The sequence below is a fragment of the Cupriavidus sp. PB-02 genome (genome assembly GCF_058252315.1).
Map to the genome: position 1 here is coordinate 3,899,625 of NZ_CM177694.1, position 55,924 is coordinate 3,955,548.

The 55,924-nt window shown below is 67.5% G+C and carries 52 protein-coding genes and 1 rRNA gene (2 of these 53 only partly in view); 28 read left to right on the forward strand and 25 right to left on the reverse strand.

Annotated elements, in window-relative coordinates:
• Positions 1–1,471, reverse strand: a 16S ribosomal RNA gene (locus AC10V3_RS18285) (it extends 61 nt beyond the left edge of the window).
• A 582-nt stretch (positions 1,472–2,053) separates the two neighbouring features.
• Positions 2,054–2,830, reverse strand: coding sequence for an enoyl-CoA hydratase (locus AC10V3_RS18290; protein ID WP_022536712.1), 777 nt, complete (start codon positions 2,828–2,830; stop codon positions 2,054–2,056).
• A 276-nt stretch (positions 2,831–3,106) separates the two neighbouring features.
• On the opposite strand from AC10V3_RS18290, the gene AC10V3_RS18295 reads away from it, so the two are divergent.
• The 4 genes from AC10V3_RS18295 (at position 3,107) to paaK (ending at position 6,687) form a co-directional block, all read left to right on the forward strand.
• Complete coding sequence (locus tag AC10V3_RS18295; protein WP_022536713.1) at positions 3,107–3,862, forward strand: SDR family oxidoreductase; 756 nt, start codon at positions 3,107–3,109, stop codon at positions 3,860–3,862.
• A gap of 170 nt (positions 3,863–4,032) precedes the next feature.
• Positions 4,033–4,857, forward strand: a complete 825-nt coding sequence (paaG, locus tag AC10V3_RS18300) for a 2-(1,2-epoxy-1,2-dihydrophenyl)acetyl-CoA isomerase PaaG (protein ID WP_022536714.1) — start codon at positions 4,033–4,035, stop codon at positions 4,855–4,857.
• Positions 4,858–4,889: 32 nt separating this feature from the next.
• Positions 4,890–5,333 (forward strand): hydroxyphenylacetyl-CoA thioesterase PaaI, encoded by a 444-nt coding sequence (gene paaI, locus AC10V3_RS18305; protein WP_022536715.1) that lies wholly within the window; start codon positions 4,890–4,892, stop codon positions 5,331–5,333.
• Positions 5,334–5,382: 49 nt separating this feature from the next.
• A complete protein-coding gene (paaK, locus tag AC10V3_RS18310) occupies positions 5,383–6,687 on the forward strand; it encodes a phenylacetate--CoA ligase PaaK (RefSeq protein ID WP_022536716.1) in 1,305 nt (434 codons plus the stop codon).
• 62 nt (positions 6,688–6,749) lie between these two features.
• Here paaK and mltA read toward each other — a convergent pair whose 3' ends face one another.
• Complete coding sequence (mltA, locus tag AC10V3_RS18315) at positions 6,750–7,892, reverse strand: murein transglycosylase A (RefSeq protein ID WP_022536717.1); 1,143 nt, start codon at positions 7,890–7,892, stop codon at positions 6,750–6,752.
• A gap of 121 nt (positions 7,893–8,013) precedes the next feature.
• On the opposite strand from mltA, the gene AC10V3_RS18320 reads away from it, so the two are divergent.
• Positions 8,014–8,226 (forward strand): hypothetical protein, encoded by a 213-nt coding sequence (locus tag AC10V3_RS18320; RefSeq protein ID WP_022536718.1) that lies wholly within the window; start codon positions 8,014–8,016, stop codon positions 8,224–8,226.
• 31 nt (positions 8,227–8,257) lie between these two features.
• Here the strand turns inward: AC10V3_RS18320 and apaG are convergent, their stop codons facing one another.
• A complete protein-coding gene (gene apaG, locus AC10V3_RS18325; protein WP_022536719.1) occupies positions 8,258–8,632 on the reverse strand; it encodes a Co2+/Mg2+ efflux protein ApaG in 375 nt (124 codons plus the stop codon).
• Between the two features lie 268 nt (positions 8,633–8,900).
• On the opposite strand from apaG, the gene rpe reads away from it, so the two are divergent.
• The 8 genes from rpe to AC10V3_RS18365 all read left to right on the forward strand — a co-directional run bounded on the left by rpe (position 8,901) and on the right by AC10V3_RS18365 (position 16,250).
• Entirely contained in the window at positions 8,901–9,614 is a 714-nt protein-coding gene (gene rpe, locus AC10V3_RS18330; RefSeq protein WP_022536720.1) for a ribulose-phosphate 3-epimerase, read from the forward strand.
• Entirely contained in the window at positions 9,611–10,354 is a 744-nt protein-coding gene (gene gph, locus AC10V3_RS18335; RefSeq protein WP_022536721.1) for a phosphoglycolate phosphatase, read from the forward strand. Before rpe ends, gph begins: the two co-directional genes overlap by 4 nt.
• 422 nt (positions 10,355–10,776) lie before the next feature.
• Complete coding sequence (gene trpE, locus AC10V3_RS18340; RefSeq protein ID WP_022536722.1) at positions 10,777–12,294, forward strand: anthranilate synthase component I; 1,518 nt, start codon at positions 10,777–10,779, stop codon at positions 12,292–12,294.
• 20 nt (positions 12,295–12,314) lie between these two features.
• Entirely contained in the window at positions 12,315–12,884 is a 570-nt protein-coding gene (locus AC10V3_RS18345; RefSeq protein WP_022536723.1) for an aminodeoxychorismate/anthranilate synthase component II, read from the forward strand.
• 65 nt (positions 12,885–12,949) lie between these two features.
• On the forward strand, positions 12,950–13,981 hold the full coding sequence (gene trpD, locus AC10V3_RS18350) for an anthranilate phosphoribosyltransferase (RefSeq protein ID WP_041681159.1): 1,032 nt from the start codon (positions 12,950–12,952) through the stop codon (positions 13,979–13,981).
• A gap of 26 nt (positions 13,982–14,007) precedes the next feature.
• Positions 14,008–14,811: an indole-3-glycerol phosphate synthase TrpC gene (trpC, locus tag AC10V3_RS18355; protein ID WP_022536725.1), complete on the forward strand. Its 804-nt coding sequence runs from the start codon at positions 14,008–14,010 to the stop codon at positions 14,809–14,811.
• Positions 14,812–14,814: 3 nt separating this feature from the next.
• Complete coding sequence (locus tag AC10V3_RS18360) at positions 14,815–15,444, forward strand: CYTH domain-containing protein (protein ID WP_349605158.1); 630 nt, start codon at positions 14,815–14,817, stop codon at positions 15,442–15,444.
• A 32-nt stretch (positions 15,445–15,476) separates the two neighbouring features.
• The gene (locus tag AC10V3_RS18365; protein WP_022536727.1) at positions 15,477–16,250 is read left to right on the forward strand and encodes a uracil-DNA glycosylase; all 774 of its coding nucleotides are present in this window, start codon (positions 15,477–15,479) and stop codon (positions 16,248–16,250) included.
• Between the two features lie 15 nt (positions 16,251–16,265).
• On the opposite strand, the gene AC10V3_RS18370 is transcribed toward AC10V3_RS18365, so the two are convergent.
• Positions 16,266–16,544, reverse strand: a complete 279-nt coding sequence (locus AC10V3_RS18370; protein WP_022536728.1) for an acylphosphatase — start codon at positions 16,542–16,544, stop codon at positions 16,266–16,268.
• A gap of 208 nt (positions 16,545–16,752) precedes the next feature.
• Here AC10V3_RS18370 and AC10V3_RS18375 point away from each other — a divergent pair, with 208 nt between their 5' ends.
• Both AC10V3_RS18375 and AC10V3_RS18380 read left to right on the forward strand, forming a co-directional pair.
• Complete coding sequence (locus tag AC10V3_RS18375) at positions 16,753–18,507, forward strand: ABC transporter permease (RefSeq protein ID WP_022536729.1); 1,755 nt, start codon at positions 16,753–16,755, stop codon at positions 18,505–18,507.
• Positions 18,508–18,514: 7 nt separating this feature from the next.
• Positions 18,515–19,861, forward strand: a complete 1,347-nt coding sequence (locus tag AC10V3_RS18380) for an ABC transporter ATP-binding protein (protein WP_022536730.1) — start codon at positions 18,515–18,517, stop codon at positions 19,859–19,861.
• Between the two features lie 12 nt (positions 19,862–19,873).
• On the opposite strand, the gene AC10V3_RS18385 is transcribed toward AC10V3_RS18380, so the two are convergent.
• The 5 genes from AC10V3_RS18385 to AC10V3_RS18405 all read right to left on the reverse strand — a co-directional run bounded on the left by AC10V3_RS18385 (position 19,874) and on the right by AC10V3_RS18405 (position 27,403).
• On the reverse strand, positions 19,874–22,252 hold the full coding sequence (locus AC10V3_RS18385) for an FUSC family protein (RefSeq protein WP_022536731.1): 2,379 nt from the start codon (positions 22,250–22,252) through the stop codon (positions 19,874–19,876).
• 50 nt (positions 22,253–22,302) lie between these two features.
• Positions 22,303–24,117 (reverse strand): M61 family metallopeptidase, encoded by a 1,815-nt coding sequence (locus AC10V3_RS18390; protein WP_022536732.1) that lies wholly within the window; start codon positions 24,115–24,117, stop codon positions 22,303–22,305.
• Between the two features lie 63 nt (positions 24,118–24,180).
• Positions 24,181–25,185 carry an acrylyl-CoA reductase (NADPH) gene (acuI, locus tag AC10V3_RS18395; protein ID WP_022536733.1) on the reverse strand — a complete coding sequence of 335 codons (1,005 nt, stop codon included), beginning with the start codon at positions 25,183–25,185 and terminating at the stop codon, positions 24,181–24,183.
• A gap of 109 nt (positions 25,186–25,294) precedes the next feature.
• Positions 25,295–26,044 (reverse strand): DsbC family protein, encoded by a 750-nt coding sequence (locus tag AC10V3_RS18400; protein WP_022536734.1) that lies wholly within the window; start codon positions 26,042–26,044, stop codon positions 25,295–25,297.
• A 51-nt stretch (positions 26,045–26,095) separates the two neighbouring features.
• The gene (locus AC10V3_RS18405; protein WP_022536735.1) at positions 26,096–27,403 is read right to left on the reverse strand and encodes a UbiH/UbiF family hydroxylase; all 1,308 of its coding nucleotides are present in this window, start codon (positions 27,401–27,403) and stop codon (positions 26,096–26,098) included.
• Between the two features lie 130 nt (positions 27,404–27,533).
• Between AC10V3_RS18405 and ychF the strand changes: the two genes are divergently transcribed.
• Entirely contained in the window at positions 27,534–28,625 is a 1,092-nt protein-coding gene (gene ychF / locus AC10V3_RS18410; RefSeq protein WP_022536736.1) for a redox-regulated ATPase YchF, read from the forward strand.
• A 78-nt stretch (positions 28,626–28,703) separates the two neighbouring features.
• On the opposite strand, the gene AC10V3_RS18415 is transcribed toward ychF, so the two are convergent.
• The 3 genes from AC10V3_RS18415 to AC10V3_RS18425 are packed head-to-tail and all read right to left on the reverse strand — an operon-like array spanning position 28,704 to position 31,338.
• A complete protein-coding gene (locus AC10V3_RS18415; protein WP_022536755.1) occupies positions 28,704–29,201 on the reverse strand; it encodes a GDYXXLXY domain-containing protein in 498 nt (165 codons plus the stop codon).
• Positions 29,198–30,316: a DUF4401 domain-containing protein gene (locus AC10V3_RS18420; RefSeq protein WP_022536756.1), complete on the reverse strand. Its 1,119-nt coding sequence runs from the start codon at positions 30,314–30,316 to the stop codon at positions 29,198–29,200. The genes AC10V3_RS18415 and AC10V3_RS18420 overlap by 4 nt, the downstream gene beginning before the upstream one ends.
• A complete protein-coding gene (locus tag AC10V3_RS18425) occupies positions 30,313–31,338 on the reverse strand; it encodes a DUF2157 domain-containing protein (protein WP_022536757.1) in 1,026 nt (341 codons plus the stop codon). The genes AC10V3_RS18420 and AC10V3_RS18425 overlap by 4 nt, the downstream gene beginning before the upstream one ends.
• 160 nt (positions 31,339–31,498) lie before the next feature.
• On the opposite strand from AC10V3_RS18425, the gene AC10V3_RS18430 reads away from it, so the two are divergent.
• Positions 31,499–32,290, forward strand: a complete 792-nt coding sequence (locus tag AC10V3_RS18430; RefSeq protein WP_022536758.1) for a 5'-methylthioadenosine/adenosylhomocysteine nucleosidase — start codon at positions 31,499–31,501, stop codon at positions 32,288–32,290.
• A 48-nt stretch (positions 32,291–32,338) separates the two neighbouring features.
• On the opposite strand, the gene AC10V3_RS18435 is transcribed toward AC10V3_RS18430, so the two are convergent.
• Entirely contained in the window at positions 32,339–32,584 is a 246-nt protein-coding gene (locus tag AC10V3_RS18435; RefSeq protein ID WP_051369823.1) for a hypothetical protein, read from the reverse strand.
• A 168-nt stretch (positions 32,585–32,752) separates the two neighbouring features.
• Here AC10V3_RS18435 and hemA point away from each other — a divergent pair, with 168 nt between their 5' ends.
• From hemA to AC10V3_RS18465, 6 genes are all read left to right on the forward strand, one after another.
• Entirely contained in the window at positions 32,753–34,057 is a 1,305-nt protein-coding gene (gene hemA, locus AC10V3_RS18440) for a glutamyl-tRNA reductase (RefSeq protein WP_022536759.1), read from the forward strand.
• Between the two features lie 98 nt (positions 34,058–34,155).
• A complete protein-coding gene (gene prfA / locus AC10V3_RS18445) occupies positions 34,156–35,238 on the forward strand; it encodes a peptide chain release factor 1 (RefSeq protein WP_022536760.1) in 1,083 nt (360 codons plus the stop codon).
• Between the two features lie 180 nt (positions 35,239–35,418).
• Positions 35,419–35,745: a hypothetical protein gene (locus AC10V3_RS18450; protein ID WP_022536761.1), complete on the forward strand. Its 327-nt coding sequence runs from the start codon at positions 35,419–35,421 to the stop codon at positions 35,743–35,745.
• A 143-nt stretch (positions 35,746–35,888) separates the two neighbouring features.
• Entirely contained in the window at positions 35,889–36,761 is an 873-nt protein-coding gene (gene prmC, locus AC10V3_RS18455; RefSeq protein ID WP_022536762.1) for a peptide chain release factor N(5)-glutamine methyltransferase, read from the forward strand.
• A 137-nt stretch (positions 36,762–36,898) separates the two neighbouring features.
• On the forward strand, positions 36,899–37,210 hold the full coding sequence (grxD, locus tag AC10V3_RS18460; protein WP_010809878.1) for a Grx4 family monothiol glutaredoxin: 312 nt from the start codon (positions 36,899–36,901) through the stop codon (positions 37,208–37,210).
• Between the two features lie 7 nt (positions 37,211–37,217).
• Positions 37,218–37,844, forward strand: coding sequence for a UbiX family flavin prenyltransferase (locus tag AC10V3_RS18465; RefSeq protein ID WP_022536763.1), 627 nt, complete (start codon positions 37,218–37,220; stop codon positions 37,842–37,844).
• Positions 37,845–37,930: 86 nt separating this feature from the next.
• Here the strand turns inward: AC10V3_RS18465 and AC10V3_RS18470 are convergent, their stop codons facing one another.
• The 3 genes from AC10V3_RS18470 to AC10V3_RS18480 all read right to left on the reverse strand — a co-directional run bounded on the left by AC10V3_RS18470 (position 37,931) and on the right by AC10V3_RS18480 (position 40,965).
• Positions 37,931–38,125 (reverse strand): hypothetical protein, encoded by a 195-nt coding sequence (locus AC10V3_RS18470; RefSeq protein ID WP_041681622.1) that lies wholly within the window; start codon positions 38,123–38,125, stop codon positions 37,931–37,933.
• 144 nt (positions 38,126–38,269) lie between these two features.
• On the reverse strand, positions 38,270–39,787 hold the full coding sequence (gene amaB / locus AC10V3_RS18475) for an L-piperidine-6-carboxylate dehydrogenase (RefSeq protein ID WP_022536765.1): 1,518 nt from the start codon (positions 39,785–39,787) through the stop codon (positions 38,270–38,272).
• Positions 39,784–40,965 (reverse strand): saccharopine dehydrogenase family protein, encoded by a 1,182-nt coding sequence (locus AC10V3_RS18480; RefSeq protein ID WP_022536766.1) that lies wholly within the window; start codon positions 40,963–40,965, stop codon positions 39,784–39,786. The genes amaB and AC10V3_RS18480 overlap by 4 nt, the downstream gene beginning before the upstream one ends.
• Positions 40,966–41,093: 128 nt before the next feature.
• Here AC10V3_RS18480 and AC10V3_RS18485 point away from each other — a divergent pair, with 128 nt between their 5' ends.
• Together AC10V3_RS18485 and dapB are read left to right on the forward strand one after the other, a co-directional pair.
• The gene (locus tag AC10V3_RS18485) at positions 41,094–41,543 is read left to right on the forward strand and encodes an Lrp/AsnC family transcriptional regulator (RefSeq protein WP_022536767.1); all 450 of its coding nucleotides are present in this window, start codon (positions 41,094–41,096) and stop codon (positions 41,541–41,543) included.
• A 45-nt stretch (positions 41,544–41,588) separates the two neighbouring features.
• Positions 41,589–42,398: a 4-hydroxy-tetrahydrodipicolinate reductase gene (dapB, locus tag AC10V3_RS18490; protein ID WP_022536768.1), complete on the forward strand. Its 810-nt coding sequence runs from the start codon at positions 41,589–41,591 to the stop codon at positions 42,396–42,398.
• Between the two features lie 45 nt (positions 42,399–42,443).
• Here the strand turns inward: dapB and AC10V3_RS18495 are convergent, their stop codons facing one another.
• The 5 genes from AC10V3_RS18495 to AC10V3_RS18515 all read right to left on the reverse strand — a co-directional run bounded on the left by AC10V3_RS18495 (position 42,444) and on the right by AC10V3_RS18515 (position 48,162).
• Complete coding sequence (locus AC10V3_RS18495; protein WP_022536769.1) at positions 42,444–43,172, reverse strand: hypothetical protein; 729 nt, start codon at positions 43,170–43,172, stop codon at positions 42,444–42,446.
• A gap of 206 nt (positions 43,173–43,378) precedes the next feature.
• Positions 43,379–43,636, reverse strand: coding sequence for a hypothetical protein (locus AC10V3_RS18500; RefSeq protein ID WP_051369825.1), 258 nt, complete (start codon positions 43,634–43,636; stop codon positions 43,379–43,381).
• Positions 43,637–43,834: 198 nt separating this feature from the next.
• Complete coding sequence (locus AC10V3_RS18505; RefSeq protein WP_022536771.1) at positions 43,835–45,346, reverse strand: chloride channel protein; 1,512 nt, start codon at positions 45,344–45,346, stop codon at positions 43,835–43,837.
• A 238-nt stretch (positions 45,347–45,584) separates the two neighbouring features.
• The gene (locus AC10V3_RS18510; RefSeq protein WP_022536772.1) at positions 45,585–46,583 is read right to left on the reverse strand and encodes a Bug family tripartite tricarboxylate transporter substrate binding protein; all 999 of its coding nucleotides are present in this window, start codon (positions 46,581–46,583) and stop codon (positions 45,585–45,587) included.
• A gap of 40 nt (positions 46,584–46,623) precedes the next feature.
• The gene (locus tag AC10V3_RS18515) at positions 46,624–48,162 is read right to left on the reverse strand and encodes an AMP-binding protein (protein ID WP_349605164.1); all 1,539 of its coding nucleotides are present in this window, start codon (positions 48,160–48,162) and stop codon (positions 46,624–46,626) included.
• A gap of 123 nt (positions 48,163–48,285) precedes the next feature.
• On the opposite strand from AC10V3_RS18515, the gene AC10V3_RS18520 reads away from it, so the two are divergent.
• The 3 genes from AC10V3_RS18520 (at position 48,286) to AC10V3_RS18530 (ending at position 51,195) form a co-directional block, all read left to right on the forward strand.
• Positions 48,286–49,200 (forward strand): LysR family transcriptional regulator, encoded by a 915-nt coding sequence (locus tag AC10V3_RS18520; protein ID WP_022536774.1) that lies wholly within the window; start codon positions 48,286–48,288, stop codon positions 49,198–49,200.
• Between the two features lie 131 nt (positions 49,201–49,331).
• Positions 49,332–49,844 carry a winged helix-turn-helix transcriptional regulator gene (locus AC10V3_RS18525; protein ID WP_022536775.1) on the forward strand — a complete coding sequence of 171 codons (513 nt, stop codon included), beginning with the start codon at positions 49,332–49,334 and terminating at the stop codon, positions 49,842–49,844.
• Positions 49,837–51,195, forward strand: coding sequence for an MATE family efflux transporter (locus tag AC10V3_RS18530; protein WP_490922715.1), 1,359 nt, complete (start codon positions 49,837–49,839; stop codon positions 51,193–51,195). The genes AC10V3_RS18525 and AC10V3_RS18530 overlap by 8 nt, the downstream gene beginning before the upstream one ends.
• Positions 51,196–51,238: 43 nt before the next feature.
• Here the strand turns inward: AC10V3_RS18530 and AC10V3_RS18535 are convergent, their stop codons facing one another.
• The 3 genes in view from AC10V3_RS18535 to AC10V3_RS18545 are tightly spaced (each overlapping or abutting the next) and all read right to left on the reverse strand, a layout consistent with a single transcriptional unit that may run on beyond the window.
• Positions 51,239–52,687 carry an efflux transporter outer membrane subunit gene (locus tag AC10V3_RS18535; RefSeq protein ID WP_490922716.1) on the reverse strand — a complete coding sequence of 483 codons (1,449 nt, stop codon included), beginning with the start codon at positions 52,685–52,687 and terminating at the stop codon, positions 51,239–51,241.
• The gene (locus AC10V3_RS18540) at positions 52,684–55,842 is read right to left on the reverse strand and encodes an efflux RND transporter permease subunit (RefSeq protein ID WP_022536778.1); all 3,159 of its coding nucleotides are present in this window, start codon (positions 55,840–55,842) and stop codon (positions 52,684–52,686) included. The genes AC10V3_RS18535 and AC10V3_RS18540 overlap by 4 nt, the downstream gene beginning before the upstream one ends.
• Positions 55,839–55,924, reverse strand: the 3' end of a protein-coding gene (locus AC10V3_RS18545; RefSeq protein ID WP_022536779.1) for an efflux RND transporter periplasmic adaptor subunit. The gene runs 1,147 nt beyond the window's last position; 86 of the gene's 1,233 nt are visible here — the last part of the coding sequence; the start codon falls outside the window, past its right edge; the stop codon is at positions 55,839–55,841. The genes AC10V3_RS18540 and AC10V3_RS18545 overlap by 4 nt, the downstream gene beginning before the upstream one ends.

A 55,924-nucleotide genomic window follows, 5' to 3' on the forward strand; every position in this document is an offset into this window, starting at 1 on the left:
ATGAACCCTGCCGTGGTAATCGCCCTCCTTGCGGTTAGGCTAACTACTTCTGGCAAAACCCACTCCCATGGTGTGACGGGCGGTGTGTACAAGACCCGGGAACGTATTCACCGCGGCATGCTGATCCGCGATTACTAGCGATTCCAGCTTCACGTAGTCGAGTTGCAGACTACGATCCGGACTACGATGCGTTTTCTGGGATTAGCTCCCCCTCGCGGGTTGGCAACCCTCTGTACGCACCATTGTATGACGTGTGAAGCCCTACCCATAAGGGCCATGAGGACTTGACGTCATCCCCACCTTCCTCCGGTTTGTCACCGGCAGTCTCTCTAGAGTGCTCTTGCGTAGCAACTAAAGACAAGGGTTGCGCTCGTTGCGGGACTTAACCCAACATCTCACGACACGAGCTGACGACAGCCATGCAGCACCTGTGTCCACTTTCCCTTTCGGGCACCTAATGCATCTCTGCTTCGTTAGTGGCATGTCAAGGGTAGGTAAGGTTTTTCGCGTTGCATCGAATTAATCCACATCATCCACCGCTTGTGCGGGTCCCCGTCAATTCCTTTGAGTTTTAATCTTGCGACCGTACTCCCCAGGCGGTCAACTTCACGCGTTAGCTACGTTACTGAAGAAATGAATCCCCAACAACTAGTTGACATCGTTTAGGGCGTGGACTACCAGGGTATCTAATCCTGTTTGCTCCCCACGCTTTCGTGCATGAGCGTCAGTGACGTCCCAGGGGGCTGCCTTCGCCATCGGTATTCCTCCACATCTCTACGCATTTCACTGCTACACGTGGAATTCTACCCCCCTCTGACATACTCTAGCCTTGCAGTCACAAGCGCCATTCCCAAGTTAAGCTCGGGGATTTCACGCCTGTCTTACAAAACCGCCTGCGCACGCTTTACGCCCAGTAATTCCGATTAACGCTCGCACCCTACGTATTACCGCGGCTGCTGGCACGTAGTTAGCCGGTGCTTATTCTTCCGGTACCGTCATCGACCCGGGGTATTATCCCAGGCCATTTCTTTCCGGACAAAAGTGCTTTACAACCCGAAGGCCTTCTTCACACACGCGGCATTGCTGGATCAGGGTTGCCCCCATTGTCCAAAATTCCCCACTGCTGCCTCCCGTAGGAGTCTGGGCCGTGTCTCAGTCCCAGTGTGGCTGATCGTCCTCTCAGACCAGCTACTGATCGTCGCCTTGGTAGGCTCTTACCCCACCAACTAGCTAATCAGACATCGGCCGCTCCTGTAGCGCGAGGCCTTGCGGTCCCCCGCTTTCACCCTCAGGTCGTATGCGGTATTAGCTAATCTTTCGACTAGTTATCCCCCACTACAGGGCACGTTCCGATGTATTACTCACCCGTTCGCCACTCGCCACCAGGCCGAAGCCCGTGCTGCCGTTCGACTTGCATGTGTAAGGCATGCCGCCAGCGTTCAATCTGAGCCAGGATCAAACTCTTCAGTTCAATCTCTGTGTGGACCCTCGCGGGTCCTCGCTCTTTCGAGCGGTCGCTCACTCTCAGAAAACTGACTGACCAGATCCGAAGATCCAGTCACGTTTTGCTGTGCGAGCACTGATAACTTTTGAAGCAACACTGTCCGAAGACAGCGGCGTCCGCTACCCAGCGCCCACACTTATCGGTTGTTTGGTTGTTAAAGAACCCGGTCTTTCGACCTCGCCTCCGGCTTTGCCGTTTGCGTCGCTGCGTCAGCAGCAGAGAAAGAGATTATGCAGAGCTTTCTTCGTTTCGTCAACCGTTTCAGCAATCTTTTTTTGCTGCGGTCAGCGCTGCAAACCTCGCTGCGCCAACCTCCCGGCCGACCCCGCAACCCTTGCTGCGCCTGCTTTGCAGCGCTGCGTTGTGTTGCGAGGGGGCGAATAGTAGGCCGGATCCGCGCACCTTGCAACACCTTTGTCACAACGTTCGGTTAAAGGGTTCCGGGATTATCTGGTAACCCTTTGAGCAATAAAGGGAATCCCGAGATTTGCAGGTGCAGGCGCGTGTTAATACCCCCTCGCTGCCCTCGGGTATTCCCCTATCAAGTTCTCAGCGATGCTGGAAATTCGGGCTGCGCTTCTCGACGAAAGCGGCCATGCCCTCCTTCTGATCTTCACTGGCGAAGGTGGCATGGAACAGCCGGCGCTCGAAATGAACGCCTTCGGCCAGCGTGGTCTCATAGGCGGCGTTGACCGACTCCTTGATCATCATCACCACCGGCAGCGAGAAGCCGGCGATGGTTTCAGCGGCAGCCAGCACCTCGTCCAGCAGCTTATCGGCCGGGACCACGCGCGACACCAGGCCCGAGCGCTCGGCTTCGGCGGCATCCATCATGCGAGAGGTCAGGCACAGGTCCATGGCCTTGGCCTTGGACACCGCGCGCGGCAGGCGCTGGGTGCCGCCGGCGCCGGGCATGGTGCCGAGCTTCACTTCCGGCTGACCGAATTTAGCCGAGTCGGCCGCGATGATGATGTCGCACATCATCGCCAGTTCGCAGCCGCCGCCCAGCGCGTAGCCAGCCACGCCGGCAATCACCGGCTTGCGGATCTTGCGGATGGTTTCCCAGTTGCGGGTGATGTAGTCCCCCTTATAGACGTCCATGAAGGAGTACTTGGCCATCATGCCGATGTCGGCGCCGGCGGCGAAGGCGCGCTCGCTGCCGGTAATGACGATGGCGCCGATGCCCTCATCCTGGTCAAAGGCCGTCAGCGCGGCCCCCAGTTCGTCCATCAGCGCGTCGTTGAGCGCGTTCAGGGCCTTCGGGCGGTTCAGCGTGACCAGGCCAACACGGCCGCGCGTCTCAACCAGGATGTTTTCGTACGACATGTCTTCTCCTCTGTGCGTAAGTGAGTCAATTTCTTATCCAGCGAGACAATACGCGTGTCGCGTGCCACCTGTCTCGAGATCTGATCCTCGAAAAATCAATGACTTATGGCGTCTCTCGCCGTCTGATTTGCAGGCTATTCTGCCACCTAACTTGAGAGTCGATGGAATTCTTGCCAGACAAGGGTCGTAGGAAACCCCGACCCGACCCATATACTTTCCTCACCGGCATTCGAGCCCATTCAAGGGGCTCCAGTGTTTGACATAGGAGGGTAAGCCATGAAGATCGTCGTCATCGGTGGGTCCGGCCTGATCGGCTCGAAGACCGTCCCAATTCTGCGCCAGGCCGGCCACGAGGTCGTCGCCGCCTCGCCCAAAAGCGGTGTCAACAGCATCACCGGCGAGGGGCTCAAGGAAGCCATGGCCGGCGCGCAGGTGGTGATCGACCTCGCCAATTCGCCGTCGTTTGAAGACAAGGCGGTGCTGGAATTCTTCGAGACCTCCGGCCGAAACCTTCACGCGGCGGAGGCCGCAGCGGGCGTCCGGCACCATGTTGCGCTTTCCATCGTCGGAATCGACCGGACGCCCGACAATGGCTATTTCCGCGCCAAGGTCGCCCAAGAGAAACTGATCGAGACCTCCGGCATTCCCTACACCATCATCCGCTCGACCCAGTTCATGGAATTCCTCGGCGGCATCGCCGATTCAAGTGCGGATGGGAACATCGTCAGGCTTTCGCCCGGTCTGTTCCAGCCCATCGCGGCGGACGACGTTGCAGCCATCGTTGCCGATGTGGCGCTCGCAGCGCCGCTAAACGGCATCGTCGAGATCGCGGGTCCGGAACCAGCGCCATTCAACGAAATCGTCGCCCGCTATCTGAAGGCGGTCGGCGACCCGCGGGAGGTCGTGCGCGACCCCGAGGCCCGATACTTTGGCGGCCGGGTCGAGGAGCATTCGCTCGTGCCGTTGGGCGAGGCGCGCCTCGGCCGCATCGGCCTCGACGAATGGCTCCGCCTCTCACAGGCAGGACCCTGATACCGCATCGCCAACCTTCGCTTTGATTTGCCCGCCCGCGCGCCACGCAGGTGGCGCGCGACAACCCCCGCATGTAAATTAGTGCTACCATTTGCCGACCGACTGGTCGGTTTATTTTAGAGGCACCAGCCCGCGCCGACCGCGAGCACATATAGGCAGGAGACAGCCCAATGCCCCCGATGTCCACGCCCGCTGGCCAGCCGGTCAGCGTAGATGTCGGCCCGGTCTTGCTGCAATGGCAAGGCCCGGTCGCCGTGATCACACTCAACCGCCCCGACAAGCTCAACAGCTTCACTCGCGAGATGCACAAGGCGCTGCAGCAGGCACTCGACCACGTCGAAGCCGGCGGCGCGCGCGCCCTGCTGCTGACCGGAGCCGGCCGCGGCTTCTGCGCCGGCCAGGACCTGGCCGACCTCGACTTCACGCCCGGCCACATGACCGACCTGGGCGAACTGATCGATACCTGGTTCAACCCGCTGATCCGCCGGCTGCAGGCCCTGCCGCTGCCGGTGGTGGCGGCGGTCAACGGCACCGCGGCCGGTGCCGGCGCCAACCTGGCGCTGGCCTGCGACATGGTGCTGGCGGCGCGCTCGGCCACCTTCATCCAGGCCTTCGTCAAGATCGGGCTGGTGCCGGATTCAGGTGGCACCTGGCTGCTGCCGCGGCGCATCGGCATGGCGCGGGCGCTCGGACTGGCTATGACCGGCGAGCGCCTCTCCGCAGAAGAAGCCGAGAAGTGGGGCTTGATCTGGGAAGCCATGGACGACCCGCTGCTGCCCGAACAGGCGTTGGCAATGGCCACGCACCTGGCCGGCCAGCCGACGCGGGCGCTCGCTGCGATCAAGCGCGCCATGTACGCCAGCACCACCGCCACGCTGGACGCCCAGCTCGATATGGAACGCGACCTGCAACGCGAACTCGGCCAGTCCGCCGACTATGCCGAAGGCGTCAACGCGTTCCTCGAAAAGCGCGCCGCGCACTTCACCGGCAAGTAGGTCGCCCACCCTGCACGATATAGGAGACACGCTTGAAACAGGACCCCCAGGCCCTCGCCGAAGCGGCCGCAACCGCCATGTACGAAGCCGATACCTGCAGCCGCTGGCTGGGGATCACGATCGAAGCCGTCCGGCCCGGCTACGCTCGGCTGACCATGCCGGTGCGCAAGGAATTCCTCAACGGACACGGCATCTGCCACGGCGGCCTGATGTTCACGCTGGCCGATTCGACCTTCGCCTTCGCCTGCAACAGCCACAACATCAATACCGTGGCGGCGGGCTGCAGCATCGAGTTCCTCAAACCCGTGCACGGCGGCGACGTGCTGACCGCCGAAGCGGTCGAGCAGATCCTGTCCGGCCGGCACGGCATCTACGACATCCGCGTGACCAACGCCGCAGGCCAGGTAGTGGCGATGTTCCGCGGCAAGTCTGCGCACATCAAGGGACATGTAGTGCCGCCACCAGACGGCGCCTGACCGAATCCCGCAGACACCTACGACAAACGCCCCCTGTGCAGGAGACGACATGAGCACGCGCCTGACAGATCTGCCCCTGGATCCGATCGAGTCCGCCAGCCGCGCCGAGTTGCAGGCGTTGCAGCTGGAAAGGCTGAAGTGGTCGCTCAACCACGCCTACAGCAACTCGCCGGTGTACCGCCGCAAGTTCGACGAAGCCGGCGTCCATCCCGACCAGTTGCGCTCCCTGGCCGACCTGGCGCGCTTCCCGTTCACCAGCAAGCAGGACCTGCGTGACAACTACCCGTTCGGCATGTTTGCCGTGCCGCAGGACCGCGTGGCGCGTGTCCATGCTTCGTCCGGCACCACCGGCAAGCCGACCGTGGTCGGCTACACGCTCAAGGACATCGATAACTGGGCCACGGTGATGGCGCGCTCGATCCGCGCCTCGGGCGCGCGGCGCGGCGACAAGGTGCATATCAGCTATGGCTACGGACTCTTCACCGGCGGGCTGGGCGCGCACTATGGGGTGGAAAAGGCTGGCCTGACCGCAATCCCCTTCGGCGGCGGCCAGACCGAGCGCCAGGTGCAACTGATCCTGGACTTCAAGCCCGAGGTGATCATGGTCACCCCGAGCTACATGCTGGCGATCGCCGACGAGTTCGAGCGCCAGGGCATCGACCCGGCCAGCAGTTCGCTGCAGGTGGGCATCTTCGGCGCCGAGCCGTGGACGCCGGAGATGCGGCTGGCGATCGAGAAGCGCATGGGCATCTCGGCGGTCGATATCTACGGCCTGTCAGAGGTGATGGGCCCGGGCGTGGCCAATGAGTGCGCCGAGACCAAGGACGGCCCGACCATCTGGGAGGACCATTTCTACCCGGAAGTCATCGACCCGGATACCGGCGAAGTGCTGCCCGACGGCGAGTTCGGCGAACTGGTGTTCACCTCGCTCACCAAGGAGGCGATGCCAGTGGTGCGCTACCGGACCCGCGACCTGACCCGGCTGCTGCCCGGCACGGCGCGTGCGGCATTCCGCCGCATGGAGAAGGTCACCGGCCGCACTGACGACATGATGATCGTGCGCGGGGTCAACGTGTTCCCGTCGCAGATCGAGGAACTGATCCTCAGGCACGCCGAGTTGGCGCCCCACTACCAGTGCGTGCTGAGCAAGGACGGCCGCATGGACGCGCTGACCGTGCGCGTGGAGTGCGCCCACGGCAGCCAGCCGGCGCTGGCGCATAAGGCGCGCGAGCGGCTGGCGCACGAGATCAAGGCCTATATCGGCGTGACCGCCGGCATCGAAGTGCTGCCCGAGGGCGGTATCGAGCGTTCGGTGGGCAAGGCGCGGCGTATCGTCGACCAGCGCCCGCGCTAGGCGCCGGCGACCGCGAAAAAAGGGCGCTCGATGGCGCCCTTTCGCGTTTCCGCCTGAAGCCGTCAGCTGCGCGGCATCAGCACCCACATGCGGCCGCCCTGCTTCATGCGGCCCGCGGTCTCGCCGGCCGCATCGCCTGCGCCCCAGAAGAAGTCCGCGCGCACCCCGCCCTTGATGGCGCTGCCGGTATCCTGCGCGAACATCAGCCGCTGGATCGGCTCGGTCGACAGCGGGCGCGTGGTCGACAGGAACACTGGCACGCCGAGCGGGATGGTGGCCGGATCGACCGCGATCGAGCGCTCCGCGGTCAGCGGCACGCCCAGCGCGCCCACCGGGCCGTCGTTGTTGGGCGGCAGTTCGCGGAAGAACACGAAGCGCGGGTTGATGTTCAACATCTCCTCGACGCGCCACGGGTTGGCACGCGCCCACGCCTTGATGCCCTGCATGGTGGCCTGCGCCGGGGTGATCTCGCCACGGTCCAGCAGCCACTTGCCGATCGAGCGGAACGGCTGGTCGTTGGTGCCGCCGAAGCCGACCCGCACCATGGTGCCATCGGCCATGCGGATGCGCCCCGAACCCTGGATCTGCAGGAAGGCGGCCTCAACCGGATCGTCCACCCACACCAGCTCATTGCCACGCATGGCCGGGTTCTGCAGCAGTTCGGCGCGGCCGGGCAGCGGGCGGTTGCCGAATTGCGCCGGCTTGCGGTACAGCGGCACCTGGTATCGCCCCTGGCGCGTGCGCGAGCCGTGCAGGATGGGTTCGTAGTAGCCGGTGATCAGGCCGCTGTCGGTGCCGTCGCCATTAACGACGCGGAACGGCTGGAAATTGGACTCAAAATAGGCGCGCATGGCGTCGAGGTCGCCGGCGTCCACCATCATGCCGGCGGCGCAGGCCCGGCTCCACTCGGCGCGCTTCTTCAGCGCCTGGCAGCTGGCCTGCAGCGCGGGCCAGGCGGCGCGCACGTCGTCCTGGGTCCAGCCGCCGATTTCGTTCCAGTTGGCCGCCTGCAGCCTGCCCTTCTGGGAGGAAGCCGTCGGTGGCGGAGTGGTGCCGGCCGGGCCAGTCTCGATACGCGGCGGCGGGCCGCTCATGCAACCGGCCAACAGCGCGGCGGCGCCGGCCAGGGCAAGCCAGGCGCGGGCGGGCGCGCCAAGGCGCGAGGAGGAACCAGGAGAAATCGAAAGGGAATCCGCGTATGCCATCTTGCTTATTGTTCAGTGTCCGCCGCCGTCGCTGCGCGGGCATGGATCGCCGGGCCGATTGCCCTACAATCACCAGTCATCCTTTACTGCCTGCGCCCCGCGGGCCTTAGCCGCATCCGCCATGAGCAAGTTCTTCGAAGCCCATCCCATGCTGCTGTTCGCCCTGGAAGCCGGCGTGGCGCTGTTCCTGCTGATCTTTATCGTGGTCTGGACCATGGGCACGGCCAAGAAGAACCCGCGTCCGACGCGCGCGCCCGACAACCATCCGTCCCGCCAGGCTTCGCAGGCACCCGAAGCGCCGGCGCAGGATCAGGACAGCGCCAAGCGCCAGTAGGTTCCCCGCACTTGCCAGACGCGCCACGCGCTCAATGCAGCATGCGCGGCAGTACCAGGGCGAATTCCGGGATCGGCACCTCGAAGCGATGGCCGTCCTCGGCCACGCAGAAGTAATCACCCTTCATCGAGCCGACCGGCGTCGAGATGGTGGCCCAGCTGGTGTATTCGAAATGCTCGCCCGGCTTGAGCAGCGGCTGGTGGCCGACCACGCCGAGGCCGGCGACTTCCTGCGTGCCGTTGTCGCTGTCGGTGATGATCCAGTGGCGCGAGATCAGCTGCGCCGCCACTTCGCCGATGTTGTGGATGGTGATGGTGTAGGCGAAGGCATGGCGCCCGCGCTCAGGATCTGACTGGTCCGGCAGGTACTGGGTGCGTACCGAGACGGAGAAGGCGTACTCGCTCATCTTGGGCAGGGCCGGCGGCAGGCGGCCGGCAAGGGGAAATGGGTAGCCGCATTGTGCGGGATGGGCGCGGCACGGGCAAGAGCACCCGCAAGAGCACGGGCCCGGCGGGGCAGCGGTAGAATATAGCCCTTTCACAGCCTGGCCGTCCCGGGCAGCGCCCCGGGGCGCACGCCACGGCCCGCCGGACGTGTCCCCTCCGCCGCCAGCCCCAGGCATCGCGGCAGAGGCGCAAACAGCATTCATCCCCATCCTCGCCGCCATCGCCACCATGAGCACGCCCACTTTCCGCATCGCCCCGTCCATCCTGTCCGCCGACTTTGCCCGCCTGGGCGAGGAAGTGCGCCGCGTGACCGAGGCCGGCGCCGACTGGATCCACTTCGACGTGATGGACAACCATTACGTGCCCAACCTGACCGTGGGTCCGCTGGTGTGCGAGGCGATCCGCCCGCACGTGACCGCGCCGATCGACGTGCATCTGATGGTGCGCCCGGTGGACCGGATCATCCCGGACTTTGCCAAGGCAGGCGCCAATATCATCACCTTCCACCCGGAAGCCAGCGAGCACGTCGACCGCTCGCTCGCGCTGATCCGCGACAACGGCTGCCAGGCCGGCCTGGTGTTCAACCCGGCCACGCCGCTGCACCACCTGGATCACGTGATGGACCGCCTGGACGTAATCCTGCTGATGTCGGTCAACCCGGGCTTCGGCGGCCAGTCTTTTATCCCCGAGACCCTCAACAAGCTGCGCGCCGTGCGCCAGCGCATCGATGAATACAAGGCCCGCACCGGCCGCACCATCCTGCTGGAAGTGGACGGCGGCGTGAAGGTCGACAACATCGTCGAGATCGCCGCGGCCGGCGCGGATACCTTCGTGGCGGGCTCGGCCGTGTTCGGCAAGCCGGACGCGGACGGCGGCTACCGCGGCATCCTCTCGGCGCTGCGCGGCGAGCTGGCGAAGGTCGGTCCGCAGGTCGCCCAATGACCGCGGGCGTGGTCCTGCGCCGCACCGACTGGCGCGGCATCGAAGGCGTGATCGTCGACCTGGACGGCACCATGGTCGACACCGCGGGCGACTTCCACGCGTCGATCAACGCCATGCTGCTGGCGCTGGGCCGCCAGCACCCCAACCTGGGCCCGGTGGCGCCGATGTCCGAGCAGGAAATCATCAGCTACGTCGGCAAGGGCTCCGAGAACCTGATCCGGCGCGTGCTCGACGCGCGCTTCGCGCCGCTGCACGCCAACGGCCTGTTCGCCGATGCCTACGCGCTGTACGACCGCGAGTACATCCGCATCAACGGCCAGTTCTCGCAAGTCTACCCGGGCGTGCGCGAGGGGCTGGCGGCGATGAAGGCCGCCGGTTTGCGGCTGGCCTGCGTGACCAACAAGCCCTACAGCTTCACCGAGCCGCTGCTGGCCAAGACCGGGCTGGCGCCGTATTTCGAGCTGGTGTACGGCGGCGACGCCTTCGCGCTGCGCAAGCCGGACCCGTTCCCGCTGCTCAAGGTGGCGGAGGCATTCCGGCTGGAGCCGACGGCGATGGCGGCGCTGGGCGACTCGGAAAACGACGCCCAGGCGGCCCGCGCGGCCGGCATGGGTGTGCTGCTGGTGCCCTATGGTTACAACCATGGCAACCCTGTACAAGCCGTCGAGGCCGATGGTATAGTCGACTCCATTGCCCTCGCCGCAGAGCTGTTTGCGGCACACCGGGCAGGTCATCGATAACCGTCGATCCAGACCGGAATCCCTGAACATTCAATGTTTCTCAACCGCAAACGCATCTCTTCTGGCAGTGATCGGCAGGCTTGGCCCTGGCGTCGCTGGCGCGCCTCCCAACAGGCGTAAAGTGCGTTCGCGAGTCTGCTGACGAGCCCTCGACCCGAGGGCCTCGGCACACCGGCCCAGCTGCCGGGCATTCCCACCAAAACCCGCCGCAAGCCAGCGTAGCCGCCATATTCGTGTGCTACGTTTAGCTCAAGAACGCGCCGCACGCCCTCTCTCCGGCCGTGTGCAGTCTTGTCCGCAAGCTTCTTGCACCACGGTCCGCCACCGGGGCGGGTATCCCATACGCTCCAGCTTTATCTGCCGACAAGCGGCGCCGCGCCTGACCACCCGACGCGCAGCGCGGGCCGCACAAGAGGACCGACATGACCGAACTGGAATTCAAATCGCTGGCCGACCAGGGCTACAACCGCATCCCGCTGATCACCGAGGCCTTTGCCGACCTGGAAACGCCGCTGTCGCTGTACCTGAAGCTGGCCCAGTCGCAGACCCGCGGCGTCAACACCTTCCTGCTCGAATCGGTGGTGGGCGGCGAGCGTTTCGGACGTTTTTCGTTCATCGGCCTGCATGCCCGCACGCTGCTGCGCGCCTTCGGCAACCGCACCGAGGTGGTGACCGACGGCAAGGTGGTGGAAACCCACGAAGGCAACCCGCTCGATTTCATCGCCGAGTTCGAAAAGCGCTTCAAGGTGGCGCTGCGCCCCGGACTGCCCCGCTTCTGCGGCGGCCTGGCCGGCTACTTCGGCTACGACGCGGTGCGCTATATCGAGAAGAAGCTCGCCGGCACGCAGAAGCCCGATGACCTGAACCTGCCCGATATCCAGTTGCTGCTGTGCGAGGAGCTGGCCGTCATCGACAACCTGTCGGGCAAGCTCTACCTGATCGTCTACGCCGACCCGACCACGCCCGAGGCCTACCCTCGCGCCCGCCAGCGCCTGCGCGAGCTGCGCATGAAGCTGCGCCAGCCGGTGGACGTGCCGGTCACCAGCCCGTCGGTGCAGACCGAGGTCTACCGCGAGTTCGCCAAGGCCGACTACCTGGCCGCGGTGCACAAGGCCAAGGAATACATCATGGCCGGCGACATGATGCAAGTGCAGATCGGCCAGCGCCTGGTCAAACCTTACCGTGATGCGCCGCTGTCGCTGTACCGCGCGCTGCGCTCGCTGAACCCGTCGCCGTACATGTACTTCTACAACTTCGGCGACTTCCAGGTGGTGGGCGCCTCGCCGGAGATCCTGGTGCGCCAGGAGGAACGCAAGGTCGGCACCAATGGGGACACCCGCAGCGAACACATCGTCACCATCCGCCCGCTGGCCGGCACGCGCCCGCGCGGCAATACGCCGGAGAAGGACGCCCAGCTCGCCACCGAGCTGCTGCAGGATCCCAAGGAGATCGCCGAGCACGTGATGCTGATCGACCTGGCGCGCAACGATATCGGCCGCATCGCCGAGACCGGCTCGGTCAAGGTCACCGACAAGATGGTGATCGAGAAATACTCGCACGTGCAGCATATCGTCAGCTCGGTCGAAGGCACGCTGCGCGAAGGGATCAGCAATCTGGACGTGCTGCGCGCGACCTTCCCGGCCGGCACGCTGTCGGGCGCGCCCAAGGTCCATGCGATGGAGATCATCGACGAGCTCGAGCCGCGCAAGCGCGGCATCTACGGCGGCGCGGTGGGCTACCTGTCGTTCGGCGGCGAGATGGACCTGGCGATCGCGATCCGCACCGGCATCATCAAGGACGGCAACCTCTACGTGCAGGCCGCCGCCGGCATCGTCGCCGATTCGGACCCCGAAGCCGAATGGAGGGAAACCGAGGCCAAGGCACGCGCCGTGATCCGTGCCGCCGAGCAGGTCCAGGATGGCCTGGACTCCGACATCTGAGAGAACAGGAGACAGACGCCATGCTGCTGATGATCGACAACTACGATTCGTTCACCTACAACCTGGTCCAATACTTTGGCGAACTGGGCGTGGAAGTACGCACCTACCGCAACGACGAGATCACCGTCGAGGAGATCGAGGCGCTCAAGCCCGACCACATCTGCGTCTCGCCCGGCCCATGCAGCCCGAAGGAAGCCGGCATCTCGGTGGCGACGCTGCAGCACTTTGCCGGCAAGATCCCGCTGCTGGGCGTATGCCTGGGCCACCAGGCCATCGCCGAGGCCTTCGGCGGCAAGGTGATCCGCGCCAAGCACGTCATGCACGGCAAGGTCAGCACCATCGAGACCACGCAGCAAGGCGTGTTCGCCGGGCTGCCCAAGCACTTCGACGTGACGCGCTATCATTCCCTGGCGATCGAGCGCGAGACCCTGCCCGATTGCCTGGAGATCACCGCCTGGACCCCGGACGGCGAGATCATGGGCGTGCGCCACAAGACGCTCGCCGTGGAAGGCGTGCAGTTCCATCCCGAGTCGATCCTGTCCGAGCACGGCCATGCAATGCTGGCCAACTTCGTCAAGGCGCCGCGATGAGACTGCTCGATTCCGCACCCGCCAGCACGCATCACGCCCCGCAGACTTCCGATATTGAGAACGCCATGTCCATCACGCCGCAAGAAGCCCTGACGCGCTGCATCGAACACCGCGAGATCTTCCATGACGAGATGCTGCACCTGATGCGGCAGATCATGCAGGCGCAGATCTCGCCGGTGATGGCCGCCGCGATCCTGACCGGCCTGCGCGTAAAGAAGGAAACCATCGGCGAGATCTCCGCCGCCGCGCAGGTGATGCGCGAGTTCGCCAACAAGGTCCCAGTCAAGGACCGCGACAACTTCGTCGATATCGTCGGCACCGGCGGCGACGGCTCGCACACCTTCAATATCTCGACGGCGTCGATGTTCGTCGCGGCCGCCGCCGGCGCGAAGATCGCCAAGCACGGCAACCGTGGCGTCAGTTCCAAGTCGGGCAGCGCCGACGTGCTGGAGGCGCTGGGCGTGAATATCATGCTCACACCCGAGCAGGTCGGGCAGTGCATCGAAGAAACGGGCATCGGCTTCATGTTCGCGCCCACGCACCACCCGGCGATGAAGAATGTCGCGCCGATCCGCAAGGAAATGGGCGTGCGCACCATCTTCAATATCCTGGGCCCGCTGACCAACCCGGCCGACGCGCCCAACATCCTGATGGGCGTCTTCCACCCTGACCTGGTCGGCATCCAGGTGCGCGTGATGCAGCGCCTGGGCGCGAAGCACGCCATCGTGGTCTACGGTAAGGATGGGATGGACGAGGTCTCGCTCGGCGCCGCCACCTTGGTAGGCGAGCTCAAGGACGGCGAAGTGCGCGAGTACGAAATCCACCCCGAGGACTTCGGCCTGCAGATGATCTCCAACCGCGGCCTGAAGGTGGCCGATGCGGCCGAATCGAAGGAAATGCTGCTGGAGGCGCTGTCCAACGTGCCGGGCACGCCGCGCGAGATCGTTTCGCTGAACGCGGGCACGGCGCTGTATGCCGCCAACGTGGCCGACTCGGTCGAGGACGGCATCCGCCGCGCGCGTGAAGCCATTGCCAGCGGCGCGGCGCGTGAGAAGCTCGACAGGTTCGTTCGCGCCACGCAGCAATTCAAGGCCTGATCCACATTTTTCTGGCGGAAAGCCATATGTCCGACATCCTGCAAAAAATCCTGGCCGTGAAGGCCGACGAAGTGTCCGCCGCGCGCAAGAAGCGCGAACTGCCCAGCCTGCGCGCCGAGGCCGAGAGCCTGCGCAGCGAGGCCGGCCTGGCGCCGCGCGGCTTTGAGCGCGCGCTGCGCGAGAGGATCGCCGCCGGCCACGCCGGCGTGATCGCCGAGGTCAAGAAGGCATCGCCGTCAAAGGGTGTGCTGCGCGAGAACTTCGTGCCAGAGGCGATCGCCGAAAGCTACGCCGGCCACGGCGCCGCCTGCCTGTCTGTGCTGACTGACGTGAACTTCTTCCAGGGCCATGCGGACTACCTGAAGCGCGCCCGCGGCGCCTGCCCATTGCCTGCCCTGCGCAAGGACTTCATGGTCGACCTGTACCAGGTGTATGAAGCACGCACCTGGGGCGCCGACTGCATCCTGCTGATCGTGGCCGCACTGGACCCGGGCCTGATGGCCGACCTGGAAGCCTGCGCGCTTGAGCTCGGCATGGATGTGCTGGTGGAAGTGCATGGTGACGATGAGCTCGATGCCGCCCTGCGCCTGAAGACCCCGCTGCTGGGTGTGAACAACCGCAACCTGCGCACCTTTGAGGTGTCACTGGACAACACGCTGGACCTGTTGCCGCATATGCCGGCTGACAAGCTGGTGGTGACGGAATCGGGCATCCTCGGCCAGGCGGACGTAAAGCGCATGCGCGATGCCAACGTGCATGCGTTCCTGGTAGGTGAGGCGTTCATGCGGGCGCCGGATCCGGGGGTGGAGCTGGCGCGGTTGTTTGCCTGAGCGATGGCCCAGGAAATTGAACTCAAGCTGGCCGTCCCCGACGCCGCCCTCGCCCCGCTGGCCGCCTGGCTCGACGCCAACGGCACGCCACAGGGCGAAGCCACCCTGCTCAACGTCTACCTCGATACGCCGGAACGCGACCTGGCGCAGGCGCGCGCCGCGCTGCGGCTGCGCCGCAAGGGCTCGCAGTGGCTGCAGACGCTGAAGACCGCCGGCAGCAGCCAGGCAGGCCTGGCCACGCGCCATGAATGGGAAACCGAGATCGCTGGCGAAGCCATCGAACTGGAGCGCTTCCCCGCCGAAGCGCAGGCCGTACTGGCACCGCTGATCGGCCGGCTGGCCCCCGTGTTCCGCACCGACTTCGTCCGCCGCACCTGGCTGGTCAGCCAGGACGGCGCACGCATCGAGGCAGCACTCGACACCGGCACAATCACCGCACCGGCCAGTGCCGCGCAGGAACGCATCCAGGAACTCGAACTGGAATGGCTCGACGGCGACGCCACCCAGGCGGCCGGCGCCCTGCGCGCCTTTGCCGCACGGCTGGCCGGCATTGCAACGCTGGCGCCGTCCGATCTCAGCAAGGCCGCACGCGGCTACCACCTGGCAGGCATCGTCGAAGGCAAGGCGTCATAATCGCGTTTTTCCTCGCCCCGCTTTCCCAACGCATGCAAGCCGATCTCTTCGCCACCGACACCCACGCCCCCGGCGAGCCCGCGCCGACCGCCAGCCTGCAGGCCCAGGCCGACGCCCTGCCCGCCGCCTGGCGCGCGCTGCTCGATCCGTGCATCCAGGTGCCGGCGTGGCTGGAGCTGGCCGCCTTTGTCGATGGCGAGCGCGCCGCCGGCAAGCCGGTGTTCCCGCACCACGTCTTCCATGCGCTGCACCTGACGCCGCCCGACGCGGTCAAGGTGGTGATCCTGGGCCAGGACCCGTACCACGGCACCGGCTCGGTCGGCGGCGTGGAGATGCCGCAGGCGCACGGGCTGGCGTTCTCGGTGCCGGAGGGCATCAAGGTGCCGCCCAGCCTGCGCAATATCTTCAAGGAAATCGCCGCCGAGTTCGGCGCGGACGGCAACGGCCCGCCGCGCACCTCCGGCAACCTGGAAGGCTGGGCGCGCCAGGGTGTGCTGCTGCTCAACACCGTGCTGACGGTCGAGCAAGGCCAGGCGGCGAGCCACGCCCGGCGCGGCTGGGAGGCGGTCACCGACTGCCTGATCCAGCATCTGGCAGCCAGCCGCCCGAACCTGGTGTTCATGCTGTGGGGCAGCCACGCGCAGGCCAAGAAGCCGCTGCTGGGCGACGGCCATTGCGTGCTGGAAGCGCCGCACCCGTCGCCGCTGTCGGCGCACCGCGGCTTCCTCGGCTGCGGCCACTTCCGCGAAGCCAACCGCTGGCTGGAGGCGCACGGCCGCGCGCCGGTCGAATGGACCGTCGCCTGAGCGCGACTCCCCAGGCTAAATTGTCGGCCGGAACTCGAAGCCGGCAAACTCCCCTTCCCCAGGCCCGACCTCGACGAGCGTCACGCGCGCCTCCGGCGGGCCCGTTTCCATCCACGCTTGCATCGCTTCGAGCTGTTTGACCGTGCCGTGCGCCATCACCTCTACCGTGCCGTCGACCCGGTTGCGCACCCAGCCACCCAGGCCGAGCTCGTCCGCCGCGTCGGCACAGGCGGCGCGGTAGCCCACGCCCTGCACGCGCCCATGCGCGACCATGCGCCAGGTTGCTTTCTTCATGGCCTTTCCCTTTGAGCGCACGCCGGCGGCGTACGCGAAGTGTCATCCACACCAAGTAAACTAGACCGCCATGCCGGGCGTTACCAAGGGATGCGCGCCGCCCGGCGTGAAGCCGGCGGCATGCGGGCTTTGCCATCGTCCGCCGGGCCGCGAACCGGAGCCGGGCCACAAGCCCTGGCCTCAAGCCGAGAAAGCCCGAGAAGCGCCCATGATGCCACCCACCGACCGCCGCGCGGCCCAGCCCGCCCCCGGCTACGACAGCCAGCTGCTGCGCGCGCCGCCGAACCGCTTCGACCTGGCGCTGCTGCCGATCATCCTGGCCGTGATCGTGATGATCGCGTTCGCCGCGCAGCAGATGAGCGCGCCGTTCCAGCCCGACCAGCAGTTGGCGGTGCACCTGGAGGTCGCCTACCTGCCCTATTACCTGATGCGCACCAGCATCCGCATGCTCGCGGCGCTGGCGGCGTCGCTGCTGTTCTCGCTGGCATTTGCCGCGCTGGCGTCGAAGAGCCGCACCGCCGAAAAGGTGCTGGTGCCGGCACTGGATATCCTGCAGTCGATCCCGGTACTGGGCTTCCTGTCGATCACCGTGACCGGCTTTATCGCGCTCTTCCCCGGCAGCCTGGCCGGCGTGGAATGCGCGGCGATCTTTGCGATCTTCACCTCGCAGGCCTGGAACATGGCGTTCAGCCTGTACCAGTCGTTCCGCACCATCCCGGGCGATTTGCTCGAAGCCGCGGCCATGTTCCGCTTGTCGCCGTGGCAGCGCTTCTGGCGGCTGGAAGTGCCGTTCGCCATGCCGGGCCTGCTGTGGAACATGATGATGTCGATGTCCGGCGGCTGGTTCTTCGTGGTGGCGTCCGAGGCGATCTCGGTGTCGGGCCACGATATCCGCCTGCCCGGCATCGGCTCCTACATCGCGCTGGCGATCCAGCAGCAAAACCTGGCCGCGATCGGCTGGGCGATCCTGGCCATGCTGGTCGGCATCCTGCTGTATGACCAGCTGCTGTTCCGCCCGCTGGTGGCATGGGCCGACCGCTTCCGCTTCGAGACGCTGGCGCAGGACAAGCTGCCGCAGTCATGGCTGCTGGACCTGCTGCGCCGCTCGGCGTGGGTCGGCGCGCTGCTGGCGCAGATGGCAGCGCTGGCCGCGCGCACCCTCGCCTGGGGCGGCCGCCGCCGTTCGCGTGGCGCGGTGCAGCCTGCCAACGCGAGCCGCGCGCAGTGGCTCGCCCGCGTGCGCGATGCCGTGATCGTGCTGGTGGCTCTCGCCGCGCTGCTGCGCGTGGGGTACTTTGTCCATAGCGAGGTGGGCTGGGCCGAGGTCGGGCATGTGCTGTGGCTCGGCACGCTGACCATGGTGCGCGTGGTCGTGCTGATCGCGCTGGCCGCGCTGGTGTGGGTACCGATCGGCATCCGCATCGGCCTGAACCCGGACCTGGCCCGCATCGCCCAGCCGGTGGTGCAGTTCCTGGCGGCCTTCCCGGCCAACCTGATGTTCCCGCTGGCGGTGATGCTGATCGCACGCTTCGGGCTCAATCCGGAAATCTGGCTGAGCCCGCTGCTGATCTTCGGCACGCAGTGGTACATCCTGTTCAACGTGGTCGCGGGCGCCTGCGGCATCCCGACGGAACTCAAGCTCGCGGCGCGCAACTTCGGACTGCGCGGCTGGCTGCTGTGGAAGCGCTTCCTGATCCCGGCCGTGTTCCCCAGCCTGCTGACCGGGCTGGTCACCGCTGCCGGCGGCTCGTGGAATGCGAGCATCGTGTCCGAGTATGTAACCTGGGGCGACCGCACCATCGTCGCCACGGGACTCGGCAGCTATATCGCCGAGACCACCGCGCGCGGCGACTTCCCGCGCATCGCGCTGGGCATCGGCGTGATGGCGCTGTTCGTGGTCGGCTTCAACCGGCTGCTGTGGAATCGCCTGTATCAACTCGCGCAAGAGCGCACCCGCTTTTAAGGCTCCAATGGCCGAGAACTTCAACCCAACTGCCGCCGCCCCTGCCGTGATCGAACTGCACGGCGTCGGCAAGATCTTCCGCACCGCCAGCCAGAGCGACCGCGCGGTGCTCGAAGGCGTCGACCTGACGCTGCGCGAGGGCGAGATCGTCGCCATGCTGGGCAAGTCCGGCTCGGGGAAGTCCACGCTGTTGCGCATCATGGCCGGTCTGGTCGGTGCCGATCGCGGCGAGGTGCGCTTTCGCGGCGAGCGTCTGGCCGGCACCGCCGAAGGCATCGCCATGGTGTTCCAGTCGTTCGCGCTGTTCCCGTGGCTGACGGTGCAGCAGAACGTGGAGCTGGGGCTCGAGGCGCAGGGCGTGCCCAGGGCCGAGCGCGAGCGCCGTGCCGAAGCCGCGATCGACATGATCGGGCTGGCCGGCTTCAACAGCGCACTGCCGCGCGAGCTGTCTGGCGGCATGCGCCAGCGGGTGGGCATTGCGCGCGCGCTGGTGACCGAGCCGGACCTGCTGCTGATGGACGAGGCCTTCTCCGCGCTGGACGTGCTGACCGGCGAGACCCTGCGCGACGAGATGCTCGAGCTGTGGGAAAGCGGCCGCGCCAATATCCGCAGCATCCTGATCGTCTCGCACAACATCGAAGAGGCGGTGATGATGGCTGACCGCATCGTCATCCTGTCGAGCGACCCGGGCCGCATCCGCGCCGAGGTGCCGGTATCCTTGCCGCGCCCGCGCAACCGCGACAGCGCGCAGGTGCGCGCGCTGGTCGACGAGATCTACGCGCTGATGACCGCCCCCGCTGCCGAAGCCCGCCTGCCGGCGCAAGCGCCTGCGCGCCAGATCGGCTACCGCCTGCCCGACGCCGACATCAGCCAGATGGAAGCCATCCTCGACCTGCTGTGCGAGGCGCCCTTCGACGGCCGCGCCGACCTGCCGCACCTGGCCGACGAAGCCGGCCTGACCGACGACGAACTGCTGCCCGCCTGCGAAGCGCTGCAGCTGGTGCGGCTGGTGTCGATCGAGCGCGGCGACATCACCGCCACCGAGGCGGGCCGCGCTTACTACGCAGCCGAGCCTCAGCAACGCAAGGCAATGTTCGGCAAGCAGTTGCTGGGCAACGTGGCGCTGACCGCGCATATCCGCCGCGAACTGGAAGCGAGCGAGGCGGGCGAGATCGGCGAGGAACAGGTGCTGCGCGAGCTGGAGCAGTTCCTCAAGCCCGCAGAAGCCGAGCGCGTGCTGAGCGTGGCGATCGGCTGGGGCCGCTACGGCGAAATCTACGAGTACCGCTACAACAGCGGCATGCTGACGCTGCCCGAGGACGAGATGCCAGAAGCGCAGGCAAACGGCGGTTGAGCCGCGCCGGGGCTAACCGCCTGCGCGCATCGCACGCCCGATGGCCCCGGTACGCAGCGCAATCTTGGCCGCATCCTCACGCAACGCGCGCAGGCGGCGCTCCAGCACCGCGTTGGCCGGGCGGCCGGTGGAGCTGGAGGTAAGACCAGCCGCGTCGCTCGATTCGCCGGCCGCGGCCGCCTGCACCAGCCCTTCGGTACGGCGCTTGTCGGCCGAGTCGGCCAGGCGCGCGCGGCGCTCGGCAGCGGCGTCTTCGGCGGCTTCGGCAACTGCTCCTGGCTCGGCAGCGTCCGCTGCTGCTCCGCTTGCCCTTGCGTCCGCCTCCTCCGTCGTCGGGGCCGCCTGCCTACGCTCGCCCGGCGCTGCCCGATTGCGAATAAAGCCCGCACCTTTGCCACCGCCGCGGTCATCCGCATGCAGCCGGTCGACGGCCAGCTGCAGACTGTGGCTGGCTGCCTCGGTAGCTTGCTCGATCGCGGCCTCCGCAGCCGGAATATCGAGCTCGTCATAATGCTGCCGCACCTGGATGCGCGCCGCCGCCACGTGCGCCGCCACCAGGTAGTTCTGCACGATAAAGCGGTTCAGGTTGTCCACCGCGCGGTGCCGGCTCTTGGGCTCGTCCAGCATGCGCTGGAACGACGAGATCAGCGCCGACAGGTGGTCCATGAACTGCTTGCGCTGCACGCGGTAGGCAAAATCGTCCTTGGCCCGGCGCAGCAGCAGGTCGCGCGTGGCGGCGATATAGCGGCGGTTGGCCTGCAGCACGCCCTCCACCAGCTTGGGGATGGCGCGGTACTCCCAGCTCGGCAGCACAAAGCTGAACAGCGAGGCGATAATGCCGCCGATCACCGTATCGACCAGCCGCTCGCCCGCCACCGTCGGGCTGCCCGGCATCAGCAGGTTGATCTGGATCAGCACCTGGATGCACGCGGCAATCGCGGTATAGCGGTACTTGATGGTGACGAACGCGGCGCTGGCCACCAGCGCCAGGAACAGCACGCCCAGCAGCACCAGCGGCTGGTGCACCACCTTCAGGATCCCGACCGCGACCACGCAGCCGATCAGCGTGCCGATCACGCGGTCGTTGTAGCGCTGCTTGGTCATGCTGAAGTTGGGCTTCAGGATGACGATGATGGTCAGCAGGATCCAGTAGCTGTGCGAGACATAGGGAAGATGGTTGGTGATCCACAGCCCCAGCGCCACCGCCATCGAGATCCGCAGCGCGAAGCGGAATGCCGGCGAGCGCCAGTTCAGGTTCTCGCGCAGCACGCCGAATTCATACTTCTGGCGCGTCAGGAACGGCGTCATGTCGGAGCCCGGCAGCACCTTGGCCGGCTCCACCGGCGTGCGCGAGGCCTCGTGCAACTGGCCGATCAGCGTGATTGCACCGCGGATCATGTCCAGCGTCTCGGCCAGCGCGGTCATCGCCGCCGGGTTGATGTGGTGGTGGCGCAGCTGCGCGATCTCGGCCTCGACCGCGCGCAACCCCTCGCGGTACTCCACCGTGGGGTACGAGGGGCGGCCGCGCGTGACCTCGTAGGCGATCTCTTCCACGTCCTTGCACATCAGGATCACCAGCCCGCGCAGGTGGTCCAGCACCGGCGTGCCGGCGAAGGTCTGGCGCAGCAGCGGGTAGTCGGTGTTGGTCGACAGGATGTACTCGTACAGGTCCAGCATGCGCAGGTGCACCTGCACCAGCAGCCCGTCGTGCGGGGTGCGGTTGCCGCGCAGCACCAGGTCGCGCGCGGCCTGCTGGCGCTCCGCCACCACGATCTGCTGGCGCACCAGCTGGTTGAACTGCGCCTCGTAGTCGTTGCCGGCGTCGTAGAAGCCGGCCTTGATCTCGAGGTAGCCGGCCAGCTCGTAGAGCGATTCGGCCAGCACCTGCTGCCTGGTACGGCGCTCGGTGATCCAGCTCACCAGCATCGCATAGCCGAGATAGGCCACTGCGCCGATGCTGAACAGCGCCGCATGCACCAGCGCGCGCTCCACCACGAAGTCCTCGTTGATCGTGAGCGTCATCACGAACAGCGCCGAGAACTGCAGCGGCAGCGTCTTGTTGCCGTACACCGTCATCATGGCGGCCATGAAGGTCACCAGCACCAGCACGAACGGCATCACGCGCGGGAACGGCGTGGTCAGCGCCACCACCAGCGTCACCACGCTGCACAGCAGCACGCTCGCCAGCATCTCGTTGAACTTGTGGTTCAGCGGGCTGGGCAGATCCATCAGGCTGGTGCACAGCGCGCCCATCGACACCACCATGGCGGTGGGCAGGTCGGTGAACTGCAGCGCGATCAGCGTGGCACCGATCACACCGGTGGCCGAGCGCAGACCCCGGTAGACGTAGTGCGAATACAGGAAGGTGCGGGGATCGTGCGCGTATTGCATGCAGCGGGGGCGGTTGCCTGCGGTGGCGGGTATTGCGTCGGGGTGCTACGTCACTGGCCCAGCCAGCGCGAGCGTGCCGCGTGCCGACCGCTCTCCAGCTTCACCTTGAACTGCGCCGCCGGCTCGCGCGCCAGCGTCACCGGCAGCACCTGCAGCTCGTCGCGACGGAAAGCGTGCAGCTCGACCCGATCGCCAGTGCGGTAGCGCGCCAGCAGCTTGTCGATCTGGCCGGGCGCGACGCGCAGGCCGTCGATGCCCACCAGCAGGTCGCCGGCGGACAGGCCCGCGGCCTGCGCCGCGCCGCCGTCGAACACCTGCGCCACGCGCACCCAGCCCTCGTCGCTCTTGACCTTGATGCCCAGCGCCGCGGTGCGCGCCGGCTTCTGCGCCTCGGCCTTGATGCCGATCGCCTTGAACAGCGCCGGCAGCGGCAGCTCCCCGGTGCCTTCGGTCAGCGAACGCAGCAGCGCGCCCAGGCGCAGGCCGGTGACTTCATCGAACAGCGCATAGACCTCGGCCTCGGTGACGCCGCGCTGCACCGCGCCCGACGCATAGAAGCCGCGCCCGTAGCGGCGCCACAGCGCGCGCATGATGTCGTCCAGCGAACGGCGCCCGCGGGTCTTCTCGCGAATGGTCAGGTCCAGCGCCAGTGCCACCAGCGAACCCTTGGTGTAGTAGCTGACGATGGCGTTGGGCGCATTCTCGTCCTGGCGGTAGTACTTGGTCCAGGCGTCGAACGAGCTTTCGGCCACGCTCTGCTTGGTGCGGCCGTTGCCGCGCAGTACGCCGTTCCAGGTCTTGGCCAGCATCTCGACGTACTGCTCGTCGGTGATGCAGCCGGAGCGCACCAGCACCAGGTCGTCGTAGTAGCTGGTGAAGCCCTCGAACAGCCACAGCAGCGGAGTGTAGGTTTCCTCCACCAGCCGGTATGGCACGAACGCGGCCGGCTTGATGCGCTTGACGTTCCAGGTGTGGAAATACTCGTGGCTGCACAGCCCGAGGAAGGTGCGGTAGCCCTCGCTGGTTTCGCTGTCGCCGCGCACCGGCAGGTCATTGCGCGCGCACATCAGCGCGGTGCTGGCGCGGTGCTCCAGGCCGCCGTAGCCGTCGGTGGTGACCATCGTCATGAAGACGTAGCGGCGGTTGCTGTCGAGGAACGGCGCCTGCGCGGTCTTGGGCTCGAACAGCCGGATCTGCGTCTCGCAGATGCGCTTCAGGTCGCGGCATACGCGCTCGATATCGAGTTGCGGCACGCGGCCGGTGAAGACCACATCGTGCTGCGCGCCGCAGGCGCGGAAGGTGGCGAGCTGGAAGGTGCCCATCTCGACGGGGTGGTCGACCAGCTCGTCATAGTCGGCCACCTGGTAGCGGCCAAAGCCGTAGCGTTTGGCGCCCTCGCGCCCCGGCGCTTCCGGCATTGCGGTGGCGACGCGCCAGTTGCGGTAGGCCTCGCCCGCTGGCGCGTGGATATCGACGGTACATGGCCGCTCGGCCTGCCCTTCCACGCACAGGAATACCGAGCTGGCGTTGAAGAAGCCGTGCGTGCTGTCCAGGTGCGCGGCGCGCACCGACAGGTCCCAGGCATAGACCTCGTAGCTCAGTGTCAGCGGGCCGTCGGCAATGCTGACGGGCGCGGCCTGCCAGCTCTGCTTGTCGAGCTTGGTCAACTCGACTTCGCGGCCGCCCGCATCGGCGCGGATGCGCACGATATTGCGGGCGAAGTCGCGGATCATGTAGCTGCCCGGGATCCAGGCCGGTAGCGAGAAGCGCTGGCCGGCGGGATCGGGCTCGCTCACCGTGACGGTGACGGCAAAGAGATGGGCTTCAGGCTGAAGCGGGGCGATGGCGTAGCGGATCGGCGTCATGGGCAGGATTGTAACGTCGGCGCTTGCAGGCAACGCCGACGCTGTTAAGCAAGGCGGCGCCGATCAGGTGCGATTCACATCCACCACCACACGCCCGCGCATGCCGCCTTCGACGATCTTGCGGCCGGCTTCGATCGCATCGCCCAGGCCGATCTCGCGCGTGATCGCGTTCAGGCGATCCGGCTCGAGATCGCCGGCCAGCCGTTCCCATGCGCGCTCGCGCAGCGGCATCGCCGCCATCACGCTGTCGATGCCGTGCAGCGTGATGCCGCGCAGGATGAAGGGCGCCACCGAGGCCGGGAAGTCCAGGCCCTGCGCCAGCCCGCACGCCGTTACCACGCCGCCGTAGCGCACCTGGGCGCAGGCATTGACCAAGGTGTGCGAGCCGACTGAATCCACCACCGCGGCCCAGCGTTCCTTTTGCAGCGGCTTGCCGGGCGCCGACAGCTCGGCACGGTCGATCACCTCGTCGGCGCCGAGCGCCTTCAGGAAATCGGCCTCGCTGGTCTTGCCGGTCGACGCCACCACCTTGTAGCCGAGCTTGCTCAGCACCGAGATCGCCACCGAACCCACGCCGCCCGAAGCGCCGGTCACCAGCACCTCGCCGTCGCCCGGCCGCACCGGGCCGTTGACGCCGCCGCGCTCCAGCGCCAGCACAGACAGCATGGCGGTATAGCCCGCAGTGCCGATCGCCATGGCCTGGCGCGTGGTGAAGGCATCGGGCAGGCGCACCAGCCAGTCGCCCTTCAGGCGCGCGCGCTGTGCCAGGCAGCCCCAGTGCGTCTCGCCCACGCCATAGCCGTTGAGCACCACCTTGTCGCCGGCTTTCCAGCGCGGGTGCGAGGACTCCAGCACCGTGCCGGCGCCGTCGATGCCCGCCACCATCGGCCACTTGCGCACCACCGGTGAGCGGCCGGTGATGGCCAGCCCGTCCTTGAAGTTGATGGTGGAGTAGTCGATGGCGACCAGCACGTCGCCCTCGGCCGGCAGCTGCGCTTCTTCGAGCGTGGCGATATTCGCCTGCGTGGCGCCGTCGGTCTGGGTCAGCAGCAATGCCTGGAAGGTCATGGTGTCTCCTTGTCGCCTAGCGGCGATCGCTCGGGATGATGGGAAGGCGGAAAGCACAACGGCCGGACAAGCCGGCCGTCGATCGAGCCGGCGCAGGTCCGGCGCGGGGTTATTTCTTGATGCTGGCGAGCTTGCGTTCCAGCGTGGCGACGTCGGCCGCGCCCGGGATGCGCGTGCCGTCGGTGAAGAACACCGCCGGCGTGCCGGTCACGTTCATGCTGTGGCCCAGCGCCAGGTTTTCTTGCAGCGGCGTCTGGCAGCTGCCGTTGCCGGTCAGCGCCACCTGCTTGAGCATCCAGTCGCGCCATGCCTTGGTGCGGTCGGACGCGCACCAGACCTGCTTGGCCTTGGTTTCCGAATCCGGCGACAGCACCGGGTACAGGAAGGTGTACACGGTGATGTTGTCCATCTGCTGGAAGGTCTGCTCGATGCGCTTGCAGTAGCCACAGTTAGGATCCGAGAACACCGCGATCTGGCGGCTGCCGTCGCCCTTGGTCCACTTGATCGCGCGCGCCAGCGGCAGGTCGGACCACTTGATGCGGTTGATCTCCGCCATCCGCTCCTCGGTCAGGTTGGTGCCGGTGCGGGTGTCGATCAGCTCGCCGTTCAGGATGTAGCGGCCCGATGCGTCTGTATAGACCACCTGGCCGCCGATATTGGCCTCGAACAGGCCGGGCACCGGCGTCTTGCTCACGCTCTTCACTTCGGCGCGGCCGCCCAGCACCTTCTGCAGCGATTCCTTGATGCGGTCGGTGCCGGGTTCGCCCGCGGCCATGGCGTGCAGCGCAAAACCCGCCGCGGCCAGCCCGCCGGCAATGGCTGTGGTCCAGGCAGGGTGGCGACGCAGGAATTGGAACATGTGGACTCCAGAGTGTTCGGTAGAGAGATCGGGGCGCAGGTTTGACTTTCGTCAGCCTAGCGCGTGGCCGATCAGAAAGCGCTTGAGCAGCGACTGGCCGCCCACCGCGCGCATGCCGGTATTGCGCACCACGCGGGCCACGCCGCCGGGTAGTGAGAACAGGCGGTGCAGCCCGTCCGTGGCCGCCGTCAGTGACAACAGGTCCGTGGCGCGCGCGCGCTCGTAGCGGCGCAGCAGGCGCAGGTCGCCCTCGCTGCGGAAAGGTTCTTTGTCGGCCATCACGCGGCCAAGTTCCGCGACATCGCGCAGGCCCAGGTTCATGCCCTGGCCGGCGAGCGGATGCACCACGTGGGCGGCATCGCCCACCAGCGCCACGTGCGGCTGCACGAAGTGTTCGGCCCGCTGCAGCACCAGCGGAAAGCCCTGCGCCGGCGTCACGCAGCGCAGCGCGCCGAACTGCGCGCCAACCGCGCCGGTGGCGCCTTGCATTACCGTGGCGGCGAGCGCCTCCGGCGACAGTGCGAGCAGGTCGCGGGCATGGGCTTCGTCGGCCGACCAGACCATCGACACATGGTTGCCCGGCAACGGCAGCATCGCCAGCACTTCGCCGTTGGCGGGCTCCTCGTCGGCCATCAGCTTTTCCGGGGCGCCCAGGAACCACTGCCACGCGGTCTCATGGTGCGGGCGCTCGCAGGCAAAGTTGGCGACCACGCCGAGTTGCCGGTACTTGCGCGTCGTCACGCCGATATGGCACTGCTGGCGCAGCCAGGAGCGCGCGCCGTCGGCGCCGATCGCGCAGGCGGTGCGCAGCTTGGTCCCGTTGTCCAGCGTCAGCGTGACGCCGTCCGGATCGCGCTCGAATGCGGTGGCGGTGCCATCGTGCCAGGTCACCTGGTGCTGGAAGCCCAGCGCAGTGTCCAGCGCGCGCTCGACATGGCTGGATTCAATGATCCACGCCAGCTGCGGCACCGCGGCGGCATAGGCCGAGAAATGCAGGTCCCCGTCCAGGCTGGGCGTGGTCTCGGCGGCGCTGACGTCGCCGAACACGCGCATGTCGCGCACCGGCTGGATCCGCGCCGGGTCCAGCGCCTCCCACACGCGCATGCGCTCCAGCAGCGCCTGCGAACTGGCCGAGAAGGCATAGATGCGACTGTCCCAGTCGTCCGGCGCGGCCGCCGCGCGGCCGCTGGCCCTGGGCGGCTTCGGCGCGACCAGCGCCACGTCCATGCCCTGCTGGGCAAGCAACAGGGCGCAGGACTTGCCGACGATGCCGCCGCCGACGACGACAACCTGGAAAGCCAAGGCAGTTTGAGCGGAGGGGCGCGCTGCGGGGCGCGCGGACGCGTTGGATCGGGTCATGGCTGGATTATAGCCACGTCACTCCGGGCCTCGCCCTGCGCCGCGCAGCGCCGGTCAGGCCGGCCAACCCCGCCGATGGCGGGGCGCCCATCCGCTAGAATATGGGTTTTGCCATTTCCCGCCTGACACCATGAGCCTCCAATGCGGCATCGTCGGCCTGCCTAACGTCGGCAAGTCCACGCTGTTCAATGCCCTGACCAAGGCCGGCATCGCCGCCGAAAACTACCCGTTCTGCACGATCGAACCCAACGTGGGCGTGGTCGAAGTGCCGGATTCGAGGCTCGCCAAGCTGGCGGAGATCGTCAAACCCGAGCGCATCCTGCCGGCCACGGTCGAGTTCGTCGACATCGCCGGCCTGGTGGCGGGCGCCTCCAAGGGCGAAGGCCTGGGCAACCAGTTCCTCGCCAACATCCGTGAATGCGACGCCATCACCCACGTGGTGCGCTGCTTCGAGGATGACAACGTGATCCACGTGTCAGGCAGGGTGCATCCGCTGTCGGACATCGAAGTGATCAACACCGAACTCGCGCTGGCCGACCTCGCCACCGTGGAGAAGGCCCTGGCCCGCTACGTCAAGCCGGCCCGCGCCGGCGACAAGGAAGCCCAGCGCCTGGTCGCCGTGCTGGAAAAGGCGCAAGCCGTGCTTGACCAGGCCAAGGCCGTGCGCACGCTCGACCTGGCCCCGGAGGAGTGGGAGGCCATCCGCCCGTTCTGCCTGATCACCGCCAAGCCGACCATGTATGTGGCCAACGTGCGTGAAGACGGGTTCGAAAACAATCCACACCTGGACGCGGTGCGCGAGCACGCCAAGCAGACCGATTCGCCGGTGGTGGCGGTGTGTGCTGCCATCGAGGCCGAGATCGCTGATCTGGACGATGCTGATAAGGCCGAGTTCCTGGCGGACCTGGGCATGGAAGAACCCGGCCTGGACCGCGTGATTCGTGCGGGCTTCAAGCTGCTGGGGCTGCAAACCTACTTCACCGCTGGCGTGAAGGAAGTGCGCGCCTGGACGATCCATGTTGGCGACACGGCGCCCAAGGCAGCAGGCGTGATCCACACCGATTTTGAGCGCGGCTTCATTCGCGCCCAGACCATCGCCTACGACGACTACATTGCCTTCAAGGGCGAGACCGGCGCGAAGGAAGCCGGCAAGATGCGCGCCGAAGGCAAGGAGTACGTGGTGAAGGATGGGGATGTGATGAACTTCCTGTTCAACGTCTGATCTTCACCCGATCGCATGAAAAAGCCCGCAGCACTGCGGGCTTTTTCATTTTCAGTCTCCGGTGGGACGGCGTACCACTCACAATCTCTCCAGCCCCTTCCCCCGCAACCCCACCAGCAACGCCTGCCCATCCGCCCCCACGCGGAATTCCCCATACTCCGCCCGCGCAAAGCGCTCGCCCTGCCCCTCCTGGAAGAAATACGCGTCCGTCGACACCTGCACCTGCGTAGCGCCCCAGCGCGACCGGGCGATCTGGTAGCGAAGCAGCTGTTCCCCTGCCGCAAGCGCCTCGCCGTGATACACCCGCACGAAGCCGGCTACGCCCTGTGCATCGCGGCGGATCACCGCCACGCCGTCGCGTGGCGGTTGCTTGCCTTGCATCTGCACCGCGCGTATCTGGTTGCCGATATCAAAGTTCAGCGCCATGTAGTCGCCTTGCATCAGCGAGCGCGGGTCGACCGGGGCGAGCTTGAGGTAGACGGTGTCGCCACGCGCCAGCAGGCGTTCCTTGCCAGCGATGCCAACGGCGGCCAATGCCAGCGTCAGGGCCCAGGCAATTAATATCCATCGTTTCATGCGAACTCCCTGCCGGTGCGGCTGCGCATCAGCCAATAGCGGCCGGCCAGCAGCAGCACCCCAGCGGCGGCGAGCGTTGCGGATTTGGCCAGCAGCGTCCAGTGCAGCGACGTGTAGTACCAGACAAAGCCGATGGCGATGGTGGCGACACCCAGGCCGAGCCACGGCATCGACGCCCGGCGCAGCGCCAGGCCGAGCGCCAGCACGCCGGCCACGACCGCCGGCGCAGCCGCCATCAGCGCGCCGAAGGCCACCACGCCGACTAGCACGCCGCCCTGCATCGCGAGGGGGACCGCCAGCCGGCGGCATTCCGCCAGCGCAAATCCGGCCAGCACCAGCGTGGCCAGTCCGCCCGCGATCCAATGCGCCGCAGAAAGCCGCCCGGCTTCGGGGGCGGCGAGCCAGGCAAGCGGATGGCTCATCCCCGTCACCACCAAGGCGACGGCCAGCGCGAACAACAGCGTGGCATCGGCCAGCGGCTCCAGCAGGGTGTGCCGGCCCGCCGCGCACAGGCGCGCTTCGGCCAGCGTGAAACCGGTCGCCAGCGCACAGGCCACCGGCACCAGCCAGCCGAGCGACCACGTCAGCATCAGCCATTCATGCCGCGCGCCGCCGGACAGCACGATATGCACGGCGCCTGCGAGCCCGATCCATACGCCCAGCCCGGACAGCAGCCGATGCAGCCGGTTGGGCACCATCAAGGCCAGCAAAGCCTCGAACAGCGCCAGGCCCGCCCAGAAGCCGGCGGAATCCGCCACGCGCGTGAAGCTGAGCGCCTCGGCCACGCCGTAGACGGCCAGGCCCTGCCCACTCAGACTCACCGCCAGCGCAAACTGCCCGGCTGCAATGCCCCCGCGGCGCCAGTACAGTAGCGCGGCCAGCGCGATCATGGCGAGGCCCGTCACCACCATCGCAGCCGCGTTCTCGCGCGCGGCGACGAAGACCGTGCCGACCAGGAAGAGCTGGAAGAACAAGGCGCCGAGCCAGCCGGCCGCGCCCATCAGGCAGCGCACCGCCCAAGGCGTGTGGGTGTGCTGAGGCTGCTCGCCCTGCACTTCGCCGCGTGCGGCCAGTTCTTGCCAGAGCCGCCTTTCAGTCTGCAAAGCGGTGCTCATGCCTGCTCCAGTTGGGATCGATAGGCCCGCATCAGCCAGGCCGCCGCGCCGGCCGCGAGGCCGATGGTCACCAGCCCGAGCAGCAGGAAGGCGTCGAAGTCTGCCTTGCCTTCGAACAGCACCTTGCCGAGCGCGGCCACCGCCAGCACGATGCCGGTCAGGCAGGCCAGGCTCAGCACTACGATGTCGAAGACACGCTGGCGGTACCACCAGATCAGCGCGGCCAGCACCACCACGGCCAGCACAAACGATGCGCCATCGAAGCGGCTGCCCAGCAGGCTCGATAACCCCAGCCAGCCGGCATGCGTACATGCCAGCGCAGCCAGCATGCGGGCGCCGGTCTGGCCCCGGAAGCCCAGCGCCGGCGCCTTCGCGCACAGCAGATGCCACAACGCCATCTGCAGCAGCACCGCGCCCAGCAGCCACAGCGTGGCCGTGCGCACGAAGCGCGCATCGAACAGAAGCGCAAATATCCCATCCACGCCGAAGCGGATGCTGAAGTAGCGCAGCAGCGCCAGGTTGCCCACCACGATCACGAGCCACCAGTGCGGCGCCGCGCGCGCGGCCAGCGCCCACGGCACCGCCAGCAGCGCCCACAGTGCGAACAACTGCCAGGCATCGGCGCCAGTCTGGTAGGTCTGCCCGATCACGGCCAGCAGCACGCCGGCGACTACCTGCGCGCCGCCCAGCGCGGCCTGGCCCGCCTTGTCGCCGTCCGGGCGCAGCCAGGCGAAGCCGGCCAGCAGGCTGATGGCGGCGGCCAGCAGGGCGAATTTGGAGAACTTGTGGAGGTCCTGCCAGTTGAAGGCAAAGAAAACGATCAGGCCGGCGCACAGCAACGCCGTGCCCAGCGCCATCAAGGCCTGGTCGAGCCAGCGGCGCCAGTCGGCCGCGACCGGTTCGGTGCGCCCCCAGAGTCCGGCCACGCCCGCGGGGCCGAGCCGCCTCAGAGCACGCCAGTCGGCCAGTGCCCGGCGGATGGCGCGCCGTTCGCCGTTTGCCACGGTGGGTGTGACTTGCATGCTCGCCCTTGTGTACTGGGGATGTCGTGGGGACTTTAGCAAAGCGATGCCGGGACCGCACCTGTCCTGTGGGAGGGGGTCGCGGCGCACCAGGGGAGTCGCGCTTTGCCACGCTGCAACGGGCCGGTATGCTGTGTCTTTTCCTTCGCCACCCCGCTCCATGACCCTCGGAATCCTTGCCGCCATCCACGATGAAGTCGATGGCCTGGTGGCCGCCATGCGCCATGACGACAGCCGCGCCACGGTGCACACCATCGGCATGCGCGACTACTACGCCGGCCACCTGTACGGCCAGCCGTGCGTGCTGGTGCTGGCGCGCATGGGCAAGGTAGCGGCGTCGGCGACCACGGTCACGCTGATCCGCGAGTTCGGCGCAACCCAGATCGTCTTTACCGGGCTCGCGGGCGGCATCGCTGCACATACCGATGTGGGCGATATCGTCATCGCCGACCGCACCATCCAGCACGACCTGGACGCGCGACCGTTCTTTGGCCGCCATGAGGTGCCGCTGCTGGACCGCGCCGAGTTCCCGACCGACCCGGCGCTGACCGCCGAACTGCAAGCCGCCGCGGCGGACTTCCTGCGGCTGGACCTGCCGACCGAGGTGCCACACGATGTGCTGGAGCGCTTCGGGGTGGCGTCGCCGGCGTTGCACCGGGGCATGATCGCCAGCGGCGACCAGTTCATCGGCTCGCCGGCCGCGGTCGCGGAACTGCGCGAGCGCCTGCCCGGGCTGCTGGCGGTGGAGATGGAAGGCGCCGCGGTGGCGCAGGTTTGCCACGAATACGGCGTGCCTTATGCCGTGATGCGGACCATCTCGGACCGTGCCGACGACAGCGCGCATGTGGACTTCGCGGCATTCCTGAAGGATGTGGCAAGCCACTATTCCAGCGGCGTGCTGCGGCGCCTGCTGGCCGCAAGGGCGAAAGAGCAGACGTCGGGTGCTGCCTGACCGGGATCAAACAGCATGCAGATTGCGACCCGGCAGTCAGTTCTGTTTTTACCGTCCGCGCGGCCGGACCGCGCCCCAGAACCCAACCAGCAGCGCCGCGCCGGCAATCACCGCCAGCCAGCTGCTGAGCTGCCCGTCGATAAACAGATGCAGCGCCCGGCCGCCGTAGAAAGCGGCCGCCGCACCCGCCGCGCCCAGCACCAGCGCGGCCGGCAGCGTCACCACGCGCCCCGCCGGATGCAGCCGGCGCGCCGCCAGCCCCACCAGCAAACCCACGATCAAGGTGCCCAGCATCCCCATCTCCAGTGTTGTACGAATCACAGCCACAAGGGGCTGCGGCGTAACGATACTGCAATCGGCGGCCGCTGCCACGCGCTGAGGCGCCATGCCTGCAAATAGCGATGCCGGCGGTATAATGGCATCCGGTCCGGCCACGCTTCGGACCGCACCTGTCCCCAACAAATGCAACTGCTCGCGATCGGCATCAATCACACGACGGCACCTGTCTCGCTGCGCGAGCGGGTGGCGTTTCCGCTCGAGCAGATCAAACCCGCGCTCGGCGCGCTGCGCTCGCACCTGTCGGGGCGCAGCGGCACCGAAGCCGCCATCCTCTCCACCTGCAACCGCACCGAGATCTATTGCGCGACCGACGTCCTGACGCCGGGCACGGATGGATTCGAGCACACCTTGCGCTGGCTGTCGCAGCATCACAACGTGCCCGCCGGTGAACTGGCGCCGCACCTGTACGCGCTGCCGCAGTCGGAGGCCGTGCGCCATGCCTTCCGCGTGGCCAGCGGGCTGGATTCGATGGTGCTGGGCGAAACCCAGATCCTGGGCCAGCTCAAGGACGCCGTGCGCACCGCCGGCGAGGCGGGCTCGCTTGGGACGTACCTGAACCAGCTGTTCCAGCGCACCTTCGCGGTGGCCAAGGAAGTGCGCGGCCAGACCGAGATCGGCGCGCATTCGGTGTCGATGGCCGCAGCCGCGGTGCGGCTGGCGCAGCGTATTTTTGAAAGCGTCTCGACCCAGCGCGTGCTGTTTATCGGCGCGGGCGAGATGATCGAGCTGTGCGCGACGCACTTCGCCGCCCAGCAGCCGCGCCAGATCGTGGTGGCCAACCGCACCGTCGAGCGCGGCGAGAAGCTGGCCGAGCAGCTCTCCGGCCAGGGCCTGACCACGCAGGCGATCCGCCTGACGGACCTGGGCGAGCGCCTGCATGAGTTCGATATCGTGGTGTCCTGCACCGCCAGCTCGCTGCCGATCATCGGCCTGGGCGCGGTGGAGCGCGCGGTCAAGCGCCGCAAGCACCGCCCGATCATGATGGTCGACCTGGCCGTGCCGCGCGACGTCGAGCCCGAAGTCGCACGCCTGGATGACGTCTTCCTGTACACCGTCGACGATCTCGGCGCGATCGTGCGCGAGGGCAATGCCCAGCGCCAGGCCGCAGTCGCGCAGGCCGAGGCCATCATCGAAAGCCGGGTGCAGAACTTCATGCACTGGCTGGAAACCCGCAGCGTGGTGCCCGTCATCCGCGAACTGCAGACCAGTGGCGAGGCCATCCGCCAGGCCGAGCTGGAACGCGCGCGCCGCATGCTGGCGCGTGGCGACGATCCTGAAGCGGTGCTCGAGGCCCTGTCCGGCGCGCTGACCCGCAAGTTCCTGCACGGCCCCACCCACGCGCTGAACCACACCCAGGGCGAGGACCGCGAGGCGCTGCTGCGCCTGGTGCCGGGCCTGTTCCGCCACAGCAGCCACTCCGAGCGCTAGCCGCTCTGCCCTTGCGCCGCGCGCCCTGCCGCGCCGCACGCCGCCGCCCGTCCGCGGGCAGCCCCGGCCCTCCGGCCCACCTCTTTCCCCCGCACCCGATGAAAGCCAGCATGCTTGCCAAGCTCGACCAACTGGCCGAGCGACTCGACGAAGTCAACGCCCTGCTCGCGCGCGAAGACGCCACCGCCAAGATCGACCAGTACCGCAAGCTCAGCCGCGAGCATGCCGAGCTGTCGCCGGTGGCCGAGCAGTATGGCGAGTACCGCCAGGCGCAGGATGACCTGGCCACGGCGCAGGCGCTGCTGGACGATCCGGAGATGAAGGACTTTGCCGCCGACGAGATCGCCAGCGCCCGCGCGCGGCTCGAAGCGCTCGAAGCCAGCCTGCAGCGCCTGCTGCTGCCCAAGGATCCCAACGACGACCGCAACCTCCTGCTGGAAATCCGCGCCGGCACCGGCGGCGAGGAAAGCGCGCTGTTCGCCGCCGATCTGCTGCGGATGTACACGCGCTACGCCGAACGCCATCGCTGGCAGGTGGAGGTGATGAGCGAGTCCGAATCGGACCTGGGCGGCTACAAGGAGGTGATCGTGCGGATCGCCGGTGATGCGGCGTTTTCCAAGCTCAAGTTCGAGTCCGGCGGCCACCGCGTGCAGCGCGTGCCGGCCACCGAGGCGCAGGGCCGCATCCACACCTCGGCCTGCACCGTCGCGGTGATGCCTGAAGCCGATGAAGTCGGCGAGGTCGAAATCAACCCGGCGGACCTGCGCATCGACACCTTCCGTGCCTCGGGCGCGGGCGGCCAGCACGTCAACAAGACCGACTCGGCCGTGCGCCTGACCCACCTGCCGACCGGCATCGTGGTCGAGTGCCAGGACGACCGCAGCCAGCACCGCAACAAAGACAAGGCGATGAAGGTGCTGGCCGCGCGCATTAAGGACATGCAGACGCGCGCCGCACAGGCCAAGGAGGCCAGCACGCGGCGCAATCTGATCGGCTCGGGCGACCGCAGCGACCGCATCCGCACCTACAACTTCCCGCAGGGGCGCGTGACTGACCACCGCATCAACCTGACGTTGTACAAGATCGACATGGTCATGGACGGCGACCTCGACGAACTGCTGTCGGCGCTGTCGGCGGAGCACCAGGCCGACCAGTTGGCGGCGCTCGGAGGGGACGTTTAAGTCACCCGTGTAACTGTTCCGCCATCAACCGCGCGTAAAGTCGCCGATATAGTTGTATTTCTTGTAAATGCTTGAAACAGCACTAGCAGCGTAAAAGGCCCTGTCTATAATCGATTTCGACCGGCAAACGGAGAAGGTGCCGGGTGAATCTCTCCCGAAAACATACCCAAGGACGAAATCATGAAAAAGCTGCTCGCACTGTTGATGATCACCGCGGCGATGGCCGCTTGCAGCAAGAAGGAAGAAGCCCCGGCCGCCTCCAGCGCCGACAGCGCCATGCAAAGCGCGGCTGAATCCGCCAAGGCCGCCGCCAGCGACGCCGCCGCTGCAGCCAGCAGTGCCGCAGACGCCGCCAAGGCCGCTGCCAACGACGCCGCCTCCAGCGCTTCGGCCGCTGCCGAGAAGGCCAAGGTCGAAGCCGGCAACGCCATGGAGAACGCCAAGCAGGCTGCCAAGGACGCGGTCAACGCCAGCGCCGACAAGGCCAAGGACGCGGTCAATAAGTAATCGTCCCGGCGGGGGCTTCAGGCCGCCGCCGTCAATCTGGCGGTACACTTGGCGCCAAGCCGGAAGTCCCGCCACAAAGCCCCACCAGGCATTGCGCCGGTGGGGTTTTTTATGGCCGGCAACAGAACCGTCCCTGCCTCCAGATGTCCTCCCCCAACTCCGCCGCACTGCCGGCGACGCCGACGCTGCGCGAAGCCCAGACCCTGGCTGCCATGACCGGCCTGCCGGCGCTGGAAGCGCGCATGCTGCTGACGCACGTCACCGGGCTGAACCGCACCCAGCTGATCACGCGCGACACCGACACCCTCACCATCGCCCAGCGCGACGCCTTTGCCACGCTGCTGGCGCGGCGCCTGGCCGGCGAGCCGATGGCCTATCTGATCGGCGAGCGTGAATTCTTCGGCCGCAAGTTCCGCGTCACGCCCGATGTCCTGATCCCGCGGCCCGATACCGAGATCGCGGCGGAAGCGGCGCTGGCCCGGCTGGCCGACGTGCCGCACCCGCAGGTGCTGGACCTGGGCACGGGCTCGGGCATCCTGGCCGTCACGCTGGCGCGCGAGCGCCGCGATGCACAGGTGTGGGCCACCGATATCTCGCCCGGTGCGTTGATGGTGGCGCAGGACAACGCCAGCGCACTCGGCGCGGACCGCATCCACTTCCTGGTCTCGGACTGGTATGGGGCGCTGCCGCCGGGCCTGCGCTTTCACCTGATCATCAGCAACCCGCCCTATATCGCCGCGGGCGACCCGCACCTGGCCGAGGGCGACCTGCGCTTCGAGCCGATCGACGCGCTGACCGACCACGAGGACGGCCTGTCCGACCTGCGCGCCATCGTCGGCGGCGCCGGCGCGCGGCTGCTGCCCGGCGGCTGGCTGCTGATGGAACATGGCTTCGACCAGGCGCAGGCCACCCGCAAGCTGCTGGAAGCCGCCGGCTTCACCGAAGTCTTCACCGCGCGCGACCTGGCGGGGCAGGAACGCTGCACCGGCGGGCGCTGGCCCCGAACACCGGCCTGAGGCCGGCCTGAAGCGCGGCGGCGATTCCGGGTAAAATCTCCGGCAAAACAGATCTCCGCCGTGCGGCTGGCCGCGCGGCATCCCATTCTCCCCAGGCGGCGCCCGCGCAACGGTCCCGCCCAACCGAAAAGCAAACCATGAGCGACGTGCAGCAAAAGATCGACCAGATCGTCAAGGGCAACCCGGTGGTCCTGTTCATGAAGGGCACCGCGCAGTTCCCGATGTGCGGCTTCTCGGGCCGCGCCATCCAGATCCTGAAGGCCTGCGGCGTGGACGCGCCGACCACGGTCAACGTGCTGGACGATGAAGGCATCCGCCAGGGTATCAAGGAATACGCCAACTGGCCCACCATCCCGCAGCTCTACGTGAACGGCGAGTTCATCGGCGGCTCGGACATCATGATGGAGATGTACCAGAACGGCGAGCTGCAAACCCTGCTGAAGGGCTGAGCCCGCCATGCCCGTGACCGGCGCCCCGCCGCAGCGGCTGATCGTCGCCATCACGGGCGCCACCGGCGCCATCTACGGCGTGCGCCTGCTGCAGGTGCTGCGCGCGGCGCCGTCGGTGGAAACGCACCTGCTGATTTCTCCCGCGGGCGTGATGAACCTGCAGCACGAGCTGGATATCAGCCGTGCCGAGGTGGAAGCGCTCGCCGGCGTCGTGCACAACGTGCGCGATATCGGCGCCACCATCGCCAGCGGCTCGTTCCGCGCGCATGCGATGGTGGTGGCCCCCTGCTCGATGCGCACGCTCGCCGCGATCGCGCACGGCCTCTCCGACAACCTGATCACGCGCGCAGCCGACGTCACGCTCAAGGAGCGGCGCAAGCTGGTTTTGATGGTCAGGGAAACGCCGCTGAACCTGGCGCATCTGCGCAATATGACGGCGGTGACGGAAATGGGCGGGATCGTGTTCCCGCCGGTGCCGGGCTTCTACCAGAAGCCGCAAAGCATTGCCGAACTGGTCGATCATACGGTCGGCCGCGTGCTGGACCTGGTCGACCTGCCCGAGATCGGCCAGACGCTCACGCCCAGCTGGGGCGGACTGAATGCCCGTCCCGGTGACGCGGCAGGCGGCAACTGAACGCTGCTGCCGGGCTCCCTGCCGTTGCTTCAATCCACTGCTTCAAATCCTTCTACGCTGCTGCATACTCCGGCTAACCACTGTCATTACCAGCGACGATAGCCGCGGCCATAGTAGCCGTAGCCGCCGTAGTAGTACGGCCGGGGCGCGACGACCACTGGCGCGGGCGCGACATACACGGGCGCCGGGCCTAGCGCAGGGCCGGCGGGGGTGGGATAGACGGCGCAGCCGCCCAGCAGGGTGACTGACGCCGCCGCGGCGGCCAGTCCAATCGTCAGTATTTTCATGGTTTCGTCCTTGGGGTCGAATCGGGCATGTGCCTGCCCTGCTGACGTTATACGGGCTCGCCGCGTAATACGGCGTCAAAGGCATGTAAGGCTTGTTACCGTTCCCTACGGAAACGTCGTGGCGACCCCTGGACCCATTCAGATCTCGAACCTTACCCCCTGTGCCAGCGGCAACGAATCGCCATAGTTGACCGTATTGGTCGCCCTGCGCATATACCCCTTCCACGCATCCGACCCTGACTCGCGCCCGCCGCCGGTTGCCTTCTCGCCGCCGAACGCGCCACCGATCTCCGCCCCGCTGGTGCCGATGTTGACGTTGGCAATGCCGCAGTCGCTGCCCGCGGACGAGATGAAGCGTTCCGCCTCGCGCATCGATTCCGTGAAGATGCAAGACGATAGCCCGTGCGCCGCGGCATTATTCAGCGCGATCGCCTCGTCGAAGGTGGTGTACGGCATCAGGTACAGGATCGGCGCGAAGGTCTCGGTCAGCATGGTGTCGTGCTGTTCGTCGGTCATCACCAGCGCGGGTCGCACGTAGCACGCGTGCGGAAAGCGGTCGGCCAGCAGCCGTTCGCCACCGGTGACGATATTGCCCTGCGCGCGGCACGCGGCCAACGCATTGGCCATGGCCTCTCCGGCGGTATTGTCGATCAGCGGGCCAAGCAGCGTGCCGTCCTCGAGCGGGTCGCCGACGGGCAGGCGATCGAACACGGTGATCAGCCGGCTGGCCATGGTGTCCATCAGGTCGGCGTGGATAAAGCAGCGGCGCAGCGTGGTACACCGCTGGCCTGCCGTGCCCGCCGCCGCGAAGGTGATCGCGCGCACGGCCAGTTCAATGTCGGCGGACGGTGCCACGATGGCCGCGTTGTTGCCGCCCAGCTCCAGGATGCTGCGCTTGAACTGCCCGGCGCAGGCGATGCCGACCTCGCGCCCCATCCGGGTCGAGCCGGTGGCGCTGACCAGCCGCACCGCCGGGTGCGATACCAGGTGATTACCCAGCATCCGCCCGCCCGGCAGCACCACCGAGATGCCGCTGTGCTGCGGCGCCACCGCCGCCAGCACGCGGTCGAGCAGCCCCTGCGCAGCCAGCGCGCACAGCGTGGCCTTCTCCGAGGGCTTCCAGATAACGCCGTTGCCGCACACCAGCGCCAGCGCCGAGTTCCACGCCCATACCGCCACCGGGAAGTTGAAGGCCGAGATCACGCCGCACAGCCCGTAGGGGTGCCAGGTCTCGCGCATCGCGTGCTGCGGGCGCTCGGAAGCGATGGTCAGCCCGTGCAACTGGCGCGACAGCCCGACCGCGAAGTCGCAGATATCGATCATCTCCTGCACCTCGCCCAGCCCTTCCTGCAGGATCTTGCCCGTCTCGAGCGACACCAGCCGGCCCAGCGCCTGCTTGTGTTCGCGCAGCACCTCGCCGAAGCGCCGCACGATCTCGCCGCGCGCCGGCGCGGGCAGCAGCGCCCAGGTGCTCTGCGCCGCGTGGGCGCGCGCGATCAGCGCATCGGCCTGTGCCGGCGTGCAGGCGGGCACATGGCCGATGGCCTCGCCGTCCACCGGCGAGCGCACGGTCACGGTGCCGGCCGGCGTGCCCTCCTGCCAGGGCCGCGGCAGGCCGATCGAATCCCAGCTGGCAGCGAACTGTTGCGCTTTCATACATGCATCTCCTGTAGCGGGTGCTGCGTGTAGTGGCGGCCGAAGCGGTTGGCCAGGAAGGCGTCGAGCGGCATCTGCTCCTGCCGGACGAAGCCGGACTGCGGCAGTGCGCCGGTCGCCACCATGTCCAGCGCGGTGCAGATGCCCGCAGCGGTGGTCAGCTGGATCGCGTTGACATGCCCGCCCTTGCCGTCCACCCCGCCGATGCGCGCCGAGAACGAAGCCTGCGTCAGCGGCCCGCGCCCCCGTTCGCCGCCGGCCGGATAGCCGGTGGCGGTGGCGAACACGATCACCACGTCCTGCTCGGTGACCGGGATGGCGCGGTCGAAGATATCGCGCAGCCATTCGCGGCGTTCGCGCAGGCGCAGGTCGTTGAGCAGCAGCTTCATCAGCGTGCAGTGGCCGGGATAGCGGATGGACTTGTAGTCGACATTGCGTGCGCGCCCGGCCAGCGTTTCGGGCAGCGTGCCGAGGCCGCCTGATGTATTAAAGGCCTCATATTCGATACCGTCCAGCGCGAAACTCTCCAGCCCCTCCAGCGCCGGCAACTCCACGCGGCGGCCGTCGACGATGGCCTCGCAGGGGTTGCAATACTCGTTGATCAGTCCCTCGGTGCTCCAGGTCAGGTTGTACTTGAGCGCGTTGCTGGGGTAGCGCGGCAGCGCGCCGACACGCATCTGCAGGTCGAGCAAGCCGCCGCCGCCGCGCAGGAAGCGCTGCGCCAGGTCGTGCCCGACCACGCCGATAAAGCCGGGCGCCAGCCCGCACTGCGGCATCAGCACCGAGCGCGCGCCCTGCGCCAGCGCGCGGATGGCCTGGGTGGCGGCCACATCCTCGGTCAGGTCGAAGTAATGCACGCCCAGGCGCGCCGCGACCGAGGCCACGCTGATGGCGGCATGGAACGGCAGCGCGTTGAGTACGGCATCGGCGCCGGCCAGCAGCGCGGCGCAGGTGCCCGGCTCGGTGGGGTCGCCGGCGCGCGCCAGCACGCCGCGCGGCAGGCCGTCCAGCCGGCGCGCGTCATGGTCAACCACGCTGACGCGGTAGTCGCCGCTGTCATGCAGCATCGCCGCGATGGTGCGGCCGATCTTGCCCGCGCCCAGCACCGTCACGTGCAGCGGGCGGGTCGCCTTGGGCAGGTCGCGCGGGCCCTGCCGGCCCAGGTTCGAGGGTTGCATGGTGTCTCCGTCCACAAGAAAAGTTGGTCCCGTTGACTGGAGTATGGATAGCCCATGAGACGGAATGAAGGCCCAAGAACGACGAAAAACCGCCATAATCGAACGAAACGACGAGACCTACCGACGTAATGACAGAACTCGACGCCACGGACCGCCACCTGCTGTCACGCTTGCAGGCCAATGCGCGCGAAAGCGCCGCCAACCTCGCCCGGCACCTGGGTATCGCCCGCACCACCGTGGTCGCGCGCATCGCGCGGCTGGAGCGCTCGGGGGTGATCGCCGGCTACGGCGTGCGGCTGGGTCAGAAGATGGAAGACAACGCGATCCTGGCCTACTGCGGCCTGTCGGTGCAGCCCAAGGCCGCGCCTGCGATCCTGCGTGCGCTGCAGCGGCTGCCAGAGATCGAGGAGGTCAATTCCGTCAGCGGGCCGGTCGACTACCTGGTGGCGATCCGCTGCGACACACATGACCGCCTCGATCGGCTGCTGGACGAGATCGGCATGCTCGACGGCGTCAACCACACCACCACCTCGATCGTGCTGGCGCGCAAGCTCGACCGCCGGCGCGCTGCCGGCTGAAGCGGTATGCTGCCTACCCGATCAAGCCATTGCGGAGAACACAACATGAACAATCCGATCCGTGTCGCCGTGGGCGGCGTGACCGGCTGGGCCGGCGGCGAACTGGCGCGCGGCGTGGCGCACGCGGCGGACATGACGCTGGTGGCCGGCCTGTCGCGCGGCGCCGCCGGGCAGCCGCTGGCGCAGCTGACCGGCCATGCCGATACCCCGGGCGTGGCCGCCGCCAGCATCGAGGCACTGGGCGAGACACCCTATGACGTCTACGTCGAATACACCAAGCCGGCGATCGCCAAGCACAACATTTTGCAAGCGCTGGCGCATGGTGCGCACGTGGTGGTGGGCACCTCCGGGCTGACCGACGAGGACTATGCCGAGATCGACGCAGCCGCGCGCAAGGCCGACCGCGGCGTGCTCGCCTGCGGCAATTTCGCCATCACGGTGGTGCTGCTGCAGAAGTTTGCCGAGATGGCGGCGCGCCACCTGGAGCACTGGGAGATCATCGACTACGCCAAGGCCGGCAAGGTCGACGTGCCTTCGGGCACGGTGCGCGAGCTGGCCTACCGGCTCGGCCAGGTCAAGACCGCGGCGCAGGTGGTGCCGGTCGACCAAGTCAACGGTCCGATGGAAACCCGCGGCGCCACCATGTCCGGCACGCAGGTACATGCGGTGCGACTGCCGGGCTACCAGCTTGGCGTGGAGGTGATCTTCGGCGCCGACGGGCAGCGCCTGCACCTGAAGCACGAGGCTGGCGACGGCTCCACGCCCTATGTCGCCGGCGCGCTGCTGGCGATCCGCAAGGTCCATACCGTGCGCGGCGTGGTGCGGGGGCTGGACAAGGTGATGGAAGGTCTCTGAGGCAAACGCATTGACTGGCGGGCGGCGCTGCCGCCCACCGCGGTCTTACCAGCTGCCCGGCTTCTCCGGCTTGGCGGCCGGCTTGGGCGCCGGCTTGGCAGGCTTAGCGGCCGGCGCGGAAGCCGGCGCCGGATTGAGTTTATTGTCGATCTCAGCGTCCTTCTCCGCCATCAGAACGCGCGCCTGCGGCAGCAGCATCTCGATGGTGCCGGTGTTGGGATCTTCCGGCATCGCGTACAGCTCCACGGTCAGCGGCTTCTGCATCCAGCCCGCGTGCAGCGTCTTGACGGTCTTGCCGCCCTTGTCGCGCATGTCGACCTGTTCCTGGCGGAACGGCTTGCCATACAGCGCCGTGACGCTGTCGGCCGCGGCCTGCTGCGAGTTGGCGCCGGCGGTCGGCACGATCAGACCGACCAGCGCGTTGCGGTCGACAAAGGCCACCACATGCGGGCCATCCATGAAGGCGGGGCGCTTGTCGCGCGGCACGCCGACCTGGCGCATCAGGCCGTCGCCCTTCAGTTCGACGCAAAACCCGGTGACATCGCGGCCGTCGGGCGTGCGCTTGTCGGCGCAATCTGGCAAGGCCGGCAGCGGGTTGCCGATTTCCAGCATGCCGAGCATTGGCGCCAGCGCGCTGGTTTCGGACTGGGCCGCAGACTTGGCCGATGACGGAGAAGCAGGCTTGGCGGCAGCCGCGGAAGCAGGTGCGGCGATGGCGCCAGTGGCGGCGCCCAGCAGGCCGGCAAGCGCCAGCCCGGCAACGGGGAATTTCAAATCGGACTCCTGGATGAACCTGGACAAACCTGGATAAAGGGCTCCGGGTTGGAGCAAGCCCTGGCCCGGATGTTCCGGGCGGATCGCGGTCGCGCGGGGCAAAACCGGCACACGGCGGTGACGACAAAGTCACTGCGACCGGTTCGATACGGGGCGACCGTCAGCTTAACCGATCGCCAAGGCGGCTCCGGCACTTGTGGCGGCGCTCAGCCGTGCATGCGCAGGAAGGCCTGGACGAAGGTGGCGATCATCACCAGCACCAGTCCCCACGCCAGCAGGCGCGGCACCCGGCTGGGCGGCAGCTGCCGGCGCGGCGTGCGCCGGACTCCCGGCAGCGGCGCGCGCAGGCGCGAAGGCGTCTGCAGGCCGCGGGTATGCCAGATGGTTTCCGGGCCCGCATCCTGCAGGTGGGTGCTTTCCTTGCTCGGAGGCCGGGTCTTGCCGGCCGGACGTTGCGAAGCCATCTGTGCTCCCCGGAACATTGCCCATGGCATGCCGGCGTCCTGTCATTGGTGTGTGTGCCGCCGGTGCACGCGCGGCCCGCTCAGTTTCACTGTGGGATCGCGCGGCGCCATGGTAGGGCAAAGCCGGGCGGCGCGCCATGGGACCGATGCGCCGACGCGCCGGCGCAACGCTGCCCGCACTGCCCGCGACCACCCCGCTCAGCCCGCCGGCGCCTTGCGTACCAGCATCAGCGCTTCGCGCCGGAACGCACGGCCGGCGCGATGGTAGAACGGGTGCGGCGAGAACTGCCGCGAGATAAACGAAGCAAGCAACGCCGCCGCCAGCAGGAACACCGTCAGGTCCTGCGTGCGCGTCATCTCCATCACGATCACGCTGGCGGTGATCGGCGCCTGCGTGGCCGCGGCCAGGAACGCTGCCATCGACACCAGTGCCAGCACGCGCGGCTCGGCCATGCCGGTGACAAAGTGCGCCACGTTCTCGCCGATGCCGGCGCCGATGGCCACCGCCGGCGTGAAGATGCCGCCCGGGATGCCGGCAAAGTAGGACACCACAGTCGCCACCAGCTTGGCGACGCCGAACCACTGCGTGGCATGCGATTCCCCGTTGATCAGCGCCGAGGCCTGCTCGTAGCCGGTGCCGAAGGTCGCGCCCGCGGTGGCCACGCCGAGCACCGCCACCACCAGCCCGCAGCCGAACGCCACCCACACCGGATGCTGCGTCGGCCAGGCGCGCCAGTGCGCGGGCAGCAGTCCGGGCACGCCGCCGATCAGCGCCTTGGCGAACAGCCCGCCCAGCACGCCGTTGATCAGCGCGCACAGCAACACCGGGCCCCACGCGTCATGCAGCACCAGCATCGGCACCTTGACCACGAAATACGGGTTGTTGCCCAGCAGCGCCAGCGACACGAAGCCGGCGGTCAGCACGCCGGACAGCACCAGCCGGTCCCAGCGCACCGCGGTGCCGCGGCCGAGTTCCTCGATGGCGAACACCACGCCCGCGAGCGGCGTGTTAAAGGCCGCGGCCAGCCCGCCCGCCGCGCCGGCGACGATCAGCGCGTTGGGATGGAAGCCGATGCGAAAGCGCAGCTTCTCCTGGCACCAGCGGCCCCAGGCCAGCATGGCCGCCGCCCCAACTTGCACCGAAGGCCCCTCGCGCCCGACCGAGGCGCCCGCCAGCAGCGCCAGCGCGGTCAGCACCACCTTCCACATCGATTGCCGCAATGACACCAGCACGGTCTGTGCGGCGCCCGCGGGCGGCAACGTGACCGCTGCGATCACTTGCGGGATGCCACTGCCGCGCGCCTGCGGCGCCAGGCGGATCGTCAGCCAGCGCAAGGCGGCCAGCCCGAACGGCAGCATCACGAATGCCAGCCACGGGGTCGCCTGGGTCAGTTGTTGGTTCCAGCGCAGCGCGACTTCGGCGATCCAGGCAAACACCAGCGAAAACAACCCCACGCAGCCGGCGCCGAACATGAACACCGTGTAGCGCAGCGTGGTGCGCGAGATGCGCCCCGCCTGGCGCGACTTGCGCCTGGCGGCCACGCGGGCGCGGCGGCTGAGCTTGTGCAGCAGGCGGGGATCGGGGGGCAGGGGGCTGGCGTCGGAACTGGCGTCGGGGCGCGCCTGCGGATCCGGGCGGTTGGCGGGATCCGGGGAAGCGGGATCGGCGGAATTCGGATCTTTGGGATCGGTGGGCTCGCGCTCGGTCATGACAGAGGGGCGTTACGTAGGCATCCGGTGCGGCGCCTGGCGGAGCCGGGATGACATCGAACTATACGCCCATCATGGCGGCGTCTGGCGCGTTGTGGCCGGCGATCGACGGCTGGATGCGGCATTCCGGCATGTCGTGGTGTGGACGCGCCTGCCCGCTTCCCCGGCTCCTCTCCCGCGGGCGGGAGAGGGGAGCAAGCCAGCGGCGCGCGAAACGCCGTCGCACCGACGATTACGCTCAGTCCAGCGTGATGTTGTTGGCCCTGATCACCTTGCCCCAGTGCTCACGATCCGCCTCGATATAACGGTCGATTTCCGCCTGCGAGCGCGGCGGCTGCACGATCAGCCCCAGCGCGTTGAAGGTCGAACGGAACTGCGGGTCCTTCAGCACGTGCGAAGCCGCAGCCTGCAGCCTGGCCACCGCATCGGCCGGCGTCTGCGCCGGCACCGCCAGGCCGAACCACGTCGCAGCCTGGAAATTCGGATAACCGCTCTCGGCCACCGTCGGCACGTTCGGCAACACATCCAGTCGCGTGCGGCCGGTGACCGCCAGCGCCTTGAGCTTGCCACCCTTGATATGCGGCAGCGAGGTGCTGACCACGTCGACCATCAGCTGCACATCATTGGCCAGCAACGCCGCCAGCGCCGGCGCGCTGCCGTTGTAGGGGACGTGCGTGACATGGATGCCCAGCTCGGTCTTGAGCATCTCGGTTGCCAGCTGCAGCGCGTTGCCCAGACCCACCGAGGCATAGTTAAGCTTGCCGCCCGCCGACTTGGCGTAGGCCGCGAACTCGCGGATGTTGCTGGCCGGCACCTGGGTGTTGGTCACCACCACCAGCGGCACCTCGGCGCCGATGGTGAAGATTTTGAAGTCCTTGGGCGGATCGTAGGTGATCTTCTTGTACAGCATCGGGTTGAGCACCATGCTGCCGTTGGTGGCCAGCACCATGGTGTAGCCGTCGGCGGGCGCGCGCGCCACGCTGTTGGTGCCGATCATGGTGGCGGCGCCCGGGCGGTTCTCCACCACCACGGTCTGGCCGAGCTGGCGCGACATGCCATCGGCCAGGGCGCGTCCGAACTGGTCGGTCGAGCCGCCGGGCGTGTACGGCACCACCAGCTTGATCGGCCGGTCGGGATAGGCGGCCTGCGCCGCGCCGCCCCACAAGGCCAACGCACATCCCGCGCCCGCCGCCGTGGCGGCGAGCCATGTGCGCCATCCGCTTCTGCTGCTGTGCATCGCGTCTCCTCCTGTCATTGTCTTTATCTCGCGCTGGCGCTCAGACGCGGCGCTGGCGGCCTTCCCAGTATCGGTCACGCAACCGGCGCTTGGCGAGCTTGCCGGTCTCGTCGCGCGGCAGCTGCGCCTCGATCACGATGCTGCGCGGCACCTTGAAGCCCGACAGCCGCTGGCGCAGCCATTCGATCACCTCGGCCTCGCGGATTTCCACGCCGGGCATCGGCTGCACCATGCCCAGCAGGCGCTCGCCGTATTCGTCGTCGGGGATGCCGAACACCACGCAGTCGGCCACGCCGGGATAGCGCACCAGTTCGTGCTCGATCTCGGCCGGGTAGATGTTCACGCCGCCGGAGATCACCATGTCGGAGGCGCGGTCGCAGATAAACAGGTAGCCGTCGGCATCGACAAAGCCCATGTCGCCCAGCGTCACCAGCCCATCGCGGTCGATGGCAGCGCGCGCGGCGTCGTTGTTGCGGTAGCTGAAGTCGGGATAGGCGGGCTGGCGCACGTAGACCAGGCCGACCTCGCCCGGCGCGCACTGGCGGCCGTCCTCGTCGAGGATGCGCAGCTGCGCGGCGTCGACGGGCTTGCCGGCGGTGCCGGGACGCTCGGCGGCATCGGCCGGGGTGGCGACGGTAATCATGCCGGCTTCGCTGGAGGCGTAGGTTTCGTGGATCACCGGGCCCAGCCAATCGAGCATGGCGCGCTTCACGTCCGGCGAACACGGCGAGCCGGTCGAGGCGACAAAGCGCAGCGACGACAGGTCGTACTTCGCCCGTACCTCGGGCGGCAGCTTGAGCAGGCGCACGTACATGATCGGCACCAGGTAGATCACGTCGATGCGGTGCTTTTCGATCAGCGCCAGCACCTGCTCGGCATCAAAGCGCGGCGTGAGCACCAGCCGCTCGGCCATCTGCAGCGCGTTCTGGATAAACGAGCCCGGCGCGCTGTGGTACAGCGGCGCCGACATCAGCGCACGGCAGCCCGGCTCGAGGCCGTAGGTCTGCCGCACCACGGAGCGCATGCGCGCAAGCTGGCTTTCCAGCTGATCGAGCGGCACCGGCTGGCGCACCACGCCCTTGGGCCGGCCGGTGGTGCCGGAGGTGTAGGCCATATGGCCGCGCGGGGCCACGCGCGGGCCGTCGTAGGCGGGCTGTTGCGCCAGCCAGCTTTCGTATTCGATGGCGCCGCCGCCGGTACCGCCGCTGCCGCCCACGGCCAGCACCGTCATGCCGGCCGGCACGGCCTCGCGCACCGCGGGCAGCAGGTCGGCTTGCACCAGCAGTACCTTGGCGCCGCTGTCGGTCAGCAGGAAGCGCACTTCCTCCGTGGTGAAGTGCCAGTTGATCGGGCAGTAGTAGCAGCCGGCCGTGCGGCAGGCGTGGACCACGTCGGCGTAGGCAGGGTCGTTGCGCAGCAGTACCGCGACCACGTCGCCCTCCTGCACGCCCAGCGTGCGCAGGCCGCCGGCCAGTTGCGCGCCGCGCGCCACCTGCTCGTCGCCGGTGCGATGCATGTCTTCAAACCAGAGGTCCGTGGCCATCCGTTGTCTCCTGTATTGCTGTGCGTTCTGCGGAATCGGGCGCCGGTCCGCGGTGCGGCCGGCAGTTAATCACTGTATCGGTGCTGCCGTGCATCGACAATCACGCGCATCGGAATCACAATGTTGCGCCATAGGTGACAATTCTTCAGGCAATCCCGGATGGACCTCAACCTGATCCAGGCTTTCGTCGACATCGTCGACGCCGGCAACCTGGCCGAGGCGGGCCGGCGGCGCGGCGTCACGCGCTCGCAGGTCAGCCGCCAGCTGCGCGAGCTGGAGCACCAGGCCGGCGCGCAACTGCTGCGCCGGACCACGCGCCGGCTGGAGCTGACCGAGCCCGGCCACGCGCTGTACCAGCACGGTGTGCGCATCCTGCAGGAGGTGGCGTCGGCGCAGGCGGAGATCGACAGCCTGGGCAAGACGCTGCGCGGCCATGTGCGCGTGAGCGTGCCCACTGGGCTGGGCGACGCCTATATCGCGCCGCTGCTGCTGCAGTTCGCGCAGAAGCACCCCGGCATCACGCTGCGCGTGTTCTTTGCCAACCGCGTCAACGACCTGATCGCCGCCGAGATCGATGTGGCGCTGAAGGTCACTTCTGCGCCGCCGCTTGACCACGTGGCGCGCGAAATCTGCGACATCCGCTGGCAACTGTATGCATCGCCGGACTATCTTGCCAGCATTCCGCCGGTACGCGTGCCGCCCGACCTGGCCGGCTGCCAGTTCCTGTGCCCGCCCTACCCTCCGCGCCAGTTCGCGCTGTCGCTGTACCGCGACGGCCAACGCGTGGACGTGGCGCTGACGCCGACGCTGCAATCCGAACACTTCCTGTTCCTCGCGCGGGCCGTGCGCGAGGGCCATGGCATCGGCCTGCTGCCGGTCTATATCGGCTGGGAGGAAGTGCGCGCCGGGCACCTGGTGCCGGTGCTGCCCGACTGGCGCCCGGAGGGGCTGGGCAACAAGCTCTTCATCATCACCACGCCCAACCTGCATCCGTCGATGGCGACCCGGGCTCTCATCGGGTTCATGCGCGAGGAGCTGGGCAAGCTGGAGGTCTTCCGGGACGCCGCGGCCTGAGCGGCGGCGGCGGCACACTGGCCGGTGAGCGAACGGCATCTACGCCGGGCCGGCGCAAACTTTCAATTTGCAAGCTATGATTCAGCAAACTTGCAAATTGAAAGCAAGCCGACGACATCCCAGGCGCCCCCATGACCCCCACCGATTTCGCTTCCATGCCCTGCCCCGTCGCCCGTTCCATGGCGGTGCTGGGCGAACGCTGGGCAATTCTCGTGCTGCGCGAGGCCTTCTACGGCAGCACGCGCTTCGACGAGTTCGAAAGCAACCTGGGCATCGCTCCCAACATCCTCAGCGCGCGCCTGAAGACGCTTGTGGCGCACGACCTGTTGGCGCGCGTCACGCCAGAGGGCGGTGGCCGCCACGTCTACCAGCTGACCGACAAGGGGCGCGATTTCTTCCCCGTCTTTGTCGCGCTCAAGGCCTGGGCCGACTGCTGGATGACCGATGAAAAGGGTCCGCTGACCGTGCTGCAGGACCGCCGCACCGGCAAGGAAATCGCCGCGGCGGAGCTGATGCGCGCCGATGGCAGCCAGATCACGCTGGACGAGGTGCGCGTGCTGCCCGGGCCGGGCGCGGGGCGCTTCCTGCGGCGTCGCTTCGGCGACGCCGAAGCTGTCAGCGAGCAGGAGAGCCGCCATGACTGATACCAGCGCGCTGCGCGCCTGCGCCGCCCCGGCCGAAGCGGTGCCCGCCAGCGAACTGGCCCGCCGCATCGGCAAGCTGGCCGGCCCGACCGCGCTGATCGCGCTGCTGCAGGCCGTGGCCCAGCTGATCGAAACCTGGCTGGCCGCGCGCCAGGGCACGGCGGCGCTGGCCGGCTGGGCCGTGGTGCTGCCGTTTGCGCTGCTGCTGCAGCAGATGTCGACCGGCGCGATGGGCGGGGGCGTGGTCGCGGCGATCGCGCGCGCGCTCGGCGCCAACAGGCGCGAGGAAGCGTCGTCGCTGGTCGTGCACGCGCTGCTGATCGCGGTGACCGCGGGACTGGCCTTTGCCGTGGTGCTGGCGGGATTTCCGCGTGGCGTGCTGGGCGCGGTGGGCGGCGACACCGCGGCCGAGGCGGCTGCCACCTATGCGATCTGGTTGTTCGGCGCCGGCGCCATACCGGCGTGGCTGGCCAACACGCTGGCCTCGGTGCTGCGCGGCGGCGGCCGCCATGCGCTGGCCGCGCGCGTGCTCACGCTGATGTGGATCGCCTTCCCGCCGCTGTCGTGGCTGCTGGCCGAGCCCGCCGGCATGGGGCTGGCCGGTATTGGCGCGGCGCTGGCGGCGGTGTCGTGGGCCGCGGCGCTGGCGATGGTGGTCGTGGTGGCGCGCGGCGGCGCGGGCTTCGTGCCGGTGTTGCGGTTGCGGCCGTCGTGGGAACTGTTCGCGCGCATCCTGTCGGTGGGGCTGGTGGCGTGCGCGCTGGCGGCGGTGGGCAACCTGACCACCATCCTGGTCACCGCGCAACTGCGCCATCATGGCACCGCGGCGGTGGCGGCCTATGGCATCTCGGCGCGGCTGGAATTCCTGATGATCCCGCTCGCCTTCGGCGTGGGCTCGGCGCTGACGGCGCTGGTCGGCCGCGCCGTGGGTGCCGGCGACTGGCACACCGCGCGCCGCACCGCATGGGTGGGTGCGTTCCTGGCGCTGGCCATTGCCGGCATGGCTGGCGCCGCGGTGGGCCTGGCACCGGTGCGGTTTGCCAGCCTGTTCACCAATGACGCGGAAGTGATCGACATCGCGGCGCGCGCGCTGTCATGGGTGGGGCCGGCCTTCGGCGGCTTCGGGCTCGGCATGGCGCTGTACTTTGCGTCGATGGGGGCGGGGCGCATGCGTTGGCCGGTGGCCGCCGGGCTGTGCCGGATCGCGCTGGCCGTGGGCGGCGGGTGGATGCTGGCCAATGTGTTCGGCATGGGGCTGGACGGGCATTTCCTGGGGGTGGCGCTGGGGATCACGGCCTATGGCGTGGTCACTGCGATGGGGGTCAGGCAGGGAGAGTGGTCGGCGCGATAAGCATTGCGGCGTTGGCGCAAGCCGCGACCGGTGGCGTGCTCCCCTACCGCGTCAACACCTTCGCATCCCCCTGCATCCCCGCATCGCGTACATCCTGCGGCACCGACGGCCAGCCGCCGCCGAGCGACTTGTACAGCGCCGCGGTGCTGGTCAGCACATCCACCTGCCCCTGCACCGCTGAAAGCTGCGCGGAGAACAGCTTCTCCTGCGCCGTGGTCACCTCCAGGTAGCTGGAATATCCGCCCTCGTAGCGCGCGCTCGACTGGTCGGCATACACCACCAGGCTCTTCTCCTGCTGGCGCAGGCTCACCAGCCGGTTGCGGGTCTCGATGCCGCTGGACAGGGCGCTGTTGACGTCGGCCAGCGCCGCCAACACGGTGCCCTGGTAGGCCAGCATGGCCTGGTCGCGCTGCGCCGATGCGGTCTGCACCTGGCCCCGGATGGCGCCCCCCTGGAAAATCGGCTGGGTCAGCCCGGCGCCGATGCCCCACACTTGCGAGGCGCTGTGCCACAGGCCTGCCGGCGAACTGGCGATGGCGCCGAACAGGCCGCTCAGGTTGACCGCTGGCAAGTACAGCGCCTGCGCCGCGCCCAGCTGAGCGTTGGCGGCGATGGCGGTTTGCTCGGCCTGCAACACGTCAGGCCGGCGCGACAGCAGCGCGGCCGGCAGGTCGGCGCCGACCGGCGGCGGCTGCAGTTCGTTGACCGGCTTGCCGCGCTCGATCGGGCCGGGCTCGCGGCCCAGCAGGACCGACAGCGCGTTCTCGGTCTGCGCGATGCCGCTGCGCAGCACCGGGATCGTCGCCTCGGTCACGTAAAAATCGTTCTCCGCCTGCGACAGCTCCACCTGCGAGATCACGCCGCCCTCATAGCGCTGCCGGAAGATATCCAGCCCCTGCCCGCGCGCCTGCAGCGTCTGCTGCGCGATCTCCAGCTGCGCGTCGAGCCCGCGCAGCGTGGCATAGCCCTGCACCACCGACGCCGCCAGCGACAGCACCACGCCACGGCGGGCGTACTCGGCGTTCCACAGGCTGGCCTCGGCCGCCTCGGCCTGCCGGCGGATGCGGCCCCACAGGTCGATCTCCCAGCTGGCATTGGCCAATAGCTGGTAGGAATTGCGCGGGCCGTCGAGCGACGCGAACGGCGTGCCGGTGAAAGTGCCGGCGCGCTGGCGAGTAGCCGACGCCGTCAGGTTGACCTGCGGGAAGAAGCCGGCGCGCACCACCATCAGCTGGCCACGGAATTCATCGATGCGGGCCGCGGCGATGCGCACGTCGTAGCTGTTGCGCAGCGCCGTCTCGACCAGCGAGTTAAGCACCGGGTCGCCGAAGCTGTCCCACCAGGCGCTGTCCGCGGCCACGGACAGCACGCCGGTGTCGATGCGGTACTGCGCCGGATCCGCCGTGGCCGGGCGCTCGTAGTTGGGGCCGATGGCGCAGCCGCCCAGCGCCGCGGCCACGCAGGCGCCGGCCAGCCGGCGGCGCGCGCTCATGACGGTTCTCCGGCCGGTGGCGTGGTGGGTGCAGCGCCGACCTTGGGCTTCGGCTTGCGCTCGGACATCACCTCCAGCCCCCAGAAGAACATCGGGATGAAAAACAGCGCAATGACCGTGGCGCCGAGCATCCCGCCGATCACGCCGGTGCCCAGCGACTGTCGGCTGGCCGCCGACGCGCCGCTTGCGATCGCCAGCGGCACGCAGCCGAGGATGAAGGCGAGCGAGGTCATGATGATCGGGCGCAGGCGCAGCTTGGCCGCATGCAAGGCGGCATCGTAGGCACTGAGGCCTTCCTTGTGCCGTATTTCCACCGCGAACTCGAAGATCAGGATGGCATTCTTCGCCGCCAACGCAATCAGCACCGTCAGCCCGATCTGGAAGTAGACGTCGTTCTGCATGCCGCGCAACAGGATGGCAACCAGAGCACCGAACAGCGCGAACGGTACCGCCAGCAGAACACCGAACGGCAGCGTCCATTTTTCGTACTGCGCAGCGAGGATCAGGAACACCATCAGCAAGGCAAAGGCAAAGACCATTGCTGCCGTCGATCCGGCGGTCTTCTCCTCGTATGCCTGGCCGCTCCAGGCATAACTGTAGCCCGGGCCAAGCACTTCCCGCGCCACGTCCTCCATGGCCGCAAGCGCCTGGCCAGAGCTGTAGCCCGGCGCGGCATCACCCATGATCTTGGCGGCCGGGAAATTGTTGAAGCGGGTCATGATATCCGCGCCTGGGACATACCGGGATGTCGTCACCGCCTTGATCGGCACCATTTCGCCAGTGCGGTTGCGCACGTAGACCTTGTCGAGATCCTCCGGACGCGAGCGGTAGTCAGGTTCGGCCTGCAGGATCACCTGGAACAGCCGGCTGTTCTTGGGGAACTGGCTGACGAAGAGCGAACCGAACATGGTCTGCAGCGCGGAATAGACCTGCTCGACGGGCACGCCCTGGGTTTCGGAGCGTTCGCGATCCACCTCCACCAGCAACTGGCGCGAGCGCGTGTTGATGGTGGAATTGATCCCCGTCAGCTCTGGCCGGTGCCGGGCCTTGGCGATAAAGGCATGCACCCGCTCCTCCAGCTGCTGGTAGGTGCCGTCCGCCGTGCTCTGGAGCCAGAACTCAAAACCACCGGTCGTTCCCAGGCCCGGGATCGAGGGCGGGTTGATCGGAATTGTCACACCGTCCTGGTAGCTCGCAAACTCCTTCTTCGCTTTGGCGATCAGGTCCGCCGCGCTCTCGCCTTCCTTGCGGTCATGGAAGCCCTTCAGCGTGATGAACAAGGTAGAAGCATTGGCCTTGTTCTGCGAATCGATCAGGCTGTACCCGTCCACAGACGCCACCGAGCTGACGCCGGCCTGCTTGGCGTACCAGGCCTCGGCACGGGAGGAGAGGTTGCCGGTGCGGTCCAGGCTGGCCGCATCCGGCATGACCACGGCACCGAACAGATAGCCCTGGTCCTCCACCGGCAGGAACGACGACGGTATCCGCACGAACATCAGCACGCTCACCCCGATCATGACAAGGATGATGATGATGGAGATCACCGTCCGCCTGATCACAACCTGCAGCGACTTGTCGTACCCCTGTATCAGTCGATCGAACGAATTGTTGAACCACTGGAAGAAGCGGTTCTTCTTATGCTCGCCGGGCTTGAGCAGGATTGCCGCAAGCGCCGGCGATAGTGTCAGTGCCACCACCCCGGATAGCACCACCGACACCGCGATGGTGACGGCAAACTGCTTGTAGAGCTGGCCGGTAATGCCGGACAGGAACGCCACCGGGATGAATACCGCCAGCAGCACCAGCACGATCGCAACCACGGGGCCGCTCACCTCGTCCATGGCACGCTTGGCCGCCTCCTTTGGTGGCAGCTTGAACTCCACCATGTTGCGCTCGACGTTCTCGATCACCACGATTGCGTCGTCAACCACAATGCCGATGGCCAGCACCATCCCGAACAAGGTCAGCATGTTGACCGAGAAGCCGAACATGCTCATGCCGACGAAGGCGCCGATGATGGACACCGGCACGGCAAGGATCGGCACGATCGTTGCGCGCAGGCTCTGCAGGAACAGGTAGACGACCAGGATCACGAGAATCACCGCATCGCGCAGCGTGTGCACCACCTCGTTGATCGATTCGTTCACAAACTCCGTGGTGTCGAGCGCGACCTCATATTCCAGCCCCGGCGGGAACGACTTTTTCAGTTCCGCCAGCGTGCTGCGGACCTGCTTGGCCACGTCCAGCGCATTAGCGCCCGGCTGCTGGTAGACCGCCAGCAGCGTGGCGGTCTTGCCCTTGTAGCGGCTGCGCAGCGAATAGTCCTTGACACCGAGCTCGGCCCTGCCGATGTCCTTGAGCCGCACCAGCGCGGCGTCGCCCGACTGCGCGCGCAGGATCATGTTCTCGAACTCGGCGGGCTCGGTCATCTGGCCCTTGGTCGCAATCGGGAACGTCTGCAGGACCGTGCCCGTGGTCGGCGACTGTCCGATACGGCCGGCCGAGAACTGCTGGTTCTGCGCGCTGACAGCGTTCTTGACGTCCTCCGTGGTAATGCCCAGCGACGCCATCCGGTCCGGCCGCAGCCAGATCCGCATGGCGTAGTCCGGATTGCCGAAGATCGCCGACTGGTTGGCGCCGGGAATGCGCTTGAGCGCATCCAGCACATAGATGTTGGCGTAGTTGCCGACAAAGGTCTGGTCGTAGCTGTTGTCCGGCGAAAAGATGGCAATCACCATCATGAACGCAGAAGAGCGCTTCTGCACGGAAACGCCCTGGGCCGTGACAGCTTCAGGCAGGGTCGGCAGCGCCAGGTTGACCCGGTTCTGCACGTCCACCTGCGCCAGTTGCGGATCGGTCCCGATCTCGAAATACACCGTCAGGGTCAGGTCACCCGTCGAGGAACTCGTCGAGTTCATGTACATCATCCGGTCCGCGCCGTTGACCTGCTGCTCGATCGGCGCCGCGACGTTCTGCGCGACCACTTCCGCGCTGGCTCCCGGGTATCGCGTCGTCACCGTGATCGACGGCGGCGTAACGTCCGGGAACTGGGCAATCGGCAGTTTGGTCAGCGCGACCAGGCCACCCACCACGATGATGATCGACAGGACCGACGCAAAGATGGGCCGGTCGATAAAGAAGTGGGCAAGCTTCATGGCTTGCTCCCTGCGCTCTCCGTGCCCTTGGCCTGGGCGGGCGATGACGCGCCTGGCGCACCTGGCGCGCTGGCGGCCGCCG

Excerpts from the sequence above, each read along its gene's own strand:
- AC10V3_RS18290 (WP_022536712.1), bottom strand. The coding sequence starts at position 2,830 with ATGTCGTACGAAAACATCCTGGTTGAGACGCGCGGCCGTGTTGGCCTG.
- AC10V3_RS18295 (WP_022536713.1), top strand. The coding sequence starts at position 3,107 with ATGAAGATCGTCGTCATCGGTGGGTCCGGCCTGATCGGCTCGAAGACC.
- paaG (WP_022536714.1), top strand. The coding sequence starts at position 4,033 with ATGCCCCCGATGTCCACGCCCGCTGGCCAGCCGGTCAGCGTAGATGTC.
- paaK (WP_022536716.1), top strand. The coding sequence starts at position 5,383 with ATGAGCACGCGCCTGACAGATCTGCCCCTGGATCCGATCGAGTCCGCC.
- mltA (WP_022536717.1), bottom strand. The coding sequence starts at position 7,892 with ATGGCATACGCGGATTCCCTTTCGATTTCTCCTGGTTCCTCCTCGCGC.
- AC10V3_RS18320 (WP_022536718.1), top strand. The coding sequence starts at position 8,014 with ATGAGCAAGTTCTTCGAAGCCCATCCCATGCTGCTGTTCGCCCTGGAA.
- apaG (WP_022536719.1), bottom strand. The coding sequence starts at position 8,632 with ATGAGCGAGTACGCCTTCTCCGTCTCGGTACGCACCCAGTACCTGCCG.
- rpe (WP_022536720.1), top strand. The coding sequence starts at position 8,901 with ATGAGCACGCCCACTTTCCGCATCGCCCCGTCCATCCTGTCCGCCGAC.
- gph (WP_022536721.1), top strand. The coding sequence starts at position 9,611 with ATGACCGCGGGCGTGGTCCTGCGCCGCACCGACTGGCGCGGCATCGAA.
- trpE (WP_022536722.1), top strand. The coding sequence starts at position 10,777 with ATGACCGAACTGGAATTCAAATCGCTGGCCGACCAGGGCTACAACCGC.
- AC10V3_RS18345 (WP_022536723.1), top strand. The coding sequence starts at position 12,315 with ATGCTGCTGATGATCGACAACTACGATTCGTTCACCTACAACCTGGTC.
- trpD (WP_041681159.1), top strand. The coding sequence starts at position 12,950 with ATGTCCATCACGCCGCAAGAAGCCCTGACGCGCTGCATCGAACACCGC.
- trpC (WP_022536725.1), top strand. The coding sequence starts at position 14,008 with ATGTCCGACATCCTGCAAAAAATCCTGGCCGTGAAGGCCGACGAAGTG.
- AC10V3_RS18360 (WP_349605158.1), top strand. The coding sequence starts at position 14,815 with ATGGCCCAGGAAATTGAACTCAAGCTGGCCGTCCCCGACGCCGCCCTC.
- AC10V3_RS18365 (WP_022536727.1), top strand. The coding sequence starts at position 15,477 with ATGCAAGCCGATCTCTTCGCCACCGACACCCACGCCCCCGGCGAGCCC.
- AC10V3_RS18370 (WP_022536728.1), bottom strand. The coding sequence starts at position 16,544 with ATGAAGAAAGCAACCTGGCGCATGGTCGCGCATGGGCGCGTGCAGGGC.
- AC10V3_RS18375 (WP_022536729.1), top strand. The coding sequence starts at position 16,753 with ATGATGCCACCCACCGACCGCCGCGCGGCCCAGCCCGCCCCCGGCTAC.
- AC10V3_RS18380 (WP_022536730.1), top strand. The coding sequence starts at position 18,515 with ATGGCCGAGAACTTCAACCCAACTGCCGCCGCCCCTGCCGTGATCGAA.
- AC10V3_RS18385 (WP_022536731.1), bottom strand. The coding sequence starts at position 22,252 with ATGCAATACGCGCACGATCCCCGCACCTTCCTGTATTCGCACTACGTC.
- AC10V3_RS18390 (WP_022536732.1), bottom strand. The coding sequence starts at position 24,117 with ATGACGCCGATCCGCTACGCCATCGCCCCGCTTCAGCCTGAAGCCCAT.
- acuI (WP_022536733.1), bottom strand. The coding sequence starts at position 25,185 with ATGACCTTCCAGGCATTGCTGCTGACCCAGACCGACGGCGCCACGCAG.
- AC10V3_RS18400 (WP_022536734.1), bottom strand. The coding sequence starts at position 26,044 with ATGTTCCAATTCCTGCGTCGCCACCCTGCCTGGACCACAGCCATTGCC.
- AC10V3_RS18405 (WP_022536735.1), bottom strand. The coding sequence starts at position 27,403 with ATGACCCGATCCAACGCGTCCGCGCGCCCCGCAGCGCGCCCCTCCGCT.
- ychF (WP_022536736.1), top strand. The coding sequence starts at position 27,534 with ATGAGCCTCCAATGCGGCATCGTCGGCCTGCCTAACGTCGGCAAGTCC.
- AC10V3_RS18415 (WP_022536755.1), bottom strand. The coding sequence starts at position 29,201 with ATGAAACGATGGATATTAATTGCCTGGGCCCTGACGCTGGCATTGGCC.
- AC10V3_RS18420 (WP_022536756.1), bottom strand. The coding sequence starts at position 30,316 with ATGAGCACCGCTTTGCAGACTGAAAGGCGGCTCTGGCAAGAACTGGCC.
- AC10V3_RS18425 (WP_022536757.1), bottom strand. The coding sequence starts at position 31,338 with ATGCAAGTCACACCCACCGTGGCAAACGGCGAACGGCGCGCCATCCGC.
- AC10V3_RS18430 (WP_022536758.1), top strand. The coding sequence starts at position 31,499 with ATGACCCTCGGAATCCTTGCCGCCATCCACGATGAAGTCGATGGCCTG.
- AC10V3_RS18435 (WP_051369823.1), bottom strand. The coding sequence starts at position 32,584 with ATGCTGGGCACCTTGATCGTGGGTTTGCTGGTGGGGCTGGCGGCGCGC.
- hemA (WP_022536759.1), top strand. The coding sequence starts at position 32,753 with ATGCAACTGCTCGCGATCGGCATCAATCACACGACGGCACCTGTCTCG.
- prfA (WP_022536760.1), top strand. The coding sequence starts at position 34,156 with ATGAAAGCCAGCATGCTTGCCAAGCTCGACCAACTGGCCGAGCGACTC.
- AC10V3_RS18450 (WP_022536761.1), top strand. The coding sequence starts at position 35,419 with ATGAAAAAGCTGCTCGCACTGTTGATGATCACCGCGGCGATGGCCGCT.
- prmC (WP_022536762.1), top strand. The coding sequence starts at position 35,889 with ATGTCCTCCCCCAACTCCGCCGCACTGCCGGCGACGCCGACGCTGCGC.
- grxD (WP_010809878.1), top strand. The coding sequence starts at position 36,899 with ATGAGCGACGTGCAGCAAAAGATCGACCAGATCGTCAAGGGCAACCCG.
- AC10V3_RS18465 (WP_022536763.1), top strand. The coding sequence starts at position 37,218 with ATGCCCGTGACCGGCGCCCCGCCGCAGCGGCTGATCGTCGCCATCACG.
- amaB (WP_022536765.1), bottom strand. The coding sequence starts at position 39,787 with ATGAAAGCGCAACAGTTCGCTGCCAGCTGGGATTCGATCGGCCTGCCG.
- AC10V3_RS18480 (WP_022536766.1), bottom strand. The coding sequence starts at position 40,965 with ATGCAACCCTCGAACCTGGGCCGGCAGGGCCCGCGCGACCTGCCCAAG.
- AC10V3_RS18485 (WP_022536767.1), top strand. The coding sequence starts at position 41,094 with ATGACAGAACTCGACGCCACGGACCGCCACCTGCTGTCACGCTTGCAG.
- dapB (WP_022536768.1), top strand. The coding sequence starts at position 41,589 with ATGAACAATCCGATCCGTGTCGCCGTGGGCGGCGTGACCGGCTGGGCC.
- AC10V3_RS18500 (WP_051369825.1), bottom strand. The coding sequence starts at position 43,636 with ATGGCTTCGCAACGTCCGGCCGGCAAGACCCGGCCTCCGAGCAAGGAA.
- AC10V3_RS18505 (WP_022536771.1), bottom strand. The coding sequence starts at position 45,346 with ATGACCGAGCGCGAGCCCACCGATCCCAAAGATCCGAATTCCGCCGAT.
- AC10V3_RS18510 (WP_022536772.1), bottom strand. The coding sequence starts at position 46,583 with ATGCACAGCAGCAGAAGCGGATGGCGCACATGGCTCGCCGCCACGGCG.
- AC10V3_RS18520 (WP_022536774.1), top strand. The coding sequence starts at position 48,286 with ATGGACCTCAACCTGATCCAGGCTTTCGTCGACATCGTCGACGCCGGC.
- AC10V3_RS18525 (WP_022536775.1), top strand. The coding sequence starts at position 49,332 with ATGACCCCCACCGATTTCGCTTCCATGCCCTGCCCCGTCGCCCGTTCC.
- AC10V3_RS18530 (WP_490922715.1), top strand. The coding sequence starts at position 49,837 with ATGACTGATACCAGCGCGCTGCGCGCCTGCGCCGCCCCGGCCGAAGCG.
- AC10V3_RS18535 (WP_490922716.1), bottom strand. The coding sequence starts at position 52,687 with ATGAGCGCGCGCCGCCGGCTGGCCGGCGCCTGCGTGGCCGCGGCGCTG.
- AC10V3_RS18540 (WP_022536778.1), bottom strand. The coding sequence starts at position 55,842 with ATGAAGCTTGCCCACTTCTTTATCGACCGGCCCATCTTTGCGTCGGTC.